Below are 57671 nucleotides of genomic sequence, written 5' to 3'. Positions count from 1 at the left end.
CCGCCTCGGACCAGGGGGCGGCGATATTGCGTACCTGCTCCTTCCAGATTTCGAAGGATTTTCGCGGATGGATGCGACCGCTTTCCTGCACGGTCTTATGCGGGTTGCCGCCCCAACGCACGGTCTTGACCACCTCCGGGCGGAACCAGATCAGCCAGCTTCCATGCAGCTCCGAAACGCGCATTGCAACAAGCCCGCTGGCAACGGATGCATAAGATGCGGCGGCTGGATAGATCTCGGGAAGGTTCGTGGTTGCGAAGACGTCAGCGATTTCCTTTTCCCCAAGCCATAGCACAAGGTCCTCGACCTCGTGCCTCGGTGGCGTCTGGCCCACCAGATGGCACTCATCGTCCAGAACAAGGGCGGCACCATCCGCGCCGACCTGCTTCAGCAGATCCTGCCTTTCGTCCTCGCCACCAAGAAGGCCGTCCACCCATTTCGGGGCTGACGCCATGCCGTTCAGCAGGCGCGCCTGCACATATCCGAGTTCAACGCGGCGCGACGCATCTTTGGAACTCTGCTCCATTGCAATTCGCATGGACAGCAGCTGCGCTGCAAAGTCACATGCCTCGCGCACGGACCTGGAGACGGAATGCGGTGCCGCATGATGGCAGGCAATAAGCCCCCACAACCTGCCATTGACGATGATCGAGACGGACATGGACGCCGCCGTGCCCATATTGCGCATATATTCGATATGAACCGGCGAGACGCTGCGAAGCTGCGACAGGCTCATATCGAGCACCGCACCCGTCTCCGGATTGATCTGTGGATTGACCGGAACTGGCTTGTAGCCGATGTCCGGGATCATGCGCAGGCGGTTGATCGTGTAAAGCTGCCTCGCCTGAGGCGGAATGTCGCCAGCCGGAAAACGAAGCTCGAGGTAAGACGGTAGGGCGCCGCTTCCCGCTTCCGCCACGACATGCCCGCTCCAGTCCGGTCCGAAATCGTAGATCAGGGTGCGGTCGTAACCGCTGATCGAGGACACGAGCTGCGCTGTCCGCAAAAGCGCGTCCTCAAGCGACGGCACGCTGTTCAGATATTGTGCAAAACCCGTCAGCTCGCCCATCAGCGCTTCCGCCGATTCGCCCTTTCTCGTTTCCTCGAATTCGAGGATGATCAGGGTGCCCGAACGATGGGCGGTGACGTCCAGAGCCTTGTCGGCCCAGACATATCTGAAATTGCTCTCGTCATTCGCATACCAGGCCGACAGGGCATCCCTGAAAGGGAAAACACCATTGTCAGCCACGGTCCCGACCGGCAAGGGCATGTCGAGATAGCGCTCAAGATTGTCGCTTGCCTGCAAAATTGCCAGATCGCGCGCGGAAAGGACCAAAAGCGCGCCGTGTTCCTGGATGGCGCCGGGGATGTGGATGGGCTCGGCGCCGCAACTATCCAGTTTCGGCGTAGCTGAACTCATAAATTTCTCCAGCCGCTTTCCTGCGGAAGACCAATCGACCTGATAACGAGCCGCCAGCCTAGTCATTATTGCGGAGATGTAAACGCGTGCTTTTTAGAAAATGCGCAGAGACCGACGGCACCCGGGCCATCGGCGTCGGCTGCAAACCTTACCCCACCTGAACCAGATGGCCGGGTGAAACCGTCCTGTAGTTCCGCTCAGGCACCTCATAACCCATGGCCCGTATCGGACTTTTCAGCTCGTCATTGGATATGCCGCGTCTTATCCCGCGCCGCGCCGGATCAGGCACCGGCACCGCCGCCATGAGTTTCTTCGTATAGGCATGTTGCGGATTGTCGAAGACGTCCGCGCGCGGGCCGATTTCGACGATTTCGCCGAGATACATCACAGCCACCCGGTGGCTGACGCGCTCCACCACCGCCATGTCATGGGAGATGAACAGGAAGGCCAGATTGAGGCTCTGCTGAAGGTCGAGCAACAGGTTGCAGACCTGCGCCTTGATCGAGACATCGAGCGCCGACACGCTTTCATCGGCGACGATGACCTTCGGATCAAGGGCAAGCGCACGGGCGATTGCGATACGCTGGCGCTGGCCGCCGGAGAATTCATGCGGGTAACGGCTGGCCATATCGGCAGCCAGACCAACCTTTTCGAGGAGATCGGCGGTCTTTTCCTTTGCCTGTTTCGTGGTGCCCAGTTTGTGTTTGATGAAGGGTTCGGAAATCGCGGTCCCCACCGTCATGCGCGGATTAAGCGACGAGAACGGGTCCTGAAAGATCATCTGCACGGACTTGCGCATATTGCGCAGACCGACCGTATCAAGCCGCATGACATCGTAACCGTCGAGCGAAACCTCGCCGCCCGAAGGCTCCACAAGGCGCATGATCGAGCGGCCGGTGGTCGATTTTCCGCAACCGGACTCGCCGACAAGCGCGAGCGTTTCGCCCTGAAACAGGTCGAAGGAGACGTTTTCGACGGCGTGAACCGCGCCCGTCTGGCGCGCCCACAGGCCGGAACGGATGGGAAAACGTGTCACGAGGTTCTTGACCGACAGGACCGGCGTCTGGCCGCTCGCAACCGTCTCGGCCACTTCCACCGGCTCGGTCGACAGGCCGGTTTTCATGTCGAGGACCGGAAAGCGCGTCGGCCATTGCCGGTCGCGCATGGAGCCGAGCTTCGGCACCGCCGAAAGCAGCGCCCGCGTATAGGGATGCTTGCCGCGCTCGAATATATCCCCGGTCGGTCCGGTCTCAACCTCGTCGCCCCGGAACATGACGATGGTGCGGTCGGCGATCTCCGCCACCACGCCCATGTCATGGGTGATGAAGAGGACGGACATGCCCTCCTCTTCCTGAAGCAACTTTATCAGGTCGAGAATCTGGCCCTGAATGGTGACGTCGAGCGCGGTTGTGGGTTCGTCGGCGATCAGCAGTTTCGGCCGCGAGGCGAGCGCCATGGCGATCATCACGCGCTGGCGCATGCCACCGGAAAACTGATGCGGATATTCATCGAAGCGACCGGCCGCGTTGGGAATGCGAACCTTTTCCAGAAGCCGGACGGTCTCTGCCCTTGCCTGCTGCTTCGAAAGGCCCTTGTGCCGGATGAGGACCTCGGAAATCTGGCGGCCGATCGTGAAGATCGGATTGAGCGACGTCATCGGCTCCTGAAAGATCATCGAGATGTCGTTGCCACGCACGCCCCGCATTTCCCTCTCGGAAAGCGCCAGAAGATTGCGCCCGTTCAAGAGAACTTCACCCTCGATCCGGCTGGAATTGGGGCTAAGCAGGCGCATGATTGACAGCGAGGTGACGGATTTGCCGGATCCGGACTCGCCGACAATGGCGACGGTTTCACCCGGAGCGACATCGAAGGAGACGTTGCGCACAACGCTCTTCCACGCATCATCGACAAGGAAAGAGATGGTCAGGTTTCGAACGGAGAGGACAGGTGTCGTCTTCATGGTTTTATCGCCCCACCGCATAGGCCTGCATCAGTCGCGGCGTTGCCGCGGCCCGCAGCAGGCCGTCGGCATCGCGTCGCGCGGCGGTCAGGCGCCCTACCGACCAGGCATCGGCAACGGTGACCTTGTGGCCACGGCGGCGAAGCTCCTGCAGCGTGATGTCACCCGCTGTGCTTTCCACCATGATTTCGCCCGGCGAGCTGGTGCGCGGATAAAACGAGCCCGGAAAATGCGAAGTGTGGAAAAGCGGCATGTCGATGGCCGCCTGCAGGTTCTTGCCGTGATGCGCATATCGCAGGAAGAAAGGCAGCTGCCATTGGTCCTGCTGGTCGCCGCCCGGCGTGCCGAACACCATGGATGGACGTCCCTGATGCAGCGCAAGCGAGGGCGTCAGCGTGGTGCGCGGGCGTTTTCCCGGAGCAAGCGACGTCGGCAGGCCTTCCTTCAGCCAGAACATCTGGGCGCGGGAATTGAGCGCAAAGCCAAGGCCCGGCACGATGGGCGAGGATTGCAGCCAGCCGCCCGACGGCGTGGTGGAAACCATGTTGCCCCAGCGGTCGATGACGTCGATATGCACCGTGTCGCCGCGCTTTTCCGTCAGATGCGACATGGTCGGTTCGTAAACCGCGCCCTTGCCGCTCATTTCCGCGAGCATGGCCATGGTGGCATCCACCTGCTTTTCGTAACCCGGTACGGTGCCGGGACGCAGCTCAAGCGATGCCTCGCTGCCGATCTGTTTACGACGCCCGGCATTGTAGCCCTCGGAGAGAAGATATTCCGTCGGAATCTGGCCGAATTCCGGATCGCCGTAATAGACCTCACGGTCGGCAAAGGCGAGCTTCATGGCTTCAACGATCGTGTGGATGAAATCGGGGCCGGACGGGTCCATGGCCGCGATATCAAAGCCTTTCAGCAAAGCGAGCGACTGCAACAGCACCGGTCCCTGCCCCCAGGCGGGCGTCTTGGCAATCGTCCAGTCATGATAATCGAGCGTCTGCGGCGCTTCGACGGTCGCATGCCAGTCTGCCATGTCCTGCGCCGTCAGCACGCCCCTGTGCCTGGTGCCGCTTGCATCCATGACTTCGGCGGTCTTGACGTATGTGTCGATAGCTTCCGCTACGAAACCCCGGTAGAAGGCATCGCGCGCCGCTTCGATCTGGTCTTCGCGACCCGAACGCGCTTCGGCTTCCTTGATGATCCGTTTGTAGGTCTCCGCAAGAACCGGGTTCCGGAAAAGGGCATGGGGCTCAGGTGCGGCACCGCCCGGCAGCCACGTCTCGTAGGATGTCGGCCATTCCTTCTCGAAGAATTCCGCAAGCCCCTTGATGGTGGCAGAAACCCGCGGCAGCGTCGGATGTCCGTATTCGGCATAATAGATGGCCGGTTCCAGCACCTCGCGCACGCTCATCGTGCCGTAGTCGCGCAGCATCAGCATCCAGCCGTCGAAGGCTCCGGGAATGACGGTTGCAAGCAGACCATCGCCGGGGATCAGCTTCAGCCCTTCCGACGTGTAGTGCTCGATTGTGGCGCCGCTCGGAGCAGGACCCTGCGCGCAGATGACTTCGACCTTGTCCTTCTTCTTCGAATAAAAGACCGCAGGCATGTCGCCGCCCGGACCGCAGAGATGCGGTTCGACGATCTGTAGCACGAAACCGGTGGCGACCGCCGCGTCGAAGGCATTGCCCCCCTTTTCGAGGATTGCCATGCCCACCGACGATGCGATCCAGTGCGTCGACGTGACGACGCCGAATGTGCCGAGAATTTCGGGGCGTGTGGTGAATTCGGTCATTCAGTCAGTTCCTTATGAGAAATCATGCTTCGCGCGGATCGAGCGCGTCACGCAGGCCGTCGCCGAGGAGATTGAAGCCTATGACGACGAGGAAAATTGCAATGCCGGGCCACATCGTCATCCATGGCGCCTGGCTCAGGAAATTTTTTGCCGTGTTCAGCATCGAACCCCACGAGGGTGCGGGCGCCTGCTGGCCAAGGCCGAGGAAGGAAAGGCTCGCTTCCGCGATGATGGCAGTCGCAACCGTCAAGGTTGCCTGCACGATGATGGGGGCAAAGACGTTCGGCAGAATGTAGCGCGTCATGATGTCGAAGTGGTTGAGGCCAATCGACCTTGCCCCCTCGACATAATCCTCCATCTTGACCGCCAGCACCTGCCCACGGGTCAACCGCACGAAAATCGGCATGGCGGAAAGGCCAATCGCAATCATGGCATTGGTGAGGCTCGGCCCGAGGAAGGCTGCGAGCGCAATCGCCATGATGAGGAAGGGCATGGCCAGCAACGCTTCGGTGATACGGGATATGACCATATCCACCCAGCCGCCGAAGTAACCGGCAATCAGGCCGAAGGGCACGCCGATGACCACCGCGATCATGACGGAGACGACGCCCGCCATCAGAGAGGCGCGGGCGCCATAAATCATGCGCGAGAGAATATCGCGGCCGAGGTCATCGGTGCCGAGCCAATGGGCGGCGGACGGCGCCTTGCGGATAGCCGACCAGCTGGTCGCAATCGGATCCGCAATCGGCAGGATCGGTGCTGCGACGGCAAGCACCGTGAAGAAAAGCACGATAATCAGACCGGCCAGCGCCGATTTGTTGCGCTTCATTTTCTTCCAGGCGCGGTTTTCCTGCCGCGGCACCGGTACGGACAGATTTTGATCGAGAGCAGTCATGATATCGGGCCTCAGATCGTCGCCCTGAGGCGAGGGTTAAGCAGGACATAAGCGATGTCCGCCAGCAGGTTCATGAGGATGAAGCCGACCGCGGTGCAGAGCACGATGCCCTGGACGACGGCGTAATCGCGGGTGAAGACCGCATCGACGGTCATCTTGCCGAAGCCGGGAATGGTGAAGATCTGCTCCGTCAGAACCGCACCGGCCAGCAACTCACCGAAAAGCAGCGCCAGCAGCGTGATGACGGGCAGAAGCGCGTTGCGAAAACTGTGCGACAGGATGATCTCGCGCGGCGAAAGACCCTTGGCGCGGGCGGTGCGGATATAGTCCGAGCTCAGCACCGCGACCATTGCCGAACGCGTATGACGCATCAATGTTGCCGCAAGGGCATTGCCGAGCACGAAGGCGGGCATGATCATCGTTTCTATGGAGCGAACGGGGTCGACGAAGATCGATTCATAACCGGATGCGGGCAGCCAGCCGAGCTTCACCGAAACCAGCAGGATCAGCATGATGCCGAGCCAGAAATTCGGGATCGACAGGCCGGAAAGCGCCACGATATTGGCCGTGTAATCGATCCATGTGTTTTTCTTGACGGCGGCCAGAATGCCGATCGGAATGCCGATGACCATCGCGAAGAACATCGCCATGACCGCGAGCTGAATGGTGACCGGCAGCTTCTGGCCGATCAGTTCCAGCACGGGCTGATTGGTCCGCAGCGAAATACCGAAATCGCCGGTCACCACGCCACCCAGCCAGTTGATGTACTGGAGCGGCACCGGGTCGTTCAGTCGATATTTCTCCCGCAGGAATTCGATCGTCGCGGGGTCTCGCTCCTCACCCGCCATGGCGAGAACCGGATCTCCGGGCAGCAGTTTCTGCAGCGAGAAGACGAAGATGGAGATGATCAAAAGCGTCGGGATCGCGACAAGCAGTCGCTTGCCGATGTAGACAGGCATGGCATTGCCCCCGTTCGTACACATTCTGGAGGGCCGCACGGCAAGCCGTGCGGCGGATTTGAAGCGCTTAGTCCTTGCTCACACCGAGAAGGCGGATCATGCCATCAGGCGATGGCTCCCAGCCCTTGACCTTCTTGGAGATGGCATAGGCATAGGGTTGGTGGCCGAGATAGATGATCGGCATGTCATCGTTGAGGATGACGCTCGCCGCATCGTATTTTTCCTTGCGGACCGCATCTTCGGTCGAGGCGCGTGCTTCATTCAGCAGCTTGTCGACTTCAGGATTGCAATATTTCACATCGTTGATGCCGCCCTTGCACGTGACGAACTGATGAAGATTACCGTCCGGATCGATACGACCGGACCAGTCTGAACGGCTGAGCTGGTAGTTGCCTGCCGTCTGTTCGGAAAGCAGCGTCGCGAATTCTGTCGCCTTCAGGGTCACGTTGAAACCGGCTTCCGCCACCATGGACTGGATCACCTGCATCATCTGCGTCTGCGTGGTGTTGTTGGCGTGCTGAAGTTCGACGTCGAGCGTCTCATAGCCCGCCTCCTTCATCAGCTGTTTGGCCTTGTCGATATCGCGGGGCGGCACGGCCAGGTTCTGGTTGAACCAGGGGCTTGTGGGCGGGAACGACTGATTGCCGGCCTTGGAAGTGCCCTCAAAGACGATCTGGCCGATCGCTTCGCGGTCAATCGCGTAAGAGAAAGCCTGACGCAGGCGCTTGTCCTTGCCGAGCGGATTATCCGCACGCGCACCATTGTTGATGTTGACATACATGGCCATGTAACCCGGACCAATCACGTCGGCATAGGTCAGGTTGGCGTCGTTCTTCACGGATTCCGCGTCGGATGCCGAGATGCGCTCGGCAATATCAAGATCGCCCGAGCGGAGGTTTGCAAGCTTTACCGTGGTATCAGGGATCGGCAGATAGACGATTTTGTCGACCTTGATCTTGTCCTTGTCCCAATAATCGGCGAATTTTTCGAGCACGATACGGTCCTGCTGGATGCGCTCGACAAATTTGAACGGCCCGGCGCAGACCGGCTTGGAGCCGAAATTCGCGCCCAGTTCCTTGGCTGCCTTCGGCGCGACGATCATACCGGCGCGGTCGGAAAGCTGGGCAAGCAACGTAACGTCAGGCGTCTTCAGCGTAAACTTGACTTCCAGTGGGCCGGTCGCCTCAACCTTCTCGACCGAGGAAAGCTCACTCTTGCGGCGGGATTCCGGCAGGGTCATGTTCCGCTCGATGGTGGCGACGACAGCCGCCGCGTCGAGCGTCTCGCCATCGTGGAACTTCACACCGTCGCGGATCTTCATCGTCAGCACCTTGCCGCCTTCGGACCAGGCCCATTCGGTGGCGAGCTGGGGAACGATCTTCATGTCCTGGGAAATGTCGACCAGCTTGTCGCACATGGCGGTGTAAACGATACGGCCGACGAAGGTGCGCGATTGCGCGGGATCAAGTACATCCGCGTCATCGTTGAGGCCGATGCGCAATTCGGAGGCCATCGCCGGTGCCGTCAGGAACGCACTGGCCAACAGGGCCGCACTCAATGTGTATATCTTCTTCATGTTCCATCCTCTGGTCTGGTTGTCTTTGTTTTTTCGTTGTTTTTGTCATTGGCCGGCCGAAACCGACAGGTTTTGGACCGCGGCCTATGAGGCCGGCGTAAGCGGTTGGTCGACTTCGTCTGGGCTTTGGGGCGCGCTGTCTTCTGCGGCCTTCTCGTCCTGAAACCCAAGCGACGTGGCGCGGATCAGCCTCTCCTGATGCATGAGAAGATGCTGGCGCATCGCTTCTCCGGCTCTGGCTGGATCGCGGTCGGCTATGGCGTCAACGATGGCCATATGCTGCTCGAAAGACGCCCTGCCATTCGTGCCGGTACGGCGGGCAAGTTCTCGTATCGACTGCCAGGCATCGTCTTGGCGAATGCGGTTGACGACGTCAAAAATCGACAGGAAGAGCCTGTTGCCGGCGCTCTGGGCGATCTGGCGGTGCAGCGAACCATCCCATAATTCCTTGGCATCGGCATCCGTGCTCTGGCCGGTCTTCTGGACAAGCGCGCGCATGCGCTCCACCTCGGCGGGCTTGGCGCGCATGGCCGCAAGCTGCGCCAGTTGTGGCTCGATGCGCAGACGCACCTCCATGATTTCCATGATGTCGGTGCCGGCGACCAGTTCGGTGACCTGAGCGGACCAATCATCCGGCTTTTCACCCACAAAGGTCCCCGCCCCCTGACGCCGCCAGATCAGCCCTTCAGCCTCCAGAACCTCAAGTGCCCGGCGAACCGCGCGACGGCCGACATTGAAGGTTTCCGCAAAGGCCCGCTCCGTCGGCAAACGGCCGTCCTTCGCGAGATCCTGCGTCTGAATATACACGCGCAGCTTCGCAAGGGCGTAGTTGGAGTTGTCGTTAGGGCCTGCCGCCACGTCGCACCATTTGTTGAACCAATCTCACATTGGTTCATTTGTTGAGAAATTTTCGCGAACGTCAAGCGCATTTTTGAGCGGTAAAAATGACCGCTCAAAATATGGGCACGCAGCGTTTTTTGAGGGCAGGAAAAGCATGGCTCTGCCGCATTGCTGACCCGAACGCATTTCCCTTCCGCTACGCCCAACGCAACACTTGCCGAGACCGCGCGTTATAACGTGCGCAAACCATCAAAAATGCCGGGGGCGACATGGACGACAGCGTAAACATTCCCAAGGTCAACCGGCTGGTGCTGCAAAACCTCATAGCCGGGCTGAGTGACGGGCTTATCCTCCTCGAGAATGACGGGACGATCGCCTGGGCGAACAGGGCGGCGCTTGAGATGCACCGCATTGAGGCCCTGTCTGACCTTGGCGAGAATGCTGTCGATTACAGGCGCAGATTCACGCTCCGCTATCGCAACAATCATCTGCTCGGTGAAGGACAATATCCGCTGGAGCGGCTCCTGGCCGGCGAGACTTTTGACGAGGTGACGGTGGAGGTACTGCCAAGCGGTGACGAGGCGGAAAGCCGGGTGCACACCGTGCGCGGGCTTATTCTCGAAGATGCGGGCGCCAAACCTGATGTTCTGGTCCTTATCATTCGCGACGAGACGCCGCGCTTTGAGGCGGAGGCACGCTTTGAGAGCGCCTTTAATGCCAATCCCGCCCCCGGCCTGATCTGCCGTCTGGAGGATGAGCGATTCATCCGCGTCAATCAGGGCTTCCTTGAAATGACGGGCTTTACGCGCGAGGAAATCATCGGCATCAGCGTCGAGGAACTCGGGCTGTTTTCCGCTTGCGATACCGGTGAAGACGCACTGAAGAGGCTGCATGAAGGCAGGGTCATCCGCCAGCGGGAAGCGCTCATTCCGATACAGGGAGGCGACCGGCTGGTCATCGTTGCGGGCGAGACGATCGCAGTTGCCGAAGAGCCCTGCATGCTCTTCACTTTCGCCGATCTTGATGGACGCCGCAAAGCCCAGAATGCGCTGCGCCAGAGCGAGGAGCGGTTCTTCAAGTCATTTCGCCTGTCACCGGCACCGGCCGCCGTCTCGAGGCTGGAGGATTTCGTTCTGACCGAAGTCAATGACGCCTTCCTGCAATTATGCGGGCGCAAGGAGGCAGAGGTGGTGGGCAAGACGGCAAGCGAATTGCGGCTTTGGGAGGACGTTTCGGCCCGCCGGGATCTGGAAAAGCGGCTGCGGGACAATATCCCCATTCGCAACGAAAACATGCGCATGAAGCTGAGCGATGGTGGTGCCGCCGAGTGCATCGTTTCCGCCGAGCGCGCCGAAATCAACGACCAGCAATGTGTCATCTGGGCGATACAGGATGTGACCGAAAGGAGACGGTCGGAGAACGAACTGATCGAAGCGATCGAGAGCGTGATGACCGATACTTCCTGGTTCAGCCGCACCGTTGTCGAGAGGCTGGCCGGAATGCGGCAGAACGCAAGCCGTGCAACGCCTTCCGCCTCGCTCAAGGACCTGACGGATCGCGAGGAAGAAATCCTGTCGCTGATCTGTGACGGTTGCAGCGACAAGGAGATGAGCGAAAGGCTTCACCTTTCCAAACACACGATCCGAAACCATATCGCTTCGCTTTACGGCAAGATCGGCGTGAACCGCCGCACTGCCGCCGTCATCTGGGCGCGTGAGCGCGGCTTTGCCGGGCGCAAGGGAAAATAAGCCTGATCGAGTGAAAATAGGTCATTTTGTACCAGTTCAACTAGTAGCTAATGCCCTGCTAAAGGCGCCTGCGCCGGACTACCTTTCCATCATGCCGTTATCAACAGCGGCAGCATCTAACGATGGAAGGAGTTCGTTATGGATAAGAACCGGATCGACGGTATTGCCCGCCAGGCAAAGGGCACCATCAAGGAAGCCACCGGCAAGATTACCGGCAACGAGAAGCTTCAGGCGGAAGGAAAGGCTGAAAAGATTGCCGGCCGGGCGCAGGAGAAACTTGGCAAGGCGAAAGACACCATCACCAAAGCTTTGAAGTGATCCCCAATGTTCAAGGCAGGAGGTTTCACGATGATGCTCTCAGGCGATGCACACATGGCGACGGGTTTCAATCCGCAGGAAGTCAGCCTGTGCGCCGCGCTGCAGGCGCTGATTGCCTATGCGGACGGGCAGGAAAACAGCTGCATATCCGTCACATCTTCGGATGGGCGCATCATCCTTACCGGTGAGGTTGAAACTCTTTCCGCCTTCGAACGAGCGGTCATCATCGCAGAATGTTTCGCGTCGCGGCCGATCATCGCCGATCTGGCGATCCGTCAGCGGACGCGGACCTACCTGGATGCGTCTTCCCCACGCATTCATCTCGTGACTAACAACAGGAGTGATACACCATGAAGAAATTCGTTCTTGCAACCGCGATTGCAACGCTTGCGCTCGCGCCAATCGCTTCCGCCGAAACAAAGCATAACTCCAAACGCACGGCAGAGACCGCACAGAAGGAACGCGTGGGCACCCTGTCCTGCGAAATCGCCGGCGGCGTTGGCCTTGTTGTCGGCTCCAGCAAAAGCGTGGACTGCCAGTTCCGTCAGCGCTCCGGCAAGACCGAGCGCTATACCGGCAATATCGGCAAGCTCGGCCTCGATATCGGCGTGACGGGTAAGACCTACATGAGCTGGATCGTGCTCAACACCGCCGCCAGCCGTATCGGTGACGGTGCGCTGAGCGGTGACTATGTCGGCGCTTCCGCCGGGGCTTCCGTCGGCGTGGGTGTCGGCGCCAACGCGCTTATCGGCGGCAACGCCAAGAACTTCGCACTTCAGCCCATCAGCGCCGAAGTCGGTACGGGCGTGAACGTTGCAGCCGGCGTCTCCCGCCTGCAACTAAAGCACGTTCGCTAACCTCTCTCCCCGATGCGCGGTTTCGGGCCCTCCCGAAACCGCAGTTCACTCAGGCGACGAGCTTGGTTTCCTTGATGCGCGGATAATCATAGGCATTGACCTTGGAGGTGCTGTATCCAGCGCCCACCAATGCCTCCGCCAGCTTGACGGCGGCGGTGACGCCATCGATCACGGGGACGCCCGTTGCCTCGCGCAGCCTGTCGCACAGTGCCGACATGCCGGCGCATCCAAGGATGATGGCTTCTGCCGCATCCTCTTTCTTTGCCGCTTCGATTTCGCGGATCAGCATCGCCTCTGCGGCATGCGGATCCTCCTCGAGACCGAGCACCGGCAGATTGATGGCGCGGACCCGGCGGCAATGCCGCTGTGCGCCATAATTGTCGACGAGGTCTTCGATAATGGGGATGGAGCGCGGCAGCGTCGTGATGATGGAAAAACGGCGGCTGATGGTCATGGCCACCTGAATGCCGGCCTGGCAGATGCCGATGACGGGACCGCGCGCCACTTCCCGGGCAGCATGCAGGCCGGGATCATCAAAGCAGGCAATGACATAGGCATCGACGCCCAGACGCTCGCCCTTACGGATTTCTTCCAGCATGCCCGGAACAGCCAGCGCCTCATCGGCCCCGCCTTCAATGCTGACGGGCGTATCGAGGGGATTTGTCGCTGAGATCGTCGTGTGCGCCTGTTTGACACGCAGGGCGCTGTCCAGTGCCTGCGCCGTCATTGAGGCGGTTGAGTTCGGGTTGATCAGACGAATATGCATTCGGGCTCGCCTTTCAGGACGCTCATTTGCCATCTGGCTTGATGAAGTCGGTCATCGGTGGCGCCTTCAGGACAAACTGGCGATCCGAGGTGATGTAATTGTCGGCGTGGAGGCGCGCGATCGGCTGGTATCGGTCCGGATCGACATAATGCCCATCCTTGTCGAGGCAATCCCTGTGGACATGCATGTGCACGACCTCCCCCAGCACCAGCGCGCGACGCGGGTAATCGATCACACGCTCGACGCGGCATTCGAAGGCGCAGGGCGATTCCGCCGCAAAGCTCGCATCGATCTTGCTGCAGGGCGCAGGCGTCAGCTTCGCCATGGAAAGTTCGTCGACCTCGCTGTCGAAGCCGAGGCCGCAGACGAGCATATGTTCGGAGATGGTCATATCGACCATGTTGACGACAAACTCGCCGGTGCGGCGAATATTGGCCATCGTATCCTTCTCCTCGCCGTTCAGACGCGGCTGGATACCCAGAACGACGATGGGCGGATCATGGGAGAAAACGTTGAAAAAGCTCATCGGGGCCGCGTTGTTGTGGCCTGCGGCCGAGCGCGTCGTGACAAGCGCTATCGGCCGGGGACCGATAAAATTCGTCAGCAGTCGATAGCGGCTCTGCGGCTCAAGCGCGGTGAAGTCGAATTCCATGACAGTGGCCCTATTTATGGTATACAATATTGTTTCATATTGTTGACAATTATGCAACCAAAACCCTATTGAAACAGTTGACTTTTTCGGCGGCATCACGCTTCTCTAACCCTAATGGAGAGCGAAACAAATGACCGAGCAGAACGGCCAGTCCACGCAGCAAATTGTCGAGAAAGTCTGGCTGTCGATCGCTGAGCGTCGGCTGCGCCCCGGCGTGCAGCTGAAAGAGGAGCAGCTGGCGACGATTTTTAATGTCAGCCGCGCGCGTATCCGTCAGGCGCTCTCGGTGCTGGAACGCGACGGTCTCGTCACCATCGTCCCCAATCGCGGCGCCTTCGTTTCGAAACCATCGGTCGAAGAGGCGCGAGACGTGTTCTTCGTGCGCCGCACCGTGGAGCAATGTGTCGTAGAGCGCCTGTGCAGATCGGCGACCAAAGCCGATCTGAAGCGGCTTCGCGACCATGTCGCCAAGGAGCGTGTCGCCAATGCTCACAACATCACCACGGATATCATCAAGCTTTCCGGCGGCTTCCACCTGCTGCTTGCGGAAACGCTGGGTTCCGATTTCCTGTTCACCACCATGCGCGACCTCATTTCGCGTTCCTCCCTCATCACCGCCGTTTACCGCAATACCGACCGCTTCAATTGCGGACCGGACGAGCATGCGGAAATCGTCGACGCGATTGCCAACAACGACCCGGCAAAAGCCATACATCTGATGACCCATCACCTGGAACATGTGGAAGCGGAACTCGATCTTAGCGAAATCCGCGACCTTTCCCACGATCTGCGCGCCGCACTCGCCTGACCTTCCGGTCAGACGAGTTCCCGTGCCGCTACCACCCGTTCTTCCTGCTCTTCCACCAGATGGCATGCGACGCGTGTGCCGCCGGCAATCGTGCGCACCTGCGGCACCTCCGCCGAACAGCGGGCCGTTGCGAGCGGACAACGCGGATGAAACGTGCAGCCGGATGGCGGCTTCAGCGGGCTTGGAACTTCACCGGCAACCAGTTCCCGGTCGCGGCGCGGCGCGTCGATATTGGGAATGGTTTGCAGCAGAAGCTGGGTATAGGGGTGGCGCGGGCGGGCGAACAGCTCCTCCGTATCGCCCTCCTCCACGATGCGGCCAAGATACATGACCGCGATACGATCCGACATGTGGCGAACCACGCTCATATCGTGGCTGATGAACAGATAGGTCAGCCCCAGCTCGTCCTGAAGGCGTCGCATCAGGTTCAGCACCTGCGCCTGCACCGAAACGTCGAGCGCGGATGTCGGCTCGTCGCAGACCAGAAACTCCGGCTCGCTCGCCAGAGCGCGGGCAATCGAGATGCGCTGGCGCTGGCCGCCTGAAAATTCATGCGGAAACTTTTCGCCGTCCGAAGCCGAAAGACCGACGGTGCGCAGCAGCTCTTCCACACGTTCCATGGTCTCTGCACGGGTCGCGCGCAGTTTCAGTTCGCGGATAGGCTCGGCGATGATGTTCTTCACCCGCCAGCGCGGATTGAGCGAGGCATAGGGATCCTGAAAGATCATCTGCGCCGAAAGCGGCGTATCCTTGCGGCCTTTGGCGAAGCGGAAATCACCGGCGCTTGGGCGGAACAGCCCCGTCACCAAGCGGGCAACCGTCGATTTGCCGCAGCCGCTTTCCCCGACGATGCTGAGACAGCCGCCAGCCGGCACCGTAAAATCGATGTCGTTCACCGCCTGCACGAATTGCCGGGGCTTCCGTTCGATGACCAGGTTGAGCCATGGCGCGGAGACATCGAAGGTCTTGGTGAGACCCTTGACCGTCAATGCCGGCGTTTTTTGTGCGGGCGTTTTAACCACGGACGTTTTCATGCTGTACCTCCTGCGTTCATCCAGCAGGCGCTGGCGCCATCACCCACCGTTTCCAGCTCCGGCCGCTCGCGAAGACAGCGAGGGCCTGAAAATCCGCAACGCGGATTGAAGGCGCAGCCGGGCGGGATGGCATCGAGACGCGGCATGGCGCCGTCGATCTGGTTGAGCCGTTCCACCCGCGCGCCAAGCGAGGGAATGGAGGCCATCAGGCCCTGCGTATAGGGGTGCTTCGGCGCATGCAGAACCTGTTCCACCGGACCAACCTCGATCAATCTGCCGGCATAAAGCACGGCAACACGGTCGGCAGCCTCGGCGATCACGCCCATATCATGCGTGACGAGCATAACGGCGGTCTGCTTCTCCTTGCAGAGCCTGCGCAGCAGCGAGATGATCTGCGCCTGTATCGACACGTCAAGCGCCGTCGTCGGTTCGTCCGCGATGATCAGCTTCGGCGACGCCGCAAGTGCGAGCGCTATGACGACGCGCTGGCGCATGCCGCCGGAGAATTGATGCGGATAATGATCGATGCGGTCTGCCGGAGACGGAATGCCGACATCCCGCAAAAGCTGGACCGCACGCGCCTGCGCATCTTTTTTCGAGAGCGGCAGATGCTGCCGGATCGTCTCGACCAGCTGCGCACCGACCGTGAACAGCGGATTGAGCGAGGTGAGCGGATCCTGAAAGATCGCGCCGATTTCCCGGCCACGGATGCTTTCCATCGCCCTGTCGTCGAGTTTGTCGATGCGGCGCGAGCCGAGCCATATCTCGCCATCCGCGATGCGGCCCGGCTTTTCCAGCAGGCCCTGTATCGCAAGGCCGGTCATGGATTTTCCGGCACCGGATTCCCCCACCACACCGAGAATTTCACCGGGGCGGATGGAAAGGCTGATGTCCGAAAGTGCCGTCACCGTTCCCCGGCGGCCGGGAAACTCGACTTTCAGATTGCGGACATCGATAACCGACTGGTTCATGTCATCCATTGGCGTTCACCTCCACCGGGTAGCTCGGGGGAAAGATTTCCGAAACGGGCGGATTGGCCCAGCTTCGCTCGGGATATTTTGCAATCAGCCCATCGAACTGCGCCTGCGCCTGAATGCGGGCACGCGCCATATCGATATTCGCGACCTGTCTCTCCCGCATGGAGAGACGACCATCGACAAAGACGGCGCGCGTGATCTTGCCCGAACCGCCGGTAACAACAGTCGTGATCGGATCGACGCTCGGCGCCATCACCGTGTCATCGAGATCGAAGACCGCGATATCGGCGCGTGCACCCTTGGAAAGATGTCCGAGATCGGAGCGACCCAGCGCCCGCGCGCCGCCAAGTGTGGCGGCATCGAACAGATCGGCCGATCTGACCCTGTCGGGAGCGCCGTCATTGATGCGGCAGGTGATGAGACCGACAAGCAGGTTCATCAGCATGTCGGCGGGCGCCGTATCGGTGCCCATCGCAATGTTTACTCCAAGCTGCCGGCAGACGGAGAAGGACGACAACGTGCTGCCGCTTCTAGCCGACACCAGCGGACAGTGGACAATCGACACGCCGTTTTCCGCGTAGAGCGCCAGATCTTCCTGCGTCGCATTGGTGGCGTGCGGCGCGATAAGGCGGTCGCTCAAGAGGCCGGCCCTGGCGAGCCATACCGGCGCGGTCGAGCCATGCAGCTTGCGGACCGTATCCACTTCCATGGTGCCCTGCGCCATGTGCAGGCGGAACTTGCAGCCAAGATCACGGGCGGCGGCATCGGTTCTCTGCATCAGCGCGAGCGTGGATGTTTCGACACGATCAGGTGCCAGCAGGCCGCGCACGAGATCGCCGTGCCTTCCTGTCTGCCTCTCGATGAACGACACCGCCTCCTTCAGTCCCTGAAGGCCGCGCTCCTCATCGAACACCGGCACCATGCGTCCCGGCTCTTCCAACACCATGCCGCCGGAGCGGAAGGCGGGGCTGAGATAGACCCGCAGGCCAAGTTCGCCGGCGGCATCGGCTGCGGCTTCGAATTCGGCAACCGTTTCTCCCCATTCACGATAAAACAGCGAGGCAATGGGTGCCGCCGTGGTGATGCCGTTGAGGAGAAGCTGGCCGAAGGCGAAACGCTTCTGGAAGGCAAGCTCTTCCCCGGAATACATCTCGTAGGGACCGGCCTCGACATAGGAGCGTGGCCAGACACGGCCCTTCGCCCAACCGGGGTGATTGTCGATGCCCAGAATGGTCGTATCGAGATCGGAAAGCGCATCGAGGTCGATCAGGCCGGGGCTGATCAGGGCATTGCCGAAATCGACGCGGCGAGCAACCTCACCGGGAAAGCCATGCCCGACGAAAAGGATTTCGCCGTTCTCGAACACGACCTCGCCGTTTTTCAGCAGCCGGTGAGACCCGTCCTTGTGGCCGACCACCCAGCTGGCGGTGAGCAGCGTGCGACCGGAGGGACGTTCACCAAGAGCGAGAGATTGAAGCGGTTCGCTCATCATGGTGCCTCCACCACGGCCTTGCCGCCTCTGGCGGTTACTCGTCCGCCCTTTACGACCAGCGGTCTTGGGGCAATATCGACAACGGCATGGGCCAGGGTCTCGCCAGTCAGCAGCGTGAAGTCTGCAGCACAGCCAACGTCAAGACCGTAATCCTTGAGGCCCATGACATCGGCACCGCCCTGCGAGACGACATGCAGGACGTGGGCAAGCTCGATATCCGAGCGCAGACCGTTCTTCATGCCGATGATCTTGGCCCGGTCGAGCATGTCCGGCTGACCCCAGGGACCCCAGGTATCGCGAATGCCGTCACAACCGCCGCCGACACGCACACCGGCCTCCTTCAGACGCATGATCGACGGCACATTTGCCGAGGGCGCGCCGGTCGTCAGGATCGCTACATCGAGCCGGGCAATCTCATCGATCAGCTTGCCGACCCGGAGATAGTCATTCATGCCGAGCGCAAAGGCGTGGCTGATGGCGACCTTGCCTTCCATGCCGTTGGCGCGGATGCGCTCGAAAATCAGCTCCATGGTAAAGGCGCCGAGATCGGCGGCCTCATGCAGATGAATATCGATCGGCACGCCGTGCCTGACCGCGAGTTCAAAGAGGATATCGAGCTGGCCCTTCGGATCGCGATCGATGCCGCAGGGATCGATGCCGCCGAGGACTTCACAGCCCTGTTTCAGCGCCTCATCCAGCAGTTCCACCGTGCCGGGCATGACCATGACGCCGGACTGCGGGAAGGCAACGACCTCGATGTCGATGATGCCTTTCAGCTTCTCGCGCGTTTCCCATATGCCTTCGACAAGCTTCAGGCCGTGGGTCGGATCGATATCCACGTGGCTGCGGATATGCGTGCCGCCGTTTGCAGCAAGACCGATGGCGTGGCGCATGGACTGGCGGTGGGGATCGATGCCGATCTGGCTGCGGTTTTCGCGTTCGAAATCGATCCGCCCGCGCAGGATCGCGGCGCGGTTGTTCTCATGCCAGGGCATGCCCCAGGTCGTCTTGTCGAGATGGGTGTGGGCATCGATGAGGCCGGGCGCGAGGATTGCGCCGTTGCCATCCTCGACCGGCATGCCGGGTTCGGCCTCGAATTTTCCGACACCGGCAATCTTTCCCTGCCTTATCACGATGTCGCAGGTGTCACCCGCCATGGGCCTGATGTTGCGGAGCAGAAGATCGTGCATGGAACTCACCTCAGTTTCGGATTGAGCGCATCGCGCAGCCAGTCACCCAGAAGGTTGACGGTGACGACGAGCAGGCAGAGCTGGAAAACGGGAAACAATACGATCCACCACGAACCCGAGAACAGGAACTGGTTGCCGATGCGGATCAGCGTTCCAAGCGACGGCTGGCTGGGTGGCATGCCGATGCCGAGGAACGACAGGGTCGCCTCAGTCAGGATCGCCATGCCGAAATTCAGCGTGGCGGCAACCATGATCGGCGTCAGCGTATTGGGCAGAATATGGTTGGCCATGATGCGGCGCGCGGGAACGCCGATGAGCTTGGCCGCCTGCACATAATCCTTGCCGGTCTCCACAATCGCCTGCGCACGCACGGTGCGCGCATATTGCACCCAGGCGGAAAGCGCGATGGCGAGAATGAGCACGGCGGATGCGCCCACCTCTCGAAGACTGTCCGGCAGCATCTGCCTGACGACCGTGGAGACGAGGATGGCCACCAGAATTGTCGGGATGGAAAGCGTGATATCGCCGATACGCATCAGGAGATTATCGGAAAAACCGCCGAAATATCCGGCAACCAGACCGGCGGTCATGCCGATGACCAGAGAGAGAGCCACGGAGGCGACACCGATGACGATGGATATGCGCGTGCCGTAAAGGATGGCGGAGAGCATGTCGCGCCCCTGCGTATCCGTGCCGAGCAGATAGGGCCATTCCCCACCCTCCTGCCACACCGGCGGCAATTCGGCTTTCCACATGTCGAGCGAAGCGCCGTCATAGGGGTTCTGCGGTGCGATCAGCGGCGCGAAAATGGCGGCTAGGATGAGGATCGCCAGGATCAGCGCGCTGATCTTGGCCGATCTGCTGTGGCTGAACGACCAGTAGAGATCGCTGTTGCGTATGCGCTTGATGAGCGACGGGCGGGCAGGTTTTGCCGTTTGCGGAAGGTCTGTGGCCATGAAACCGGCTCCCTTCGGTTAGCGCGCGGTGCGCAGACGCGGATCGATCACCGCATAGGCAATGTCGACGAACGTGTTGAGGACAACGAAGATGAAGGAAATGATGCAGAGATAGGCCGCCATGACGGGGATATCGAGAAATGTCACCGCCTGTATGAACAGCATGCCCATGCCCGGCCACTGAAACACCGTCTCCGTGATGAGCGCAAAGGCGATGAGCGAGCCGACATTCATCGTCGTCAGCGTCACGACGGGCATCAGACAGTTGCGCAGCGCATGGCGGAAATAGATGCGCCAGCGGGGAATGCCGCGGGCACGGGCGAACTTGACGAAATCGGAGCGCAGCACCTCCAGCATTTCGGCGCGCACCAGACGCATGACCAGCGTGATCTGGTAAAGCGAGAGCGCAATGGCAGGCAGAATGAGCGCTGCACGCCCCGACGAGGTAAGCAGGCCCGTGGACCACCAGCCAAGCTGCACGACATCGCCTCGACCGAAGGCAGGCGCCCAGCCTAGCGAAACCGAAAAGACGAGGATAAGCAGAATGCCGACAACGAAGCTCGGCAGCGAGACGCCGACAATCGACAGGAACTGCAGGCCCTCCGTATACCACTTTCCACGCCGGATCGCCGTCAGCACCCCAAGCGGCAGGCCGACGACGAGCGAAAGGACCGTGGCCACCAGAACAAGCTCCAGCGTGGCCGGAAACCTTTCCGCTATCAGCGGCAGCACCTGCTGGCCGTTGCGATAGGAAACGCCGAAATTGCCCTGGGCCGCGTCTTTGACAAACCGCAAATATTGCGTCGGCAGACTGTCGTTGAGGCCGAGCCGCTCACGCAAAGCGGCGCGATCTTCCTGCGATGTCTGCTCCCCCACCATCAGCTCGACGGGATCTCCCGCCAGCCTGAAAATGAGAAATGCAATAAGCGCGACGGAAAGCATGACCAGAATGGCATTTCCCATACGCTTGATGATGAAAACCAGCATTGTTACCTCTCGGATGCAAACCCATGGACATGACGCCAGCCAGGTTCGACCATTCTTTTCCAGAGACGGGGCACAGGTCGTTTACGCCTGCCGCATTGTCGACAATAACATCGGCAGCTGATCGCCGATCAGGCTGGCAAATCTCCAGCGGCGACGAGCCGCATCGCTTTCTGCCCAATATGCCCGCAAGTGACGAAGGCTGCCCCGGATGACCCAAAAGGCGTTCGGCACGATGCCGAACGCCTTTCAGAGTTCCGGATTATTTGTCGAGTTGCGTCAGCCAGTGGCGCGGCTTGTTGTCGGCGCGGAAATCGACGCTCTTCACCTTGCCAAGCATCGCCCATGCAATCGGCTGCTGGTGCAGTGGCACAAGCATCGCCTCGTCCTTGGCGATCTTCAAGGCCGCCTCTTCAAGGGCAAGACGTTTGGTATTGTCCTGCTCCTGTGCTGCCTGATCCACCAGCTTGTCGATCTCGGGGTTCGACCAGCCGCCATAGTTGGAGACGCCCATTGCGCCCTTTCGGGTGGAGAGGATCTGCGACAGGAAGGAGAAGGCATCGAGCGTCGGTTCGTTCGCCCAGCTGAGGTTGAAGACATCCGCCTTGCCGCCATTACGCTTCGGAGACTGCACGGAGCGCGGCGCTATATCGATCGTCGGCTGGAAACCGCCACGCTTCAGCATGTTGGCGACGCCGGAGCAGATATCTTCCTCGTTGATGCTCTCGTCATTCATGCAGGTATAGGTGAAAGCGAGGTTCTTCATGCCGGCATCGGCAAGAAGCTTCTGCGCCTGTGCCGGATCGGCGGGCTGGAATGTATCGAGCGACTTGGCATAACCCGAAATTTCAGGCGCGATGAGCGAGCCGGACGGCCTTGCAAGGCCGCGCATGACCTTCTTGTTGATGAGATCGCGATCGATCGACAGTTCGAATGCCTGGCGAACACGAAGATCATTAAAGGGGTTCGGCTTGCCGTCCTCCAGCTTTTCGCGGCGGTTGAAGCCGATGAACAGCGTGCGCAGTTCAGTGCGCTTCTTCACCGTGATATTGGGCGAGGATTCAAGCCGCGGCAAATCCTGGATCGGTGCGGAATCGATCAGGTCGATTTCGCCGGAAAGCAAAGCCGCGACACGGGTGGCAGCAGAGGCAATCGGCACGAATTCGATGCGGTCGAGATTGTGTTTCTTCTGATCCCACCAGGCTTCATTGGCGACAAGAACCGTCTTGCTGTCGGGCACGCGGCTTTCAAGCTTGAAGGGCCCGGTGCCGTTGGTGTGCATCGTCGTATAGCCATCGACCTTGGAGGCGAAATCGGTCGGCTTCTCGCTATTGTTATCCTTCAGCCACTTGGCGTTGAAGATGAAGATATTGGTGATGTCGTTGAGGAAGAGCGAGGTGGGCGCGGTGACGTCGAGATCGACGGTATAATCATCGACCTTCTTCACGCCCGCAAAAACCGGAATATTGCCGCGCAGCGGCGAAGTGGCATCCGAGGCGCGCGTGAAGGACGCGACGACATCGTCAGCGGTGAAATCCGCGCCATCATGGAACTTCACACCCTTGCGCAGGGTGAAACGCCAGGTCTTTCCATCAACAAGCTTCCATTCCGTCGCAAGAGCCGGCTCGATCTTGAAGTCGGGTCCGTAACGGACAAGCCCCTCATAGATATGATTGAGAAAGGCGAGGTTGGAGGTGGACGGCACCGAATATGGATCGAGCGAATAAAGGTCGGCGCGACCGGCCCAACGCAGGGTTTCCGCGCTTGCGGGAACGGCAATGGCGGCCGCCGCCAGGGCGGCCAAGACGAAACTTCTCATTCGGGACATTTGATCCCCCCTTTTTATAAATCGTTGAAGTGCCGGCTGACCTACCGGCCGGACAAGGCGGAGTATTGTTTCGCTCAGCCTTATTGTCAATAATATTGTTGACAATTATCGTATCCAAAATCGACGCATCCTGAATACCAGCTGCGCATACAAGGGAGGAAGGCTGAATGGGGAATTTTCTGCTGTTGCACGGCACGATGGTGACCGTGGACCGTGAGCGACGCATCATCGAGGATTGCGGCCTTGCCATAAAGGACGACCGGATCGTCGACATCGGCACGGCGGAGGAACTGGCGCCACGCCACACCGACAAGCAGGTGATAGATTGTCGGGGAAAACTGATCATTCCCGGCCTCATCGATGCCCATGGCCATGCCGGGCATGCCTTGATCCGCAGCATTGCTGCCGACACCAATGCGATGTGGATGAAGGTGGTGACGCCGACCTATTACCACTATGTCACGCGCGACTATTGGTATGCGGACGGCCTTGTCTCCGGCATCGAGCGGCTGCGTGCCGGTGTCACCACCGGCGCCAGCATCATCACCTCGATGCCACGCGCCGACGATCCTGTCTTTGCCATTAACCACGCCCGCGCCTATGACGAGATCGGGATTCGCGAAATCATCTGTGTGGGACCTTCCGGCCTGCCCTGGCCGCACCCGGTGACCCGATGGGAAAGCGGCTCTCCGGAGCGCCGCAACATCAGCTTCGAGGAGATGATCGAAGGCAGCGAAGCCACGATCGAGGCTCTGAACGGAACGGCTGATGGACGCATCAGCGTCTTCATGACACCCTTCACCATCGTTCCTTCTGTCGAACCCTCCAACGCTTCAAGCCCCGACCAAGCGGTGAAACTGACGGATAATGACCGCATGCAGGCGCGCCGGATACGCGAGACCGCCCGCAAAATGGGCGTTCGGCTGCATTCGGACGCATTTGCGGGACAGATCCGCATGGCCTTTCAGGACAAGGAAAATGCGCTGCTTGGCCCCGATATCCACCTTCAGCATTGCTGGGGCATCTCGCATGAGGAGATCGACATTCTGGCGGAAACCGGCACACGTGTGACCCACGCACCGCCGGGCCGCGCAACGCCGATCATGGAAATGATGTCCAAGGGCATCCGCGTCGCCATCACCACAGACGGCGCGGCACCCAGCCGCCACTTCGACATGCTTCAGACCGCTCGCATGGCGCAATTCACGCAACATCTGCTGCACAATCACGATCGCTACCTGTTACCGCCGGGCAAGATATTCGAAATGATCACCATTGACGCCGCCCATGCCATCGGCATGGAGGATGAAATCGGTTCGCTTGAAATTGGCAAAAAGGCCGATATCGCCATCATCGACATGCGCAAACCGCATCTGATGCCGATGTGGATGCCGGTGCATCGGCTGGTGCATCAGGTGTTGGGGAGCGATGTCGACACCGTTTTCGTGGATGGAAGAATGCTGATGGAAAACGGCCGCGTTCTGACGACAGATGTCGATGCGGCCATCTCCTTCGGGCAGGAAGAGGCACTGGCGCTCGCCGCCCGCGCCGGTCTTGAAGCGCATATGCATGATCCAGGTTGGGGACGCCTGTTGCGGACCTTCGAAGAACCGGTCCACCCTCCCCTGCCGCCCGATCCGGCGTTCGGTCGGTAATCTGGCAAAACAGGGCCATCAAGCGCTGCAATGCATCCACGCTTGCAGATGGCCGCGATGACATTGTCGACAAAGCCGCGCGCAATCCCTCACGACAACAAAAACTCCCCGGCCTGGAGGGGTCCGGGGAGCAAACCTGACTTCATGTCAGGAACTTTGACTGGAGCTAGTTACTCACCCGTTCGAAAACGGGGTGGATCTGAGTCATCTAACCAGGTTTATGCTTTTTTCTTATGTGCAGTATTAGAACGAACGCTGCAGGCGAACGAAGCCGCTCCAAGCCTCAGGCTTGTTGTCGACGTCGAGGTAGTTGGCGGTGAGCTTCGTGGTGAGGCCGTCCGTGATCTTGTAATCAACAGTCAGACCGGCCTTCCAGGCGTCGTTGTTGGAGAACTCATCCCAGGAAACGAGACCGTAGCTGCCGTAGTACTGGAAGCCGGGGGTGATCTTCAGCTTGTCGGTTGCCTTGATGGCGTATTCCGCGGCAACTGCCCACTCGGACACGCTGTAGTAAGCGTTTGCGCCGGAAGCCCAGACACCGGACAGGCCAAGCGTGCCAGGACCAACACCAGCCGTTGCGATCAGGCGTACAGAGCCGTTTTCACGGTCAGTGTCGTAGCCGCCGATGAGCTGAAGGGTCACGCTGTCAAACTTTGCACCAGCGCCGAGAGCAACACCGATATTGTTGTCACGCTCGTTGTAAGTGCCGACGGAGATGCCTTCGAGTTCGTCAACCGAAGCGCCTGCCCAGAACGAGCCAGCGTCGTAGGTGTAACGAATTGAGTTGAACAGAGCGTTGGAAGCCAGTTCATCCGTTTCGCCGGAGAGGCCATCGTCCCACCAGCTGTAGAACTTACCGACCTTCAGGCCGCCGAGTTCGATGAAAGCCTGGTCAACGAAAACGCCAGAACCCAAGTTGCCGCTCGTACCGACGGTCGAGCCGCCAACGCCGGAGTCAGCGTTACCACGGAAGCCGATGAAGCCACGCAGGGCACCGAGCTCGGTGTCGGTGCGGGTGTCAACTTCGAACTGGGCGCGGGTGAATGAATCCCAGTCAGACGTGCCAGAAGCGTCGCGGCCGAAGTTGGTCTGGAAACGGATGTAACCGCCGAACTTCAGGCAGGTTTCGGTGCCCGGGATATAGAAGAAGCCGGTGCCGAAGGCGTCGCATACGCGAACATATTCCATGGCTTCCGGCTCGGCAGCGACGATAGCGTCAGCGGCCTGTGCGCCGGATACTGCTGCGAGAGCGGCAGCGGAGCCGATCAGAAGGCTCTTGATGTTCATTTTTAATCTCCAGTCAAAAATTTTTCAACAAATGCGCAAAACTGAGGGCTGGTCTTTTCCCTGCCGCCCGCCTCTCTGCGCTGATTCAGCAAATGACAGAAAGTACCAGAGACTCGCAATTCAAATCGAACAAATTTAAATACAGAAAAAGTACACACTCAAATTAAGTAGTAAAATTACAACAAATCAATAGATTAATATATAGTAATTTTGTGTTTTAATTCTAAATAACCAAATAAATTACTCATAAACAACAACAAAATATTCGAATATAATTATACTTCAATACACACCCTTTGGCATCCAGCACCTTGCGGGGTGAGGACTGCATTTGCGTTCATGTGACGAAAGAAAACAAAACGGGCTTTCGTCGCCGGGTTCGATACGGAGAAAAATAGCAGGCGCAGCAATCGAAACGGCGCAATGCGACGGAGATGACAGAGCGCACTCCGTGTCCGCCAACCCGCTCATGGCGGGCTGTCAAAGCGGCCCCTATTGCATTTCCTTGGATAGGCCGGTTGGGAACATCGTCATGTTGCCAAGCATATCCCCGATCACTTCCGCCTGCACCGGGCGGCTGAAATAATAGCCCTGTCCGTAGGGGCAGCCGGCGGCGCGCAGAAAAGTGGCCTGTTCGCCGGATTCCACACCTTCGGCAATGACATCGATATCGAGAGCCCCGGCAAGCTGGATCATGATCGAGACTATGGCGCTGTCCTTGGTTTTTTCCGGCAAATGAGTGAGGAACGATCTGTCGATCTTCATGCAAGACAGTGGAAAGGTCTTCAGCATGCCGAGGCAGGAATAACCGATGCCGAAATCATCCAGCGCCAGGCTGACACCCATCTGCTTGATGGCGCGCATGATGCGCACGGATGTTTCCACATCCTGAATGATAAGCGTTTCGGTGATTTCTATTTCCAAAAGGGATGGTGCAAGGCCGGTTTCTTTCAGCACGGACCGGATCTGATCGACCAGGCCGCTCTGGAACTGCCGGGGCGAGATATTGACCGCCATCTTGACGGGCGAGAGACCTGCAGCGGTCCAGACCTGCGCCTGCCGACAGGCTTTTCTGAGAATGGCCTCTCCCAGTTCCACAATGAGCCCGGTTTCCTCCGCAAGGCCGATGAATTCCGCAGGACCGAGCAGGCCTTCTGCCGGATGCTGCCAGCGCACCAGCGCCTCCACGCCGCTGATGCGCCCGGTTCGAAGATCGACCTGCGGCTGGAAATGCAGGACGAACTCGTCCCTTTCCATCGCCTTTCGCAGCTCCTCGATGCGGGTGAACTTCTTGCGCAGATCATCGGCCATGCGCGGCGTGAAGGTGGCGATGCCATCGCGACCGTTATGTTTGGCCTCATACATGGCCAGATCGGCGGCCGCGACGATTTCCGCCGTGGTTTCGCCATGCTCCGGGAAGAACGCCATGCCGATGCTGCATGTGACCTTGATATCATAATTGCCAAGGCGAAGCGGTTGCGAAACGGCTGCGCGGATGCGCTGCAGCCGGCTTTCGAAATCTTCCCTGTCCTTTTCCAGAATGATGACGAATTCGTCTCCGCCCACACGCAGCACAAGATCGTTTCGCCGCAGGCTGCGGGCAATGCGCTCCGCCGTTTCCGACAACAAAGCATCGCCGATGCTGTGACCGAGCGTATCGTTGATCTGCTTGAAATTATCGAGATCGAGGAAGCCGATGCCGACCTTTCGTTTCGCCCTTGCCGCCGCCGCCAATATGTCCGGCAGCCTCGTATCCAGAAAACGGCGATTTGGTAGCCGGGTCAGCATGTCGTGATCAGCCAGAAAGGCGATATGTTCCGCCGCCCGTTTCCGGTCGATTGCAAGGCCAGCCATCCGTGCGGCGGCGCCGATAAATTCCACAAGCGCCGCATCCGGCGTGCGGGCGGCCAGCATGCACCAGACGAAGCCATGCGCCACGCCTTCGCTCGCGGGAATATCGAAACTGAAGGCGATATTATCCGGCGGGCAGGTGAGATCGGCGGGATCCTTGACGGAAGAAAGCAGTGTAGTGAGCCCTTCATGAGATGCCAGTGCGGGAGAAGCATAGACGGAAAGCTCACCCGGCACCGCATCGAACACCCGCACGGCACAGGCAAGCCCGGTGGCAAGATTTTCGATGGCCGTGACGAATTCCTCGAGAAAATCCTCGATACGCGCTGCCGCAACGATCATTTCGAGAATGCGCGCCTGCGCCTGCAGCAGTCTCTCCGAGGCTTTTTTCTGGGTTATATCCCGCGAGGCGCCAACCACGCCGATGATATTGCCGGCCTTGTCCTTTAGAGGCACGCGCGACATCATCAGCCAGCGATCGATATCGCCGCGCATGGCGCGCTCCTCGTAGCCGAGGTCCGGCTCGCCGGTGCGCATCACCCGCGCCTCGGTATCGGGAATGCCGGCAAGCTTTGCCGCATCGCCATGAATATCGGTGTCAGTGAGTCCGATCAGCTCCTCGACGGTGTCGAAGCCGTTCTCGCTAACGATCGCCCGGTTGGCGAAGAGAAAGCGTCCTTCCAGATCCTTGGCATAGATGAAATCCGGCACATGATCGATCATCGCTTCCAAGAGCGCGTGCCGGTCGGAGGGGTTGGTGTTTTCGGCGGTAGCAGGAGAAGCGGAAGGGGCCACGTCGCGCTTCGTTCGCGACATCCGGTTCTGCACGGGTGTCTTCGGACCTTTGGAACGCACCTCTCCGCCTCATCGCTTTATAAGGAAGCGGAATAGTAGGATTGTACGTCTTATATAAAGATGAACAAAGGGAGGAGATTGCGCGGTAATTGCCGTCTTTCGCGGCTCTATTCGCCGAAAGCAGCCGGAAACGAAAACGGCGCGACAGAAGCCGCGCCGTCAGACGACAAACGTCAATTCGGCATTCGTCAGACAACCGGCGTCGGCAGGTCCTTGCCGGCGAAATGCGCATCGAGATTGGCGAGAACCAGATCGGCCATGGCGCGCCGGGTCTGGTGTGTGCCACTGCCGACATGCGGCGCGAGCGTGACGGTATCGAAGGCGAAAAGCGCTTCCGGCACACGCGGCTCGTCTTCGAACACATCCAGCGCCGCCCCACCGATCGTGCCGCTGGAAAGCGCCTCAACCAGCGCCTTCTCATCCACCAGCGAACCACGCGCCACATTGACGAGCACACCCTGGGGACCGAGTGCCTTCAGCACATCCGCATTGACGATATGACGCGTCTCGGCGGTGGCGGCGGCGGCGATGATCAGCACATCGCAATTGGCGGCCAGCGCCTCGATGCTGTCGTAATAGTCATAGGACACGTCACGGCGGTTTCTGGCGGTGTAGGAAATCCGCGCATCGAACCCTTCAAGCCTTCTGGCAATCGCCTGACCGATGCGGCCGAGGCCGAAAATGCCATAGCGGCGGCCGGCCACACGGGTGGAAAGACCCATATCGCCCTTCAGCCACTGGCCGGTGCGCACATGCTGGTCAGCCTGCGGCAGCTTGCGCGCCTGCGCCAGAACGAGGCCAAGCGCCAGATCGGCAACATCCGCCGTCAGCACGTCAGGCGTATTGGAGACGCGAAAACCGCGTTGCTTGGCTTCCGCCAGATCCACCTTGTCGAAACCGACGCCATTGATGGCGACGATTTCAAGATTGGGCAGTGCCGCACCAATATCCGCCGGCAGGCCGATATGACCACCGGTGACGACGCCGCGGATTGCAGCACCCTTTTCAGAAAGGAATGCCGCCTTGTCTGCAGCCTCGAACAGGCGATGCACTGTGAAGCGCTGCGCAAGTTCCTGTTCGAGTGCCGGGATCAACGGGCACAATTGCAAGATTTCAGTAGTCATGAACTTTCCTTTGTGCCGGTGAACTATTTCACATCGGCCTTGACGAATTGCCGGAGTTCCGGCGTTTGCGGATTGGCGAAAAGTTCCGCCGAGCGGCCCTGCTCCCAGATCTTGCCCTTGTGCATGAAGATGGTTTCGGTCGCCACGCGCCGCGCAAAAGCCATTTCATGGGTAACGAGGATCATGGTCATGCCGCCCTTGGCGAGGTTTTCCATAACCGTCAGCACTTCCTCGGTCAGCTCAGGGTCGAGCGCCGAAGTCACTTCGTCAAACAGCATCACCTTCGGCCGCATGGCGAGCGAGCGGGCAATCGCCACGCGCTGCTGCTGGCCGCCGGAAAGCTGGTCCGGATAGGAATCGAATTTCTCCGACAGGCCGACGAGTTGCAGAACCTCGCGGGCAATGTCCTTCGTTTCCGATTTGGCCACGTCCTTGACGATACGCGGGGCGAGCATGATGTTTTCGCCGACCGTCAGATGCGGGAAAAGATTGTAGCTCTGGAAGACGATGCCGACATCGGTACGCAGCTTGCGCAGCGCCTTGGCATCGTCGCCCAGCGCATGGCCGGCGATTTCGATGCGACCGGAATTGATCTTCTCCAGCCCGTTCATGCAGCGCAGCAGCGTGCTCTTGCCCGAACCCGAGCGGCCGATGAGGGCGAAGACTTCTCCGCGACCGACCGTCAGCGACACACCTTTGAGGACCTCCAGAGCGCCAAAGCTCTTGTGAACGTTTTCAACGATTACTTCCGGCATGAAGCCTCCTTTCCAGCCAACGCGACAGCTGGGACAACGGGTAGCAGACGATGAAATAAAGCACGGCCACCGCGACAAAGACGCGGAACGGCTGGAACGTGGCATTGTTGATGAGCTGCCCCGCTCTCGCCAGTTCGACGAAACCGATGATCGATGCGATGGACGTATTCTTGACGACCTGAACGGCAAAACCGACGGTCGGCGGCAGGGAAATGCGGATCGCCTGCGGCAGGATGACGTATCGGTACTGCTGGGCGCGGGTGAGCGCCAGCGATTCCGATGCTTCCCACTGCTGCTTCGGCACCGCCTGGATGCAGCCGCGCCAGATTTCCGCGAGATAACCCGAGGTATAGATCGTCATCGACGCACCGGCGGCGATCAGTGGCGGCAGTTCCAGTCCGGCAAGGCTGAGGCCGTAGTAGGACAGGAACAGGATCATCAGTACCGGAATGCCCTGGATGACCTGAATATAGGTGCCGGCTGCAATGCGCAGCAGCTTGTTATCCGACGTGCGGGCCAGTGCGATGAAAAAGCCGACGATGCCGCCGCCGATGAGCGCAATGATCGTCAGAAGCACGGTCCATTGCAGGGCGGTGAGCAGAAAGCCGAATTCGTTCCAGCCGAATGTTCGAAGAGTCATGACTGCACCTCCGGCAAGGCGGTCATCGTCTTGCGCGCCACCCGGCGGCCAAACAGCCACATGCCGACGAGGGCAAGGATGAGCCGCAGGCTGAGCGCCAGCGCAAGATAGATGAGCGTGACGACGATATAGACCTCGAAGGAGCGATAGGTCTGCGATTCCACGAAGGCTGCGGCGGCCGCAAGCTCATGCGTGGAAATGGCCGAGCATATGCTCGATGCCAGCATCATCAGCACGAACTGGCTGCAGAGCGAGGGATAGACCTTGGCGATGGCAGGCACGATGATGACGTGACGGTAGATCTGGTATCTGGTGAAGCCAAGCGCTTCGCCCGCCTCGATCTGCGACTTGTGCACCGCCTCGATGCCGGCGCGGATGATTTCCGTCGAATAGGCGGCAAGATTGATCGTCATGCCGATCAGCGCCGCCGTATCCGCCCCGACGCGAAAGCCGAGACCCGGCAGACCGAAATAGACGATGAAAAGCTGCACCAGAAATGGCGTGTTGCGGATTACCTCCACGTAAGCGTCCACGATGATGCGGACGATGCCGCCATTGATAGACCGCAGCGAGGCCAAAAGAATGCCGAAAGCGCAGCCGAGCACGATGGAGAGGACCGACAGCTTGATCGTCAGCCATATGCCGTTCAGAATCTCGTTCTGATATTGGGCGAGCGCGCCGAATTGAAAAGTATAGGACATGCGTCACTCCGTTGACATTTCCCGGCCCGCCGGGATGTTCCCCGGCGGGCGCGTTGAAAGGCTCAATCAGAAGCTTGGCAATTGCGGCAGCGGACGACCGGTCCACTTCACCGAGATACGGTCAAGGTCACCCGACATCTTCATGAGATAGATGGAGGTGTTCAGCCACTGACGCAGCTCGAAATCCTCCATCTTCGTCGCCATGGAATTGCCCTGCTGGAAGAAGGTGAAACCGACCTGCAGGCCCGCTTCCGGACGCTGCTTGATGATCGCCTCGCCGACCGTGGACGGCAGGGCTACGGCATCGACCTGACCGGCAAGCAGAGCCTGGGCGCTGGTGGAATCGTCTTCGTAGACGACGATTTCGAGACCTTCGACATTGGCCTTGCGCAGCGCGGTTTCCTGCGAGGAACCGCGATTGACCGAAACCCGCTTGCCTTTCAGGCTGTCGAGATTTTCGAACTTCTGGTCCTTGCCGGAGATGATGTCCATGTTGAAGGCGCTGTAGGGCTGCGTGAACATCACGGTCTTGGCGCGTTCGCCGGTCGGCGCAAGCGTCGCGACAAGGAAATCGACCTTGCCGGTCTGAAGGGCGGGAATACGCGCAGGCGGCGTCAGCGGCACCAGTTCGACCGGCAGCGACAGGTAAGAGCCGATAAGGTTGGCGACATCAACGTCATAACCGGACGGATTGCCCTTCTCGTCCACCATGCCCATCGGCGGCGCGCCGGTGAGAACACCGATCTTGACCTTGCCGCGCGCCGTGATCTCGCTGAGCGAAACGGCATGGGCCGAGGTGGTTGCGGCAAGCGCTGCTGCGGCAACGCTGACGGCAACGGTCATGTTCTTCAGAAATCTGGATATGCTCATGGTTTCTCCTCCAACCTTATAGTGGCTGCCCGAACGGAACAGCCGGCCTTGCGCAAATCGAAAAATGTTCTCGATAACATTTCGACGCGATTTACAAAAAACTCCTCCCAAGATGACGCAAACGCTCAAAACCACTCGAATTTACAAGTAAATTCAATGATTTTTTCCGGGTATCGATTTTCCTCTCATCGACATCATTTCGCGTTCTTGGCAGGAAGAGTAATGCATGTTATCGGTATCATTGCAAGTCCGATCTACAGAACTGTTGCAATCGGCATTCATTCGGGAGGAAAGCATGTACACACGTTCGGCCATTTTCGAAGGCAATATCCACCCCGGCCGGGAGGAGGAATTTTTCCGCATCGTCGAGGAGAAGCTTCTGCCGGTCTGGAAGCGCATGCCCAACGCGCAGGCCGTGCGGGTCATGCGCACCGAGCGTACGGACCCGGACGCCGCCGCCATCATCATGGTTCAGGAAATCGACTACCCCTCCATGGAAGCCGTCGAAGAAGCGCTGGTATCGCCGGTCCGGATGGAGGGCCGGGTACTGACGGATGAGATGATGAGCATGTGCGACGGGCGTTTTTATCATCTGGTCTATCGCCGAGTCGCATAAATCCGGTGCACGCCGCACCGATCTGCAATCATGCGGCGTGCTTTCCCTCCCTGTCTTCGTGTATGTCTTGTCCTGAAACCGGTTCGAATTGTTGCCGGCTTAAAAACTGGGGAGACATGCTTTGGTGGAGCGCACGCCCTTGGCCGCAGCGTTAGTCACGTCAAAAAAAGCAACCATGAGCGACGTCTCGAAACTCGCAGGCGTCTCCAAGATGACCGTTTCGCGCGTGCTGGCCGATCCTGCGCTGGTGTCTGAGGAGACACGCCAGAAGGTGATGAAGGCCATCGAGAAGCTGGGTTATGTGCCTGATAGAATCGCCGGTTCGCTTTCCTCCCGGCGTACAAATTTCATCACCGCCATCCTGCCGACGCTCACCAACTCCAACTTCGCCGACAGCGCACAGGGGCTCGCCAACGCGCTGCGCGCCGCCGATTACCAGTTGCTGATCGGCTACACGATGTACGACCTTCAGGAGGAGGAGCGCGTCATCCGCACCATGATGGAACGCCGCCCCGACGCCATCGTCGTTGCCGGAACGGTGCATACCAAGATGGCGAGCGAAGTTTTGATGCGCGCCGGCATCCCGATCGTGGAAATATGGGACGTTCCCGAACATCCGATCGACCACGCGGTCGGCTTCTCCAACTACGAAGTGGGAAGAAACGCCGCCAAATACCTGATATCACTTGGTTTTAAGAGGATCGGAGCGCTGGGGTCGCGGGCTGATGGCGATGTGAAGGACTGGCGCGGCGAAAGCCGTCTTCTCGGCTTTGGTGCCGCACTTCGCGAAGCCGGCATTGCCGATGACCTCATCATCCGCGAAGGCAGCGCCCCGGTCTCCTATGACCATGGGGCCAAAACGCTCGGCTCGCTGCTGGCGAAAGCGCCGCATGTCGAAGGCATTTTCGCAGTGTCCGATATTTCCGCTGTGGGCGCGCTGATGGAATGTCACCGCCGCGGCATTCACGTGCCCGACCAGGTTTCCATCCTCGGCTTCGGCGATTTCGACATTGGCAGGCAATGTTATCCGGCAATTTCGACGATCCGTGTCGATGCCCAGATGATCGGCCGTAAGGCCGGCGAATTGCTGCTGTCCATTTTGGAGCCGGAAAAAGGCGCTAATGTTCCCGAAGGCGCGCGGGTGGATGTCGGGTTCGAGCTGATCGTGCGCGAGACGACGAAGCGGGTGAGTGGCTGAGGAGCCCTCCTCCCTCATTCCTGTGCTTGTCACAGGAATCCAGCCGACGCGCGTCTGCGCGGCGGAGGGAGTCGTTTCAGCCCAAGGACTTGGGCTGACTGGATTCCTGTGACAAGCACAGGAATGAGGGAAAAATAGGCCCTCGCCTCTGGTAGAGTCGTTTAACGCGCACCCCACGTATCCGTCAGGCGATACCCTTCCGGCCAGGGATCGGACGGATCGAGCATGTGCTGGTGGATGCCGGTGATCCAGCCGCGGCCGGAGATTTCCGGCAGGATGGCCGGGCGGTCGCCGACCGTTGTCGTTCCGAGAATGCGGCCGGTAAAGGTGGAGCCGATCAGCGACACCGCCGTCAGTGTTTGGCCTTCCTTCATTTCACCGCGTGCATGCAGCACGGCCATGCGGGCGGAAAGTGCCGTGCCGGTGGGCGAGCGATCCACTTTGCCCGGCTGGATGGCGACGGCAGCACCGGCCCGTAGGCCCTCGGCGGTACGTTCCACCTTGCCCGCGAACAGGCAGAAGGAAAAATGACGCCAGTCAGGGTTCTCAGGATGCTCGAAGCTCAAAGCCTTGTTGGCGGCATTGGTGATGCGCACGCCGAGGCGGGCGATCTCGTGCGCTTCTTCCGGCTTCAGGCTAAAACCCATCGCTTCGGCGTCAACGATGACGAAGCTGTCGCCGCCATAGGCCGTGTCCACCTTCAGCGTGCCGAGGCCTTCAACCTCGAGTTCGACATCGAGCTTTGCGGCAAAGCTCGGCAGATTCTGCACGAAAATGCGCTCAGCCTTGCCGTTGCGGCATTCGGCGCGCACCTTCACCAGCCCGCCCGGCGCTTCCAGCAGCATATGCGTTTCCGGCTCCTGCATCGGCACGATGCCGCCATCCAGAAGCACGGTGGAAACGCAGATGGAATTGGAACCGGACATGGGCGGCGTATCTTCCGGCTCCATGATGATGAAGGCTGCATCCGCGTCGGGATGTTTCGGCGGCACCAGCAGGTTGACATGGCGGAACACGCCGCCGCGCGGCTCGTTGAGCACGAAATTGCGCAGCGTCTCATCGCGGGCGATGAAACGGCTCTGTTCCCAGATCGTTTCGCCCGGCGGCGGCTTAACACCTCCGACAATCACATCCCCCACTTCGCCTTCCGCATGGGCGGAAATGACATGAACGGTCTTGATACTGCGCATTCAAAACTCCTTAGGAAAGCCATGAAGGAAGAAGGGATGGGGCACGGCCGGTCAGCGCACTTTCAACGCAATCGGCAAGGCTGCCGAAGCGCACTGCGCGGCCGCTGAGGCCGGGGCCGTAATGGGCGTATTTGCCGGAATTGGTCATCAGGGCGCGGGTCTTCGTCGGGAAAACCGGCTCGGAAATGGAGCACCAGCAAAGATCAGGCAGCACCTGCACGCCGCTGTCATGCAGGCTTTTCAAGGTGCCGTCCTGGCCGGCCGCATCGATGACCTGCTGTCCGGCTGTCACGATGACGGCGACATCCGCATGCCGCTTGCGGCCGGCGAGCACAGCGGCGAGCGCGCGGCACTCCTCCAGCGAGGCATGCGGGCTGCCGATGGCAACGAGCTGCACGTCCTCCGGCCCTTCATTCAGCAGCGACCAGCCAGCGGCCATATCGGCAAGCGAAATGGTGACGATCTCGGCTGTTTCCAAAGGCGCAAGCCCGGCTTCCGGGGTCACACCCTCTATATGAAGCATGGGCGCGGCGGAGGTGGTGCCGAAGGCGGCGCAAAGCGCCTTGAGATCATCCCGCGACGGTTTTGCAGGGCCAAGGCCACGCAGCAGCGGAATGCAATCCGGCGCGGCCTTGCCGGCAAGATAACCGATGAGCGGCCAGAACGCATCGTCCACGCCCTGCGGTAAAGCCACATCGACAATGCGCCGCGGCCGGCGGTTTTCCTCCAGATAAACGCCCGAAAGCGGCGCCCTGCCCGTCATCGCAATGCAGAGATCGAGAAAGTCCGGATGTTTGGCCGTGCGCGCGCCAAGAACCGTATTGGCGAAGATCACGGCATTCGATTCGGCCCAGGCGATGGATTCGCCGGCATTCGGAGCGCTGTCGAGCAGGTAAGGCGAACAGGTGAAGGTCGGGCGACAGCCCATGCGCACATAGGCATCCGCCAGCCTTGCGGCCGGATCGCCGAAATCCTCCGGCACGCCCTGGGCGCGCCAATGCGCCTTGTCCACCGAAATGGCGTTCATCGTCGTGGGCACGCGTACCTTCGCACCCATCTCCGCCATTTTTTCCGCAAAGGTGAGATTGGCGGGGCTCGCATAGATGCAGCCGTCAATATGGCCCTGCGTGACATCGACCAGCGCTGACGCCCCCTGCTGGGCGGCCATGGCGATAATGATGCGCATCGCCTGCTGCGCGGCAATGCCATCACGGCCCTCGAGCATTGCCCGGTCGTCACCCTTGAGATCGAGATGCGCCGTCGCCGGCGGTGCGATTGCCAGGGAAACGCCATCGGCCTCGATGGTCTTTTCACCGATACGGACATGAGCGGCGCGGGAGAACCGGGCGAAATTCTCCGTGTCGAGGCGCAGCACCGGCAAAGGCTTGCCGAACATTTCGGCGGCGATCAACGCACCCAGCGTCAGCACATCTTCGGCCTCGCAGAAAACCAGCGCCGAGGGCGCGCGGCCCGTCAGGATGAGATCGAGCAACACGCCCGAACCGGTGCAGGAACCGCGGCTGGTGGGCATGAACAGCACGCCGCCGGTGAGACAGACGCCATGCAGCGGGTGGTGCACGTCAATGACCTTGCCGGTGGCGGGATCGACGCCGCCCCAGAAGCTCAGCGCCTCTGTGGTGGGGATGACCGCGCCTTCAGCCGCACCGGCCAATATGCTGCGTGCCTGAGGCACGGCTGCTGTCGAAAGGGAAGAAGACATCGAAAACCCCGTCAGAAACGTTGTGGCGAAAATGCCCTTGTATCGATGGCGGGTTTTTGCCCCGTCAGAAGATCGGCGACGATACAGGCCGTGCCCGCCGATTGCGTCAGTCCCAGATGGCCGTGGCCAAAAGCATAGACCACCCGCGCCGTATGCCGCGCCTGTCCGATGGCCGGCAGGCTGTCCGGCAGCGACGGGCGAAAGCCCATCCATTGCTTGCCGCCTTCGGTTTTGAGACCGGGCAGGAAGCTCGCCGCCTTTTTCAGAAGCGCTTCGGAGCGGGCGAAATTGGCCGGAAGCTCAAGCCCGCCCAGTTCCACCGCACCGCCGACGCGAATGCCGGAGGAAAGCCGCGTGACGACGAAGCCATGGCCGCCGAAGGTCACCTGCGTGCGCAGATCAAAAGCACCGGACGGCAGGGTGGTATTATATCCCCGTTCCGTTTCCAGCGGAATTTTTTCCCCGAGCGAGCGGGCGATGCGATGCGAAAAAGCGCCCGCCGCCAGCACGACCTTGCCGGCCTTGCGGGTGCGCCCGTCATGGCTCACCACCTCGACCCCGTCTTCCAGCGGCCTGAGTGCAGCAATATCGAGCCGTTCGATACGCCCGCCAATGGCGCGGAAATGTTCGGCAAGTGCGAGCGTATAAAGCCTGGGATCGGCAATGGAATACCAGCCGGGTGTAAACGTGCCGCAGGTGAAACGCGGCGCGATGCCGGGCTGTATCTCGGCCATCTGTTCGGCATTGAGGTGGCGAAACTCGATGCCGTGACGCTCCCGCGCCTTCCAGCCGGGAAGCGAACTCTCGAATTCGGCTTCGCTTTCATAGACCTGGAGGTTGCCCTCCTTGCGCAGCATGGCGATCGTGTCGGTCTTTTTAAGGAAGGGCTCAAGCTTGGCCTTCGACAGATCCATAAGCGCCGTCTGGGCCGCAGTGGAATGCTCGACCTTGGAGGCGGCACAGGCACGCCAGAAGCGGAACATCCACGGCGCGATCTTCAGCGCATAAGCCGGCGGCACGCTGAGCGGACCGAGCGGATCGAGAAGCCACTTCGGCGCTTTCCAGAGAATGCCGGGCGACGCGAGCGGCAATATATCGGTGAAGGCGAATGCGCCGGCATTGCCTGCCGACGCGCCCGCCGCCGGCCCTTCGCGATCGATGACGGTGACCGAAAGGCCGCGCGCCTGCGCGGCGATCGCCGCCGAGAGGCCGACAACGCCGGCCCCGATAACGATGGCATCATTGGCTGGCATTACCGCACGCTCGCCAGGAACTTCTGCGTCTCGGCATGCTGCGGCGCGCCGAACAGCTGGTCCGGCGTGCCGATTTCCGCCATCACGCCCTGATGGAAGAAGGCGACGCGGTTGGACACATCGCGGGCAAACGCCATTTCATGGGTAACGCAGATCATCGTCATGCCCTCATCCGCCAGCATCTTCAGCGTATCGAGCACTTCGCCGACCAGCATCGGATCGAGCGCGGAGGTGACTTCATCGAACAGCATATATTCCGGCGACATGGCAAGCGCGCGGGCAATCGCCATACGCTGCTGCTGACCGCCCGACATGCGGTTCGGATAGACCTTCAGCTTTTCGGCAAGACCCACATGGGTCAGTTGCTTGACCGCAATCTCTTCGGCCTGCTCCTTCGAGATGCCGAGCACCTTGCGGGGCGCCAGCATGACGTTTTCCAGCACCGTCAGATGCGGAAAGGCGTTCCATTGCTGGAAAACGATGCCGACCTTGCGGCGCAGCTTGTTGAGATCGGTCGATTTGGCATGAACTTCCGTGCCGTCGATGACGATCTTGCCGCTGTCGATCGGCTCCAGGCCGTTGATGCAGGTGAGCAAGGTCGACTTGCCGGAGCCGGAGCCGCCGATGATGGTGACGACCTCGCCTTTGCTGACGGTCAGGTTGATCCCTTTCAGAACCTCCAGCGGGCCGAAGGATTTGCGGACGTTTTCGATCTCAATCATTGGGGGACCACCGTCTTTCGAGATACCCGCCGAAACGGGCGATGGGGAAGCTGATAAGGAAATAGATGGCGCCGCAGATCATGAGAATGGTCAGCGGTTCCTGCAGCCGGGTAACGAGGATCTGCGAGGCGCGCAGAAGCTCGATGAGGCCGAGCCACAGCACCAGCGCCGAATCCTTCATGACGCCGAGTGTCAGCCCGATCCAGGACGGCAACGACACGCGGGTGGCAAGCGGCAGCACGATGTAGCGCATGTCCTGCGACCAGGTCATGCCGAGCGACCGGCAGGCGCGGCGCGTGTTGGACGGCACGGCGCCGATGCCGCCACGCACGATTTCCGTGCAATAGGCTGCCGTATAAAGCGACAGCACGACACAGGAGGTGGTGAAGGGCGGCCAGCCGAGCTTGGCGATCGACTGGAAGGAATTTCCGAGCACCAGCTGGATCAACAGCGGTACGGAGCGGAAAATATCCAGCACGAAGGTCAGCGGCAGGGACCAGTAGGGCCCGAGCTGGACACGGATGACGCCGAAGATGATCCCCATGATGGTGCCTGCCGTGACGGCGACGGCGGTGACGGCAAGCGTCATCCCCGCACCCTTGGCCAGGAAGGCGAGATCACTCCAGGTGAGAGCGGTTTCAAACATGGCTCACCTCTCTCAGTAACGGAACAGACGCCAGGCCAGCATTCTGGCGGCGAGCGTGACGATCTTGGCGATCACGTAGTAGATGACCGCGGCGAGCGCGAAGAATTCGAAGGTGCGGAACGAGCGCGCATTGAGGGCCTGCGTGACACCGGCGAGGTCCGTATTCATGCCGACGGTGACACCGAGCGAGGTCATCAGGATCGCCCAGACCATCTGGTTGGTGGCGGGCAGGAAGGCGACGCGCAGCATCTGCGGCATGATGATGAGCCGGAAGGTCTGCATCGACGTCATGCCGAGCGAGCGGCCGGAACGGGTCTGCGTATCCGGTATCGCTTTCAGCGCCCCACGGAAGTTCTCCGCGAGATAACCGGCATTGTTAAAGGCGATGCCGACCAGAAGCGCCGTATAGGGGCTGAGATGAATGCCGAAATTGCCAAGCCCGAAATGGGCCATGTAAATCTGGAACAGCGCCGGCGTGTTGCGGGCAACCTCCACCCAGATGGAGGCGAGTGCGCTTAGAATTCGGTTACCGGAAAGCCGGAACAGCGTCAGCACGATGGCGAAGGCCAGACCGATCACCATCGACAGGATGGCAATCTGCAGCGTCACCACCGCACCGTCCAGAAGCTGCGGCAAAGCCTTCAGCGCCTGATTCCAGTGAAATGTATAGTTGAACATGGGCGTCCCGCCTTTTCAGAAACGATCAACGGCGCGATCATCTTGACCGCGCCGTTTACGAAAAGTCCTGATCAGCGATAAACGCCGTTGACGGTGAGTGAGGGAACTTCGCCGCCAACCCATTTTTCATAGAGCTCGGCGTAGCGGCCGGTGCGAACCTGCTGGTTGATGAAGAGGTTCAGGTAGTTGATGAAGCCATATTCATCGCGGTTGGTGAAGAGCGCGACATAGTCGATGTCGTAAGGCGCCTTGCCGACCACGGAGATGCCGGCGAACTTGCCGCCCTTGACGTTGGACTGCGCAACCGTCGAGGTGGAAACGGTGGCATCGATCTGGCCCTGGCTAAGCGCGAGGAACACATCTGCCTGGGTCTGGTAAGGACGGAATTCGCCGACGCCCCATTCCTTGACCGACTTTTCAAGCGCGATGGCTTCGAACGTGCCGGCGGTTGCACCGACGGTCTTGCCCTTCATGTCTTCAAAAGACTTGATGCCGGACTTGTCGTTGGCGGTAACGGCCATTTCGAAGGCGAAGTAAGGCACCGTCATGCCGACCGTCTTGGCACGCTCAAGCGTATCCGACGTGGAAGCAACGCCGACATCGACGCGACCGGACATCAGCGCGGGAATGCGCTCGGGGAAAGGCGTTTCGACGATTTCAGCCGTGACGCCGAGCGCCTTGGCGAGATCGTTGCAATAATCGACATCGAAGCCGATCGGATTGTTGGCGTCATCACGCGCGCCCATGGGCGGGAAATCGAGCACGACGGCGCAACGCAGCGTGCCAGACGAAATGATGTCGTCAAGTTTGTCGGCCTTGGCCGGTGTAATAGCGAAAGTGGCGGCCAGCAGGCCGGCGACGATGACCGATTTTTTCATTCTTTATTTGCTCCCACAATTGGTCTGCCTTTGAAGGCGCGGTCACTATTTCCCCACGGGAGCGATAAATCAACATAAAAATACAAGGAGTATACAAAAAGAATTTTTTGCATGTGCGAATGATCGGAATTTTGTCAGGCAAGCTTTATGGAAAACGGTGCAGGAAAATGTGGAGCGGCGCAGAAAGGCCCGACGCCCCTCATTCCTGTGCTTGTCACAGGAATCCAGTCGGCACGCGTCGGCGGGACGGGAAGAGTCTTTTCAGCCCAAAGACTTGGGCTGGCTGGATTCCTGTGACAAGCACAGGAATGAGGGCGCGGGAAACGTCGTGGAAAACCGGGAGCTTTGCGCCTAGCGCTTTGATCTGCGCTCTCATAACACTTCACTGAAAAGACGAGTTGCAATAGCACCGCCTTTGTATACTTTATGTATTCAAAATGTGCGAGCCCGACATCGGAGGATTATGATGAGCGACACCACCACCTTGACCATTGGAGAGCTTTCGGCCCGGATCGAAGCAATTTTTCGCAAGGCCGGTCTCAATGCCGTCCAGTCGGGAGCGATCGCACGCGTCATCACGGCCGGTGAGAGGGACGCCTGTAAATCCCATGGCATTTACCGCATCGAAGGTGCGCTCCGCACCGTCAAGGCGGGCAAGGTGAAGCCCGATGCAATCCCGGAAGTGGCCGAAGATGACGGCACGGCGATCGTGAAGATCAACGCCAATGGCGGATTTGCCAACCCCGCTTTCGAGCTTGGCCTGCCTGTTCTGGCCGAGCGGGCGAAACGCTCCGGCATCGCCGCGCTCGTCATCAATGACTGCACCCATTTCTCGGCGCTCTGGCCGGAAGTCGAGAGCCTTACGTCGAATGGCCTTGCCGGGCTGGTGATGTGCCCGAGCTATTCCACCGTAGCACCCACCGGTGGAGCCAAACCGCTGCTCGGCACCAACCCCTTCGCCTTCGGCTGGCCGCGCAGGGACACTTCCCCTTACGTCTTTGATTTCGCGACATCGGTTGCGGCGCGTGGTGAAATAGAGTTGCATCGGCGCGCGGGAAAATCCCTGCCGGAAGGCTGGGCTCTGGATGCCGATGGCAAGCCGACGACCGACCCCGAGGCGGCCCTTGCCGGCTCGATGCTGCCCTTCGGCGGCCACAAGGGATCGGCCATCGGCACGATGATCGAGCTTCTCGCCGGCATCATGATCGGCGACCTGACCAGCCCCGAAGCGCTCGAATTTCTCGGCACCACGACGCTTGCCCCGACCCATGGTGAGTTGATTATCGCCTTTTCCCCGGAAGCGTTCGCCAAGGGCCGCCCGGGCGATCCGTTCCAGCGCGCGGAAGTGCTGTTCGACGCCATCATCGGCCAGGGCGCCCGCCTGCCCTCCGGCCGACGCTTCACCGCCCGCGCCAAATCCGAAAGCGAAGGCATCACGCTTACCGCCGCGGAAATGGCCGGGCTCGACCGGCTGCTGGAAAAGGGGCTGGATGCGGTTACCTGACCGTGTTTGGATATGGAAATGAAAAAGGCCCGCGATTGCGGGCCTTTTTCATGGTGACACAGCATCCCCGCTCCGTCACCCCGGACTAGATCCGGGGTCCAGTGCGATCAAGTCCTTGATCGCAGAAGAGTCCTTTCACAGCGCAGACGCGCCGTGGCTGGATGCCGGATCAAGTCCGGCATGACGGAGGAGAGACATCAAACCTCATCACATGCAAAAAAGGCCCGCAATTGCGGGCCTTTTTTTACAGCAGCAATATCTCAGGCCGCCTTGCAGCCCTGTACAGCGCCCGGAAGCTTGCTCCAGTCGGCATACCAGCTGTTGAACAGCTTGAACTGCGCCTCGACATAACCGCGCTGGCTGTCTGTCAGGGCGTCGGTCTCGTTGAAGTGCAGCGTGTATTCCTTGTCGCCCTTCAGCACCATCATGTGCTTGAAATAAAGAACCAGATCCGGGCCTTCATCGAAGGAGGAGAGCACGGCCAGCGCCTGTTCCAGTTCCAGCGCGCGGGCGCGGGCATCGGCATCGCCCTTGGCGGCGGCCTGCGACAGCTTGCAGAGATGAATGACTTCCTTCGGCAGAACATTGCCGATGCCGGTGATGGCGCCGGTTGCGCCGCAATTGACGAAGCCGTGGACGACGGCGGTATCGACGCCGATCATCAGGGTCACGTCATCATCGCGGCTGGTGATGTTTTCAGCGGCATAACGCATATCGGCCGGGCCGCCGAATTCCTTGAAGCCAACGAGGTTCTTGTGTTCGGCACGCAGCGCGAAGAAGAGATCGGCGCGGGTGGCGAAGCCGTAATAGGGGCTGTTGTAGATGACAGCAGGAATTTCTGGAGCGGCAGCAAGGATGGCCTTGAAATGCGCCTTCTGGGCGGAGATGACCGAACCGCGCGACAGGACGCGCGGAATGACCATCAGGCCCTTTGCGCCAACCTTCTGGGCATGGGCGGCGTGCGCGACGGCAGATGCCGTGTTGACGGCGCCGGTGCCGACGATGACCGGAATGCCGGCTTTCACCAGACGCTCCACGCCTTCCATGCGCTGCTCGTCCGTCAGGAGCGGCCAGTCGCCCATGGAACCGCAATAAACGACTGCCGACATTCCATCGGCGATCAGTTCCTTGCCCTTGCGGACAAGCGCGTCGAAATCGGGAGTGCGATCATCCTTGCAGGGGGTCATCAAGGCGGGAATCACGCCGGAAAAAATGCTGGCCGTCATTACTAGCTCCTAAGGGACAGTTTTTCAGGAATGGACGCACCTCCGCGCCATCCTTTCGACAAGGACATTACAATCTTGTATTTTATTTGTCGACAAGAAATCGACAAGCTATAGATTTATTTCCAGGCGCTCGTTGCGCACCAGCAGTTTCTGCACCTGCCGCACGATCTGCTCGGCGTGTTCGCGGGCCAGTTTCTCGGAAAGAACGGTATCGCGCGCGGCAATCGCAGCGATGATCTCATCGTGATCATCGACGAAGCGTTTCGGCAGGCGATCGTCATAGGACTGGTAATAAAGCCTGAGGATGCGCCGTCCCTCGTCCAGCAGGCGCTTGAAAAGGCTGGTGAAATAGGGGTTGCGCCCGGCTTCGGCGATCGAAAGGTGAAGCGCGGCATTGGTGGAAATCATCGCCAGCGCATCCTGCTCTTCCACCGCAATGGCAAATTCCGCATTATGGGCGCGGATGCCGGCCAGATCCTCCGGGCGATGATATTGCGCGGCAAGCTGGGTCGTGACCCGGTACATCAGCACCAGCGCATCGAAATAGGTATGCATGTTGAGGAAATCGATATTCGACACCATGGTCGAACGGTTCGGCAGCGTATCGATCAAACCCTCGCCCGAAAGCCGCACCAAGGCCTCGCGAATGGGCGTGCGCGACATCTTGAACCGCTCGGCAAGCTGCACCTCGTCAATGGGGCTGCCGGGCGGCAGGACCAGATCGAGAATTTCGTCGCGCAGCAGATCATAGACCATCTTCACGCCGGAGCCGCGCTTGCGCTCGGCAGATGCAATAATATCCGTCATCATCAAATCCCTCTTGTCGACATAAAGAGTACTATTATATTTTTTCCCGATCAACGCCGCGTTGCATCGCCCGCACTTCGAATGGCGGAATAATTGTTCAAAAACAACAAAAAGCCGTCGCGAAAATTACCCGCGACGGCTTTGCTTATTCAATTTGTGGCGCTGGTGCCTTGCCAGCCAACGCCGCGGCTCGGAACGGACAGTTTACAAATGGAGCGAGGAGCACCCACCTTGCTTCTTCTCCCCACGGGGAGAAGAAACGAGCCGCGAAGTCGCTCCTCAAACGAAACGTCAGTTGCGCAGGCCGGTGGCCACGACGGAAATCTTGAAAGCACCGTCCAGCGTCGGATCGAAGGAGGCGCCCATCACCACATCCGTCTCCTCGCTCACCGCCTCGCGCACCAGCGTCATCGCCTCATCGATCTCGTAAAGCGTCAGATCGTTGCCGCCCGAGATGGAGACCAGCGCGCCGCGCGCTTCCTTCAGCGAGGGTTCGCCGAGCAGCGGATTGGCGATGGCAGCAGCTGCCGCTTCCGAGGCGCGCTTCTCGCCCTTGGCCTGGGCTGTGCCCATCAGTGCACGTCCGCCATTCTTCATGACGTAACGCACATCGGCGAAATCGAGATTGACCAGACCTTCGCGCAGGATGAGATCGGTGACGCAGCGCACGCCGAGCGACAGAACCTTGTCGGCCGTCTTCAACGCGTTCTCGAAGGTGGTGCCGGCATCCGCAATGCGCAGCAGGTTCTGGTTGGGAATGACGATGACGGTATCGGCGGTGTTCAGCAGATTGGCGAAACCATATTCGGCGGCCCGCATGCGGCGCGCGCCTTCGAAGCTGAACGGCAGGGTGACGACGCCGACGGTCAGGATGTTCTTCGCACGGCAGGCTTCGGCGATGACGGGTGCAGCACCCGTACCGGTGCCGCCGCCCATGCCGGCGGTGATGAAGCACATGTCGTAACCGCTCAAGTGATCCATGATCTCGTCGAGCGAATCGATCGCGGCCTGGCGGCCGACTTCCGGATCAGCACCCGCTCCCAGCCCGCCGGTCAGCTCGGAGCTGAGCTGCACGAGCCTTGGTGCGTTGGTCTTCTTCAGCGCCTGCGCATCCGTATTGGCCGCGATGAAATCGACGCCGCCAATGCCCTCGGCGATCATGTTGTTGATCGCATTTCCGCCACCTCCACCAACGCCGATAACGGCGATATTGGGCGTGTTGCGGGCAATGGTGGCGCGCGGAGACTGGGTCATCGTTTTATTCTCTTTCTGAACTCATAGGGTCTCGCGCCGTTTTTTGAGCGCGGCACGCGAATGATCGGCAAGGTCCCAGCACTTTCCTTCTGATGCGCGAAGGAGGCTGTAACGCTTTGAATTTGCATGTAAGCCGCTCTGCCGCTTGCGGCAAATGGCCTGTACTCCTGGGGCGAAAGATGCGCTACGGCGACTTTCTCCGACCCCTTCCCCGGATGAAAACCGAACCGAATCAACTGCTTCGCTATCGAGAGGTGATAGCTGAAAAGCCATGTGGTTTACACTCCATTCACCATGTTTATCTCACTTTGGAACGAGTTGCTCCGACAAGTGTTTGCTTGCCGACAGCGCTAAAGCGCACATAATGGAGGCAGGCATATGTTGGCAGACGTCTTGCAAAGCGAACCGGGTTTCCACACGGAACAACCGCGTGTGCTGATCGTGGAAGACGAGTTCCTCATCGCCATGGATATCGAGGATTCCATTCTGCAGGCGGAAGAAGAGGCCAATGTCATCGGCATCGCCAACCGGCTGGATCAGGCCGTGGCGCTCGGCAGCCGCGCCGACATCGCCTTCGTTGACGTCAACCTTGCCGACGGCCAGACGGGCCCCGAAGTCGGACGGCGGTTGTCTCAGGATCATGGCGTCGTGGTGATCTTCATGACGGCGAACCCGGAAGTGGTGGTCAATCTCGGCATCGGCGCCGGGGTAATTGCAAAACCCGTACCGCAGGATGCCGTGGAACAATGCCTGACCTACGCACTTGCCAGACGCGCCGGCACACGCGCCGTCACGCCAATCGGCATGATGGTTTTCGACTGAGCTATTTTCCTGAAGGCAAAACGAAGAGACGAAAGCAAAAAAGCCTGCCGCGGGAGGAGGTGCGGCAGGCTTTTTGAAAAAATGAACAGCGATATGGGAGGAGGAAAACCGCTGTCCCCGGGGCAATCCTTGGGAGGAGGAGTAGGATCGCCCGCATACCGAAACGATGTGGGAGGAGGTACATCCGTTTCGATGATTGGAAGATAGCATTTTCCTGCGCGTTTTGCAGGCACAAGGTTGCAGCACAGATATGCGTTTGGCGCATAACCAATATTGGCGGCAGAATTCCCGGCGACTATTGCGCCGAGACCGCCGCAATATCGCTGCAACGGCACCAGTCACCGTCCCTGAATACATCACCGCCCGTTGCAGGCAATGATCCACGGATCAAGGACGGCGATATCGCAGCAGCAGAGTCCAAAAACAAAAACGCCCGCTAAGCGGGCGTTTGGGCATTCAAAAGCGGCATTTTCGCCTTGATTACTTGCCGACTGCGGCGCGGGCGACGCTGGTGATCTGGCTGCGGTCGAGACCGAGATCATGCAGTTCGCGGGCGCTCATGCGGCCGAGTTCGTTGACGGTCTGACGATATTTGCGCCAATTGTTGAAGCTGCGTGCTACGTTCATGACATGACCCTTTCTGAGGTTTAGGTGACGTCAGCAACGTTTTCGTTCCGGCGTCCTTCGATGTCCTCTATATGCGCCTTGTCGTGACCAATGAACAGGCAGAATAAGGCAATCCACCCATGCACTGCACGCAGGGCATGCAATTTGACTGCAAAAGCGTCAGAACTTGTAGCGCACGCCGAATACATTGGCATTGGTCGCACCCTTCATGTTTCCAAGCGTCTTGCCGCCACCGGAACGGTGGTGAAGCCGCCAGAAGAGTTCCGTCGAGGAATCCTCGCTGAAGGAGACGTTGATTTCCGGACCGAGGTAAAACAGGACATTGGCATTGCCGTCATCCTTGATTTCCTGCTCCCGCTCCCGGCCGCGCTGTGCGTCGTTCACGAGGCTCAGGCCCGCCGTGAAGCTCGGGGTGATGAACAGGCGTTCTCCGAGCCTGATCTGCTCGTAGCGCGCAACCGGCCCCGCCCAGACCTCGCCGGAGAAGCCCTTGCCAAATCTCGCGGCAATGCCGATTTCGCCACCCAGCTTCACATTGCCGATGCTGTAGGGATAAAACTGGTAACCGCCACCAATAATGGCGTTCCTCTCATATTCCACCGGAATGAGAGCAGCGCTTTTCAGCATGTCTTCCTTCGTCATGGCGCCGGCAAAGCCGAATATCGCTTCGCTCGTCTCCGAAGTCATATCCTCCGACGCGAAAGATGATGTCGCGGCCAGTGCTATCATGGCCGCCAGCGACAGACGTGCTGCAATATTCATTGTGCTACTCCTGAACAAAGCCCGCTTTACCCAGCCGTCCTCATAGGCATATTCCCCGAAGGCGAACATACCGTTACCGAACACAATAAATTCAACACGGGCGAATTGGCGGGAAAACAGGCATTTTTCCCGGGTTCAACGCAGGAATCGCCTGAAACGGCGAAGCGCAAAAACGAAAAGCGCGCTGCCGATGGCCAAAAGGGCCAGCAATTGCGGCCAGACGACATCCAGCCCGGCCCCGCGGAAAAGCACCGATTGCGCCAGAATGACGAAATGGGTGTTGGGTGCGAGAAGCATGAGATACTGGATGATGTCAGGCATGCTCTCACGCGGCGTCATGGCGCCGGAGAGTACCTGCAACGGCAATAGAAACAGGATCAGCAGCATGCCGAACTGCGGCATGGAACCGGCGACCGTCGCTAAAAATATGCCCATCGAGGTCATGGCAAAGAGTTGCAGGGCGGTCCCAAGCAGGAAAAGCGAGAGCGAGCCTTCAATCGGAATGGCGAGCAGCCCCCTGACGACGACGAACAGGGAAAATGCCGAGGCCACCAGCACCACGAGGCCCATGGACCAGACCTTGCTCAGCATTATCTCCAGCGGCGTGACCGGCATGACCAGCAGATGCTCGACCGTGCCATGCTCACGCTCGCGAATGAGTGCCGCCCCCGTCAGAACGATGGAGAGCATGGTGATGGCGGTGATGATGTTATTGATCGATCCGAACCACGATTTGTCCAGTTCCGGGTTGAAACGGGAACGCAGCGTCAGGTCCACCGGCACCGAGGTCGTACCGCGATAGCGGTTCATATATTCCTGGATTTCGCTGGTCACGATGGTCTGGACATATCCACCGCCGCTGAAAGCCTGGCTCATGCGGGTGGCGTCGATGTTGAGCTGAATGGCCGGCTGCTGCCCCGCCATCAGGCGGCGCTGGAAATCCGGCGGAATGTTGAGCGCGAAAGTATCGAGCCCCGCATCCATGCGCTTGTCCATTTCAGCAATGGAAATCTGCTTAGGTGGCGCGAAATAGGGCGGATAAAACGCCGTGCTGATACGACCCGACAGCGGCGACTGATCCTCATCGACAATCGCGATGGCGGCATTGTTCAGCGTCTCCGGCAGCGCGCTGGAGCCGGTATAGATCTGCAGCGTGAAGGCGTAGACGATCAGCAGCAGCAACATGCCGTCACGCGCAAGGCCGCGCAGTTCCTTGATGCCGAGCTGGAAGATGTTGGACGAAAACAACCTCATGACGCCTGTTTCCTCAAGAGAGCGGCGCCGGCGATGAGCAGCAGCGGAATGGCAATGATCAGCGGCAGGAAAGAGCCGGAAAGGCCGGCGAAATCCAACCCCTTCGAAAAGGTCCCGCGCGAAATCGTCATGAAATAGGTGGCGGGATAGATGTTGCCGATGAAGGCGCCTGCGCCCTGCAGCGACGAGACGGGATCGATCATGCCGGAATATTGCGTCGCCGGAATGAGCGTCAACAGGGCCGTACCGAAGATCGCGGCAATCTGGCTCTTCATGAAGGACGACATGACGAGGCCGATCGAGGTGGCGATGATGACGAAGAGCAAGGCTCCCGTCGCGTAAGCAAGATAACTTCCCGTAAACGGCACCCGGAAGATGAAGATGGCGAATGCCGTCAGCAGCAGGAAATTGAGCATGCCAAGGGCGACATAGGGTAGCTGCTTGCCGATCAGGAATTCCAGCCGGGTGGTCGGCGTCACGTAAAGATTGACGATGGAGCCGAGTTCTTTCTCCCGGACGACGCTGAGTGCCGCCAGCATGGCCGGAATGAGCATGAGCAGCAGCGGAATGACCGCCGGCACCATGGCGACAAGGCTCTTGACATCAGGGTTATATCGATAGCGCGTTTCGATGCTGAAGCTGTTCTGCGTCGCCGCACTGCCATAAATCTCGGCCGCCTTCCTCGCCAGCCATGTCTGGTGCATGCCCTGCACGTAACCGCGCACCGTCTCGGCCCGCTGCGGCATGGCGCCATCGATCCAGGCGCCCACCTCCACCGTCTTGCCGCGCAGCACATCGCGGCCGAAACCGGGGGGAATTTCAATGGCGAGGCTCAGTTCGCCATCGCGCATGCGCCGGTCCATATCGGCATAGTCGCGGATCGGTTCCTTTTCGATGAAATAACGGGAACCGGCTATATCCAGCACATAATCGCGGCTGATGGTGGAATCGTCACGGTCGAGCACCGCAAAGGTCAGGTCCTCGACATCCAGATTGATGCCGTAACCGATCACGAACATCAGGATGACGCTGCCAAGCACCGCCAGCGTGCCACGAATGGGGTCTCGCTGCAGTTCCAGCGCCTCGCGGCGGGTATAGCTGAACATGCGCCTGACATCGAAAAACCGTTTGCGGGCGGGCGTTGCATGTGGCGTCACAGGCACATTCGCTGTAGCGACCGGCGCATCAGCAGGTTCCGCCTTTTTCACGCCGGACGCATCTTCGAGATAAGCGACGAAAGCCTCTTCCAGCGTTGCCGCATCCCGGCTTCTAGTAATCGCATCAGGCGTATCGCTGATCAGAACCTTGCCGGCATGCATCAGCGAAATCCGGTCACAGCGCTCCGCCTCGTTCATGAAATGGGTGGAGATGAAGATGGTGACATTGTCGTTGCGGGAGAGATCGGCAAGGATCTGCCAGAACCCGTCCCGCGCCACCGGATCGACACCGGAGGTCGGCTCATCGAGGATGAGAATGTCAGGCGAGTGGATCATCGCCACCGCAAGCGAAAGTCTTTGCCGGATGCCAAGCGGCAGGTCGTCCGGCAGAGTCTCCATTGCCGCGCCAAGATCGAAACGCTCCGCCATCTCGGCGATGCGCGGCTGAATTTTCTCTTCCGGCAGCTTGAACAGGCGAGCGTGAAGATCGAGGTTCTGGCGCACCGTCAGTTCGGAATAAAGCGAGAAGGCCTGGCTCATGTAACCGACACGGTGGCGGATGGCCATGTCGCTGGCATCCACCTTGTGCCCGAAGAGCTTCGCCTCGCCTTCGCTCGCGGCCAGAAGCCCGGTCAGCATCTTCATGGTCGTGGATTTTCCGCAGCCGTTCGAGCCGAGAAAGCCGAAAATCTCGCCGCGCGGAATCTTGAAGCTGACATTGTCGACGGCGGTAAAGTCACCGAAGCGCATGCTGAGATGGGACGCCTCGATGGCATAATCGCCATCATCACTCACCTTGCGCGGCGCGATGTGCACCTCGTGGTAACCCTTTCGCTTTTCTTCCGGAAGAAGCGCGATGAAGGCGGCATCGAGATTTGCAGCCGAGGTGCGCTCCAGAAGCTCGGCAGGCGACCCCGTTGCCAGAATTTTTCCGCCATCCATGGCAACCAGCCAGTCGAAACCGGCGGCTTCCTCCATATAGGCCGTGGCGACGATGACGCTCATGCCCGGACGCCCGGCCCGGATCGAATCGATCAGTTCCCAGAACTGCCGGCGCGACAGCGGATCGACACCCGTGGTCGGCTCATCGAGAATGAGCAGGTCCGGATCGTGGATCAGCGCGCAGCAGAGCCCGAGCTTCTGCTTCATGCCGCCCGAAAGCTTCATTGCCGGACGGTCGGCAAAGGGCTCGAGGCCGGTACTTTTCAGCAGTTCGGCAATGCGCGCCTGCCGCTCCCTGCCGCCCTGCCCGAACAGCCGCCCGAAAAAGTCGATATTCTCGAACACGGACAGGGTGGGATAAAGGTTCTTGCCCAGCCCCTGCGGCATATAGGCAATGCGCGGGCAGGTATCCTCGCGGTGGCGCGGATCGGACATATCGCCGCCCAGAACCTCCACCTTTCCCTTCTGTATGGCCCGTGCGCCGGAGACGAGCGACAGGAGGCTGGATTTACCGACACCGTCCGGCCCGATAAGCCCGATCATCCGCCCGGACGGAATTTCAACCGATATGTCAGAGAGAGCAACCGTGCTGCCGAAAGCCAGCCGCACATCGGTGAGGCGCGTAACCGGCGCGTCCCTATCGTTTTCACTCTTCGTCGCGTTGGGTGTGCCCATGGCGGCCACCGTCACTTGACGAGGTTACGTTCGAGATTTTCCGGCCAGGCCGCCTGCGGGTCAAGCCGGACATAGGCCATGCCGGGCAGGCCGGTTTTGACATATTGAATGTATTTCTGCAGCAGTTCCTGCGGGATCTGCGCCCGCACCCGGAAGGTCAGCTTCTGGCGCTCTTCCTCGGTCTCGACCGTTTTCGGGGTGAATTGCGCGACATCGGCCACGAAGGAAACCTTGGCCGGAATGGTGTATTGCGGCGCGGCATCGAGGATGAGGCGCACGTCGGACCCCATTGATGTGCGGCCAGCCTCAGCCGTCGGCAGGAAGAACGTCATGTAGACGTCGCCGAGATCGACGAGGTTGAGAACGCGGCCGCCCGCGGAAAGGACCTCTCCGGGCTGGGCGATGCGATATTGCACGCGGCCGTCGCGCGGCGATTTCAGCGTCGCATCGGTGATGTCAGTCTCGATGCTCTCAATATCGGCCTGGGCTGCATCAACCGCCGCTTCCGCGTCGACGATCTGCGCCCTGGCGGCGTTGATGGCGGCATCCGAAGCGGCAAGCGACGCCTCAGCCGAAGCAAGCGTCGCGCGGGCGGATAGCTCGGCGGCTTCGCTGTCGTCAACGATCTGCTGTGAAACCGCGTTGCCGGTCAGCAGCTGTTTCGAACGTGCATTGGTCTTGGAGGCGGAATCGAGCTGCGCCTTGCGCTGTTCCACCACCGCCAGAGCGGATGTTTTTTCCGCCTCCCGCTGGGCAACGAGGCTGTTGGCGGTATCGATCGCTATTTTTGCGCGGCGAAGCTGTGCTTCCGCCTGGCGCTTCTTGGCTTCCAGCTGGGCCGTGTCCATCTGCGCCAGCACCTGCCCGGCCTTCACGAAGTCGCCTTCGCGCACCATGATATCTTGAAGGCGGCCCGCTGTTTTCGTGGAAATATCGATCTCCACCGCTTCGATCCGGCCGTTACTGGCCACGAACCCGGCGGGAAGTCCCTCCCCCGTCAGCTTCGACCAGAAGAAATAGGCGGCAACGGCAACAGCCAGAACCACCAGACCAATGAGCAAGCCTTTTTTAGACATCCGTCTTCCCCATGAACCCTTCAGGTTTCAACCGTAATACGTAAAAACCGAAGAAGCCAGCCACCATCGCGTTCAGAATTCGCACCGGCATTTCTTCTGTTTGAGGAAATGGGCCGGGTCATGCGGCTTTTTAAGTGAGGGTGCGCTTCGTGGCTTTGACACAAGTCAAGTGCATGAGAGGTTTCGGGCAAGGGCCTAAACCGGTTGACGATGGCAGGCAGCAGCGATTGCAAAGCCATATGAAGCGGCCTCGTTTGGCAACGCCGCATCATCCGCACTCGTCACCCCGGACTTGATCCGGGGTCCAAGCGATCAAGTCCTTGATCGCACGAGACTCTCTTCTCACGGCGCAGACGCGCCGTGGCTGGATGCCGGATCAAGTCCGGCATGACGGAGGAGAGGGCCTGCACCTTAGATAGTCAAAGGCCGCAGGATGAAACCTGCAGCCTCGCATTTGTTGTAGCGATCGCGCGTTACACCGCCCGCGCCCGCTTCACCTCCACCTGTGTCCACTCCGGCAGCCAGTCGCGATGGGCCAGCAGAAGATCATCCACCAGCGACCAGATCTGGTCGAGATCGAGTTCCGCCGCCGTATGCGGGTCCATCATCGCGGCGTGGAAGATATGTTCGCGGTTTTCGGTCATCAGCGCCCGCACCGTCAGTTCCTGCACATTGATGTTGGTGCGCATCAGCGCGGTGAGCTGCGGCGGCAACTCGCCGATATAGGTGGGCTGCACGCCGTTATGATCGACAAGGCACGGCACTTCCGCCGCACAATTGGCCGGCAGCGAGGTGATGCAGCCATTGTTACGCTGGTTGCCGTAAATCACCGAGGGCTCACCGGTCCAGACCGAGTTGATGATGGAGGAGGCATATTCCTTTGACTGCTTGACCTCGATCTTGTCGGCCGAACGATAGGCCGCCGCCTGCCCCTTCCAGCGCTCGATCTGCTCGATGCAGCGCTTGGGATATTCATCAAGCGGGATGCCGAATTTCTCGATCAGGTCCTCGCGCCCTTCCTTGATGAAATAGGGCGTATATTCGGCAAAATGCTCGGAACTTTCGGTGACGAAATAACCGAGCCGCGTCAGCATCTCGTAACGCACCTTGTTGGGGCAACGCGGGTTCCAGCCGGGTTTTGGCGCACGGCCTTCGCGGTAACCGCGCACGAGATCGGGATAGAGGTTCCTGTAGCTGCCATCCGGCTGGCGGTGCTCGAACTCCAGGAAAAACGCCATGTGGTTGATGCCGGCCGAACGGTAACGGATTTCCTCATAGGGAATATCGAGATCGTGGGCGAGTTCCATGGCCGTGCCCTGCACGGAATGGCAAAGGCCAACCTGGCGGATCGTCGGGTATTTCTCCGCAATCGCCCAGGTGTTGATCGCCATGGGGTTCACATATTGCAGCATGATGGCGTTGGGGCAGACGGCCAGCATGTCCTCACAGATCTTCCACAGATGCGGCACGGTGCGCAGGCCGCGCATGATGCCGCCGACGCCGAGCGTATCGGCGATGGTCTGGCGCAGGCCATATTTGCGCGGCACCTCGAAATCGGTGACCGTGCAGGGCTCATAACCGCCGATCTGGAAAGCGACGACAACGAAATCGGCCCCGGCAAGCGCCTTCTTCTGGTCAGTATAGGTCTCGGCCTTCGCCTTCGCCCCCAATGTCGAAATCAGCTTGTTGACGACGATGGCGCTTTCTTCCAGCCTTTCACGGTTGATGTCCATCAGCGCGATGGTGGCGCCCGAAAGGGCCGGACGTTGCAGCACGTCACCGATGATGTTCTTCATGAACACCGTGGAACCTGCGCCGATAAATGTGATCTTGGGATCTCTTGCCATTTTCTACCTCCGGCATTTGGCATTCAAGCGATTTCGAAGGCGGCTCGTACAAGCCGCTGAGTATATTCGGTTTTCGGGCGGGTCAGAACCTCATCGACGGGGCCTTCCTCAACGATCCTGCCGCGCTGCATGACGATGACGCGGTGGCAGAGCGCGCGAACGACCTTCAGGTCGTGCGAGATGAACAGGTAGCTCAGGCCCCGCTCGTCCTGCAGCTTGCGAAGCAGGTCGATGATCTGCGCCTGAACGGAAAGGTCGAGCGCGGACGTCGGCTCATCGAGCAGAATGAATTCCGGCTCCAGCGCCACCGCACGCGCAATGGCGATACGCTGGCGCTGGCCGCCGGAAAATTCATGCGGGAACCGTGAGAGGATGTTGCCGGGCATGCCGGCCGCCTCCAGCGCGTCGCGTACCCGCTCCAGCCTTTCGCCCTTGGTCCTGCCCAGCCCGTTGATGACAAGCCCTTCCTCGATGATCTGGCCGATGGTCATGCGTGGGTTGAGCGAGGCGAAAGGATCCTGAAAGACGATCTGCATGCGCGAACGCAGGGGCCGCATTTGAGATCGGGACCGGCCATCGACCCTCTCGCCATCAAAGATCACCTCACCGGCCACCGGCTCGTTCAGCCGCAACAGGGATTGTCCGAAGGTTGTCTTGCCGGAACCGGATTCACCGACGAGCCCCAGCGTCTCGTGCCGATTGAGGGTGAGCCCCAGACTGTCGACGGCGATCAGTTCCTTCAGCTCCGGTTTGAACAGGCCGCCGTAACGCATCATGAAAGAGACACGCACGCCATTCGCCGTCAGCAGCACGCCGGAATTTTCCGGCAGCGGTTTGGCCGTGCCATGCGGTTCGGAAGCAAGCAGCTTTTTCGTATAGGGGTGCTGCGGCGCTTCGAAGAGCTTTTCCGTGGTGTTGTGCTCGCGCATCTCGCCATGCTGCATGACATAGACGTAATCGGAAAACTGCTTCACGATCGTCAGGTCATGGGTGATGAGAACCACGGCCATGCCGCGCTTCTTCTGAAGATCGCGGATGAGGTTGAGGATCTGCGCCTGTACCGTCACATCGAGCGCGGTGGTTGGCTCATCGGCAATCAGCACATCCGGATCGTTGGAGAGCGCCATGGCGATCATCACACGCTGCCGCTGGCCGCCGGACAGCTGATGCGGATATTGCTTCAGCCGCGCTTCCGGTTCGGGTATCTGTACCTGCCGCAGAAGATCGAGCGCCCTCGCCTCGGCCTCTTTCCGGCTCAGTTTCGAATGAACCCGGATCGCCTCGACGATCTGGCTGCCGATCGTATAGATCGGGTTCAGCGAACTCATCGGCTCCTGAAAGATCATCGAGATGCGGTTGCCGCGCAGCGCCCGCCGCTGGCGGCTCGAAAACTTCAGAATGTCGTCGCCGTTGAAACGCACGGTCGCGGATTTCGAAACGGAAGCCCGCTTCGTCAAAAGCCCCATGATGGTGCGGGCCGTGACGGATTTTCCCGAACCGGATTCACCGACGATCGCTATCGTCTCGCCCCGGTAAAGCTGGAAGGAGATGTCCTTCACCGCCTCCACCGTTCCGTGCTCCACTTTGAAGGTCACGGCGATGTTGCGGGCATCGATGATGGCGTCGTCGTTTCGGTCATCGGCGTCAAAGCGGATGGCGGGCGCGTAAGTGTTATTTTGTGCAGCAGCAACCATATTACGCTCCTCTCAATAGGGATCGACGGCATCGCGCAGGCCATCGCCCAACGCGTTGAAGGCGAAGACCGTGACCAGCACGAAACCAACAGGTGCGAGAATCCAGGGATAGGAACCGATGACGGAATAGGTGGCCGTATCCTGCAGCATCAGCCCCCAGGAGATGAGCGGCGGTTTCACCGCAAAGCCGAGGAAACCGAGGAAGGATTCGAGCAGCACGACGCTCGGAATATGCAGCGTCACGGCGACGATCACATGGCTCATCACATTCGGCAGGATGTGCTGGAAGATAATGCGCCGGTCGGTGGCGCCGACGGCGATCGCCGCACGCACATA

51 protein-coding genes (2 of these 51 running past the window's edge) are annotated in these 57671 nt (G+C 59.8%); 10 read left to right on the top strand and 41 right to left on the bottom strand.

The genetic code is table 11. The features are described from left to right. The 7 genes from JZY08_RS25605 to JZY08_RS25575 form a co-directional block, all read right to left on the bottom strand. A protein-coding gene (locus JZY08_RS25605; RefSeq protein ID WP_216332259.1) for an ATP-binding protein crosses the window boundary here: on the bottom strand, positions 1-1420 show its 5' portion. Its footprint begins 791 nt before the window's first position; only the first 1420 of its 2211 coding nucleotides appear in the window; its start codon is at positions 1418-1420; its stop codon lies off the left edge, out of view. 148 nt (positions 1421-1568) lie between these two features. Beyond that, positions 1569-3380: an ABC transporter ATP-binding protein gene (locus JZY08_RS25600; protein ID WP_216332258.1), complete on the bottom strand. Its 1812-nt coding sequence runs from the start codon at positions 3378-3380 to the stop codon at positions 1569-1571. Between the two features lie 4 nt (positions 3381-3384). Further along, positions 3385-5169 (bottom strand): gamma-glutamyltransferase family protein, encoded by a 1785-nt coding sequence (locus JZY08_RS25595; RefSeq protein ID WP_216332257.1) that lies wholly within the window; start codon positions 5167-5169, stop codon positions 3385-3387. Between the two features lie 22 nt (positions 5170-5191). After that, positions 5192-6064: an ABC transporter permease gene (locus tag JZY08_RS25590; protein ID WP_216332255.1), complete on the bottom strand. Its 873-nt coding sequence runs from the start codon at positions 6062-6064 to the stop codon at positions 5192-5194. Between the two features lie 11 nt (positions 6065-6075). Further along, the gene (locus JZY08_RS25585; RefSeq protein ID WP_003499573.1) at positions 6076-7023 is read right to left on the bottom strand and encodes an ABC transporter permease; all 948 of its coding nucleotides are present in this window, start codon (positions 7021-7023) and stop codon (positions 6076-6078) included. A 67-nt stretch (positions 7024-7090) separates the two neighbouring features. Continuing rightward, on the bottom strand, positions 7091-8599 hold the full coding sequence (locus tag JZY08_RS25580; RefSeq protein WP_216332253.1) for an ABC transporter substrate-binding protein: 1509 nt from the start codon (positions 8597-8599) through the stop codon (positions 7091-7093). Between the two features lie 84 nt (positions 8600-8683). Next, positions 8684-9457 carry a FadR/GntR family transcriptional regulator gene (locus JZY08_RS25575; RefSeq protein WP_216332252.1) on the bottom strand — a complete coding sequence of 258 codons (774 nt, stop codon included), beginning with the start codon at positions 9455-9457 and terminating at the stop codon, positions 8684-8686. A gap of 251 nt (positions 9458-9708) precedes the next feature. Here JZY08_RS25575 and JZY08_RS25570 point away from each other — a divergent pair, with 251 nt between their 5' ends. The 4 genes from JZY08_RS25570 (at position 9709) to JZY08_RS25555 (ending at position 12362) form a co-directional block, all read left to right on the top strand. Then, a complete protein-coding gene (locus JZY08_RS25570; RefSeq protein ID WP_216332251.1) occupies positions 9709-11187 on the top strand; it encodes a PAS domain S-box protein in 1479 nt (492 codons plus the stop codon). A 138-nt stretch (positions 11188-11325) separates the two neighbouring features. Next, positions 11326-11505: a CsbD family protein gene (locus JZY08_RS25565; RefSeq protein ID WP_003499564.1), complete on the top strand. Its 180-nt coding sequence runs from the start codon at positions 11326-11328 to the stop codon at positions 11503-11505. A gap of 6 nt (positions 11506-11511) precedes the next feature. Beyond that, complete coding sequence (locus JZY08_RS25560) at positions 11512-11859, top strand: BON domain-containing protein (RefSeq protein WP_082184738.1); 348 nt, start codon at positions 11512-11514, stop codon at positions 11857-11859. Beyond that, positions 11856-12362 carry a DUF992 domain-containing protein gene (locus tag JZY08_RS25555; protein ID WP_003499560.1) on the top strand — a complete coding sequence of 169 codons (507 nt, stop codon included), beginning with the start codon at positions 11856-11858 and terminating at the stop codon, positions 12360-12362. Before JZY08_RS25560 ends, JZY08_RS25555 begins: the two co-directional genes overlap by 4 nt. Before the next feature lie 49 nt (positions 12363-12411). Here JZY08_RS25555 and JZY08_RS25550 read toward each other — a convergent pair whose 3' ends face one another. Then, a complete protein-coding gene (locus JZY08_RS25550; RefSeq protein WP_035224947.1) occupies positions 12412-13128 on the bottom strand; it encodes an aspartate/glutamate racemase family protein in 717 nt (238 codons plus the stop codon). A gap of 22 nt (positions 13129-13150) precedes the next feature. After that, positions 13151-13780, bottom strand: coding sequence for a flavin reductase family protein (locus JZY08_RS25545; RefSeq protein WP_216332250.1), 630 nt, complete (start codon positions 13778-13780; stop codon positions 13151-13153). Between the two features lie 130 nt (positions 13781-13910). On the opposite strand from JZY08_RS25545, the gene JZY08_RS25540 reads away from it, so the two are divergent. Further along, positions 13911-14588 (top strand): GntR family transcriptional regulator, encoded by a 678-nt coding sequence (locus JZY08_RS25540; protein ID WP_003499554.1) that lies wholly within the window; start codon positions 13911-13913, stop codon positions 14586-14588. An 8-nt stretch (positions 14589-14596) separates the two neighbouring features. Here the strand turns inward: JZY08_RS25540 and JZY08_RS25535 are convergent, their stop codons facing one another. The 7 genes from JZY08_RS25535 to JZY08_RS25505 all read right to left on the bottom strand — a co-directional run bounded on the left by JZY08_RS25535 (position 14597) and on the right by JZY08_RS25505 (position 23049). Beyond that, on the bottom strand, positions 14597-15622 hold the full coding sequence (locus tag JZY08_RS25535; RefSeq protein WP_216332249.1) for an ABC transporter ATP-binding protein: 1026 nt from the start codon (positions 15620-15622) through the stop codon (positions 14597-14599). Further along, a complete protein-coding gene (locus JZY08_RS25530; RefSeq protein WP_003499550.1) occupies positions 15619-16602 on the bottom strand; it encodes an ABC transporter ATP-binding protein in 984 nt (327 codons plus the stop codon). Before JZY08_RS25530 ends, JZY08_RS25535 begins: the two co-directional genes overlap by 4 nt. Beyond that, positions 16595-18088, bottom strand: a complete 1494-nt coding sequence (locus JZY08_RS25525; RefSeq protein WP_216333519.1) for an amidohydrolase family protein — start codon at positions 18086-18088, stop codon at positions 16595-16597. The genes JZY08_RS25530 and JZY08_RS25525 overlap by 8 nt, the downstream gene beginning before the upstream one ends. Beyond that, the gene (locus JZY08_RS25520) at positions 18088-19281 is read right to left on the bottom strand and encodes an amidohydrolase family protein (RefSeq protein ID WP_216332248.1); all 1194 of its coding nucleotides are present in this window, start codon (positions 19279-19281) and stop codon (positions 18088-18090) included. The genes JZY08_RS25525 and JZY08_RS25520 overlap by 1 nt, the downstream gene beginning before the upstream one ends. A 5-nt stretch (positions 19282-19286) precedes the next feature. Continuing rightward, on the bottom strand, positions 19287-20237 hold the full coding sequence (locus tag JZY08_RS25515) for an ABC transporter permease (protein WP_035224938.1): 951 nt from the start codon (positions 20235-20237) through the stop codon (positions 19287-19289). An 18-nt stretch (positions 20238-20255) separates the two neighbouring features. Further along, on the bottom strand, positions 20256-21224 hold the full coding sequence (locus tag JZY08_RS25510) for an ABC transporter permease (RefSeq protein WP_003499543.1): 969 nt from the start codon (positions 21222-21224) through the stop codon (positions 20256-20258). Positions 21225-21483: 259 nt separating this feature from the next. Next, positions 21484-23049 carry an ABC transporter substrate-binding protein gene (locus JZY08_RS25505; protein WP_035243211.1) on the bottom strand — a complete coding sequence of 522 codons (1566 nt, stop codon included), beginning with the start codon at positions 23047-23049 and terminating at the stop codon, positions 21484-21486. 167 nt (positions 23050-23216) lie between these two features. On the opposite strand from JZY08_RS25505, the gene JZY08_RS25500 reads away from it, so the two are divergent. Next, positions 23217-24704 (top strand): amidohydrolase family protein, encoded by a 1488-nt coding sequence (locus JZY08_RS25500; RefSeq protein WP_216332245.1) that lies wholly within the window; start codon positions 23217-23219, stop codon positions 24702-24704. Positions 24705-24947: 243 nt separating this feature from the next. Here the strand turns inward: JZY08_RS25500 and JZY08_RS25495 are convergent, their stop codons facing one another. The 7 genes from JZY08_RS25495 to JZY08_RS25465 form a co-directional block, all read right to left on the bottom strand. Continuing rightward, positions 24948-25991, bottom strand: a complete 1044-nt coding sequence (locus tag JZY08_RS25495; RefSeq protein WP_216332244.1) for a porin — start codon at positions 25989-25991, stop codon at positions 24948-24950. Positions 25992-26483: 492 nt separating this feature from the next. Then, complete coding sequence (locus JZY08_RS25490) at positions 26484-28658, bottom strand: bifunctional diguanylate cyclase/phosphodiesterase (protein WP_216332242.1); 2175 nt, start codon at positions 28656-28658, stop codon at positions 26484-26486. 227 nt (positions 28659-28885) lie between these two features. After that, positions 28886-29821 carry a 2-hydroxyacid dehydrogenase gene (locus JZY08_RS25485; RefSeq protein ID WP_216332240.1) on the bottom strand — a complete coding sequence of 312 codons (936 nt, stop codon included), beginning with the start codon at positions 29819-29821 and terminating at the stop codon, positions 28886-28888. Positions 29822-29844: 23 nt separating this feature from the next. Further along, complete coding sequence (locus JZY08_RS25480) at positions 29845-30576, bottom strand: amino acid ABC transporter ATP-binding protein (protein ID WP_003499529.1); 732 nt, start codon at positions 30574-30576, stop codon at positions 29845-29847. Next, positions 30557-31216, bottom strand: coding sequence for an amino acid ABC transporter permease (locus JZY08_RS25475; RefSeq protein WP_003499527.1), 660 nt, complete (start codon positions 31214-31216; stop codon positions 30557-30559). Before JZY08_RS25475 ends, JZY08_RS25480 begins: the two co-directional genes overlap by 20 nt. Continuing rightward, positions 31213-31917 carry an amino acid ABC transporter permease gene (locus JZY08_RS25470; RefSeq protein ID WP_082184744.1) on the bottom strand — a complete coding sequence of 235 codons (705 nt, stop codon included), beginning with the start codon at positions 31915-31917 and terminating at the stop codon, positions 31213-31215. Before JZY08_RS25470 ends, JZY08_RS25475 begins: the two co-directional genes overlap by 4 nt. A gap of 66 nt (positions 31918-31983) precedes the next feature. Beyond that, positions 31984-32787 (bottom strand): transporter substrate-binding domain-containing protein, encoded by an 804-nt coding sequence (locus tag JZY08_RS25465; RefSeq protein ID WP_216332238.1) that lies wholly within the window; start codon positions 32785-32787, stop codon positions 31984-31986. Positions 32788-33082: 295 nt separating this feature from the next. Between JZY08_RS25465 and JZY08_RS25460 the strand changes: the two genes are divergently transcribed. Beyond that, positions 33083-33403, top strand: coding sequence for a hypothetical protein (locus JZY08_RS25460; protein ID WP_216332236.1), 321 nt, complete (start codon positions 33083-33085; stop codon positions 33401-33403). A gap of 175 nt (positions 33404-33578) precedes the next feature. Continuing rightward, positions 33579-34601 carry a LacI family DNA-binding transcriptional regulator gene (locus JZY08_RS25455; RefSeq protein ID WP_216332234.1) on the top strand — a complete coding sequence of 341 codons (1023 nt, stop codon included), beginning with the start codon at positions 33579-33581 and terminating at the stop codon, positions 34599-34601. Between the two features lie 161 nt (positions 34602-34762). Here the strand turns inward: JZY08_RS25455 and JZY08_RS25450 are convergent, their stop codons facing one another. From JZY08_RS25450 to JZY08_RS25420, 7 genes are all read right to left on the bottom strand, one after another. Continuing rightward, positions 34763-35791 (bottom strand): proline racemase family protein, encoded by a 1029-nt coding sequence (locus tag JZY08_RS25450; protein ID WP_216332232.1) that lies wholly within the window; start codon positions 35789-35791, stop codon positions 34763-34765. A 10-nt stretch (positions 35792-35801) separates the two neighbouring features. Beyond that, positions 35802-37511, bottom strand: coding sequence for an aconitase X (locus JZY08_RS25445; protein ID WP_216332230.1), 1710 nt, complete (start codon positions 37509-37511; stop codon positions 35802-35804). A gap of 11 nt (positions 37512-37522) precedes the next feature. Continuing rightward, positions 37523-38764 carry an FAD-binding oxidoreductase gene (locus tag JZY08_RS25440; RefSeq protein ID WP_216332228.1) on the bottom strand — a complete coding sequence of 414 codons (1242 nt, stop codon included), beginning with the start codon at positions 38762-38764 and terminating at the stop codon, positions 37523-37525. Then, positions 38764-39486, bottom strand: coding sequence for an amino acid ABC transporter ATP-binding protein (locus JZY08_RS25435; protein WP_003499507.1), 723 nt, complete (start codon positions 39484-39486; stop codon positions 38764-38766). Before JZY08_RS25435 ends, JZY08_RS25440 begins: the two co-directional genes overlap by 1 nt. Further along, positions 39479-40132 carry an amino acid ABC transporter permease gene (locus JZY08_RS25430; RefSeq protein ID WP_003499505.1) on the bottom strand — a complete coding sequence of 218 codons (654 nt, stop codon included), beginning with the start codon at positions 40130-40132 and terminating at the stop codon, positions 39479-39481. Before JZY08_RS25430 ends, JZY08_RS25435 begins: the two co-directional genes overlap by 8 nt. A 12-nt stretch (positions 40133-40144) precedes the next feature. Continuing rightward, complete coding sequence (locus JZY08_RS25425) at positions 40145-40810, bottom strand: amino acid ABC transporter permease (RefSeq protein ID WP_003499503.1); 666 nt, start codon at positions 40808-40810, stop codon at positions 40145-40147. 71 nt (positions 40811-40881) lie between these two features. Beyond that, positions 40882-41688 (bottom strand): transporter substrate-binding domain-containing protein, encoded by an 807-nt coding sequence (locus JZY08_RS25420; protein WP_003499501.1) that lies wholly within the window; start codon positions 41686-41688, stop codon positions 40882-40884. Between the two features lie 466 nt (positions 41689-42154). Between JZY08_RS25420 and JZY08_RS25415 the strand changes: the two genes are divergently transcribed. Further along, positions 42155-43192 (top strand): Ldh family oxidoreductase, encoded by a 1038-nt coding sequence (locus tag JZY08_RS25415; protein ID WP_216332226.1) that lies wholly within the window; start codon positions 42155-42157, stop codon positions 43190-43192. A 260-nt stretch (positions 43193-43452) separates the two neighbouring features. On the opposite strand, the gene JZY08_RS25410 is transcribed toward JZY08_RS25415, so the two are convergent. From JZY08_RS25410 to ftsZ, 3 genes are all read right to left on the bottom strand, one after another. Next, on the bottom strand, positions 43453-44418 hold the full coding sequence (locus JZY08_RS25410) for a dihydrodipicolinate synthase family protein (RefSeq protein WP_216332224.1): 966 nt from the start codon (positions 44416-44418) through the stop codon (positions 43453-43455). A gap of 108 nt (positions 44419-44526) precedes the next feature. Then, complete coding sequence (locus tag JZY08_RS25405; RefSeq protein WP_031234148.1) at positions 44527-45225, bottom strand: GntR family transcriptional regulator; 699 nt, start codon at positions 45223-45225, stop codon at positions 44527-44529. Between the two features lie 291 nt (positions 45226-45516). Next, positions 45517-46479 (bottom strand): cell division protein FtsZ, encoded by a 963-nt coding sequence (ftsZ, locus tag JZY08_RS25400; RefSeq protein ID WP_003499495.1) that lies wholly within the window; start codon positions 46477-46479, stop codon positions 45517-45519. A 378-nt stretch (positions 46480-46857) separates the two neighbouring features. Between ftsZ and JZY08_RS25395 the strand changes: the two genes are divergently transcribed. After that, positions 46858-47301 carry a response regulator gene (locus JZY08_RS25395; RefSeq protein ID WP_216332222.1) on the top strand — a complete coding sequence of 148 codons (444 nt, stop codon included), beginning with the start codon at positions 46858-46860 and terminating at the stop codon, positions 47299-47301. A 480-nt stretch (positions 47302-47781) separates the two neighbouring features. On the opposite strand, the gene JZY08_RS25390 is transcribed toward JZY08_RS25395, so the two are convergent. The 8 genes from JZY08_RS25390 to JZY08_RS25355 all read right to left on the bottom strand — a co-directional run. After that, on the bottom strand, positions 47782-47928 hold the full coding sequence (locus JZY08_RS25390) for a DUF1127 domain-containing protein (RefSeq protein WP_003499491.1): 147 nt from the start codon (positions 47926-47928) through the stop codon (positions 47782-47784). A 159-nt stretch (positions 47929-48087) separates the two neighbouring features. Next, positions 48088-48690, bottom strand: a complete 603-nt coding sequence (locus tag JZY08_RS25385) for a hypothetical protein (RefSeq protein ID WP_216332220.1) — start codon at positions 48688-48690, stop codon at positions 48088-48090. Between the two features lie 135 nt (positions 48691-48825). Beyond that, on the bottom strand, positions 48826-49944 hold the full coding sequence (locus JZY08_RS25380) for an ABC transporter permease (RefSeq protein ID WP_216332218.1): 1119 nt from the start codon (positions 49942-49944) through the stop codon (positions 48826-48828). Next, positions 49941-52718, bottom strand: a complete 2778-nt coding sequence (gene rbbA / locus JZY08_RS25375; RefSeq protein WP_216332217.1) for a ribosome-associated ATPase/putative transporter RbbA — start codon at positions 52716-52718, stop codon at positions 49941-49943. Before rbbA ends, JZY08_RS25380 begins: the two co-directional genes overlap by 4 nt. 11 nt (positions 52719-52729) lie before the next feature. After that, positions 52730-53794, bottom strand: a complete 1065-nt coding sequence (locus JZY08_RS25370; RefSeq protein WP_035224903.1) for an HlyD family efflux transporter periplasmic adaptor subunit — start codon at positions 53792-53794, stop codon at positions 52730-52732. Between the two features lie 473 nt (positions 53795-54267). Continuing rightward, on the bottom strand, positions 54268-55641 hold the full coding sequence (locus tag JZY08_RS25365; protein WP_216332215.1) for an alpha-glucosidase/alpha-galactosidase: 1374 nt from the start codon (positions 55639-55641) through the stop codon (positions 54268-54270). A 23-nt stretch (positions 55642-55664) separates the two neighbouring features. Further along, positions 55665-57335 carry an ABC transporter ATP-binding protein gene (locus tag JZY08_RS25360; protein WP_216332213.1) on the bottom strand — a complete coding sequence of 557 codons (1671 nt, stop codon included), beginning with the start codon at positions 57333-57335 and terminating at the stop codon, positions 55665-55667. 12 nt (positions 57336-57347) lie between these two features. After that, a protein-coding gene (locus tag JZY08_RS25355; RefSeq protein WP_216332211.1) for an ABC transporter permease crosses the window boundary here: on the bottom strand, positions 57348-57671 show its final stretch. It continues 813 nt past the right edge of the window; only the last 324 of its 1137 coding nucleotides appear in the window; the start codon falls outside the window, past its right edge; its stop codon occupies positions 57348-57350.

The organism is Rhizobium sp. X9 (assembly GCF_018873185.1).
Taxonomy (GTDB): Bacteria; Pseudomonadota; Alphaproteobacteria; order Rhizobiales; family Rhizobiaceae; genus Agrobacterium; species Agrobacterium oryzihabitans.
Note: the sequence above shows the minus strand (reverse complement) of the source record. Positions and strands in the feature narration are given on the sequence as shown.

What these genes read in the sequence shown, in the direction of transcription:
- JZY08_RS25460 (WP_216332236.1), top strand. Translation starts at nt 33,083, where the DNA reads ATGTACACACGTTCGGCCATTTTCGAAGGCAATATCCACCCCGGCCGG.
- JZY08_RS25590 (WP_216332255.1), bottom strand. Translation starts at nt 6,064, where the DNA reads ATGACTGCTCTCGATCAAAATCTGTCCGTACCGGTGCCGCGGCAGGAA.
- JZY08_RS25415 (WP_216332226.1), top strand. Translation starts at nt 42,155, where the DNA reads ATGAGCGACACCACCACCTTGACCATTGGAGAGCTTTCGGCCCGGATC.
- JZY08_RS25485 (WP_216332240.1), bottom strand. Translation starts at nt 29,821, where the DNA reads ATGACTACTGAAATCTTGCAATTGTGCCCGTTGATCCCGGCACTCGAA.
- JZY08_RS25365 (WP_216332215.1), bottom strand. Translation starts at nt 55,641, where the DNA reads ATGGCAAGAGATCCCAAGATCACATTTATCGGCGCAGGTTCCACGGTG.
- JZY08_RS25550 (WP_035224947.1), bottom strand. Translation starts at nt 13,128, where the DNA reads ATGCATATTCGTCTGATCAACCCGAACTCAACCGCCTCAATGACGGCG.
- JZY08_RS25530 (WP_003499550.1), bottom strand. Translation starts at nt 16,602, where the DNA reads ATGGATGACATGAACCAGTCGGTTATCGATGTCCGCAATCTGAAAGTC.
- JZY08_RS25435 (WP_003499507.1), bottom strand. Translation starts at nt 39,486, where the DNA reads ATGATTGAGATCGAAAACGTCCGCAAATCCTTCGGCCCGCTGGAGGTT.
- JZY08_RS25585 (WP_003499573.1), bottom strand. Translation starts at nt 7,023, where the DNA reads ATGCCTGTCTACATCGGCAAGCGACTGCTTGTCGCGATCCCGACGCTT.
- JZY08_RS25510 (WP_003499543.1), bottom strand. Translation starts at nt 21,224, where the DNA reads ATGCTGGTTTTCATCATCAAGCGTATGGGAAATGCCATTCTGGTCATG.
- JZY08_RS25440 (WP_216332228.1), bottom strand. Translation starts at nt 38,764, where the DNA reads ATGCCAGCCAATGATGCCATCGTTATCGGGGCCGGCGTTGTCGGCCTC.
- JZY08_RS25425 (WP_003499503.1), bottom strand. Translation starts at nt 40,810, where the DNA reads ATGTTCAACTATACATTTCACTGGAATCAGGCGCTGAAGGCTTTGCCG.
- JZY08_RS25480 (WP_003499529.1), bottom strand. Translation starts at nt 30,576, where the DNA reads ATGCCGGAAGTAATCGTTGAAAACGTTCACAAGAGCTTTGGCGCTCTG.
- JZY08_RS25395 (WP_216332222.1), top strand. Translation starts at nt 46,858, where the DNA reads ATGTTGGCAGACGTCTTGCAAAGCGAACCGGGTTTCCACACGGAACAA.
- JZY08_RS25520 (WP_216332248.1), bottom strand. Translation starts at nt 19,281, where the DNA reads ATGCACGATCTTCTGCTCCGCAACATCAGGCCCATGGCGGGTGACACC.
- JZY08_RS25430 (WP_003499505.1), bottom strand. Translation starts at nt 40,132, where the DNA reads ATGTTTGAAACCGCTCTCACCTGGAGTGATCTCGCCTTCCTGGCCAAG.
- JZY08_RS25595 (WP_216332257.1), bottom strand. Translation starts at nt 5,169, where the DNA reads ATGACCGAATTCACCACACGCCCCGAAATTCTCGGCACATTCGGCGTC.
- JZY08_RS25570 (WP_216332251.1), top strand. Translation starts at nt 9,709, where the DNA reads ATGGACGACAGCGTAAACATTCCCAAGGTCAACCGGCTGGTGCTGCAA.
- ftsZ (WP_003499495.1), bottom strand. Translation starts at nt 46,479, where the DNA reads ATGACCCAGTCTCCGCGCGCCACCATTGCCCGCAACACGCCCAATATC.
- JZY08_RS25410 (WP_216332224.1), bottom strand. Translation starts at nt 44,418, where the DNA reads ATGACGGCCAGCATTTTTTCCGGCGTGATTCCCGCCTTGATGACCCCC.
- JZY08_RS25360 (WP_216332213.1), bottom strand. Translation starts at nt 57,335, where the DNA reads ATGGTTGCTGCTGCACAAAATAACACTTACGCGCCCGCCATCCGCTTT.
- JZY08_RS25475 (WP_003499527.1), bottom strand. Translation starts at nt 31,216, where the DNA reads ATGACTCTTCGAACATTCGGCTGGAACGAATTCGGCTTTCTGCTCACC.
- JZY08_RS25560 (WP_082184738.1), top strand. Translation starts at nt 11,512, where the DNA reads ATGTTCAAGGCAGGAGGTTTCACGATGATGCTCTCAGGCGATGCACAC.
- JZY08_RS25445 (WP_216332230.1), bottom strand. Translation starts at nt 37,511, where the DNA reads ATGTCTTCTTCCCTTTCGACAGCAGCCGTGCCTCAGGCACGCAGCATA.
- JZY08_RS25465 (WP_216332238.1), bottom strand. Translation starts at nt 32,787, where the DNA reads ATGAGCATATCCAGATTTCTGAAGAACATGACCGTTGCCGTCAGCGTT.
- JZY08_RS25370 (WP_035224903.1), bottom strand. Translation starts at nt 53,794, where the DNA reads ATGTCTAAAAAAGGCTTGCTCATTGGTCTGGTGGTTCTGGCTGTTGCC.
- JZY08_RS25470 (WP_082184744.1), bottom strand. Translation starts at nt 31,917, where the DNA reads ATGTCCTATACTTTTCAATTCGGCGCGCTCGCCCAATATCAGAACGAG.
- JZY08_RS25600 (WP_216332258.1), bottom strand. Translation starts at nt 3,380, where the DNA reads ATGAAGACGACACCTGTCCTCTCCGTTCGAAACCTGACCATCTCTTTC.
- JZY08_RS25455 (WP_216332234.1), top strand. Translation starts at nt 33,579, where the DNA reads ATGAGCGACGTCTCGAAACTCGCAGGCGTCTCCAAGATGACCGTTTCG.
- JZY08_RS25495 (WP_216332244.1), bottom strand. Translation starts at nt 25,991, where the DNA reads ATGAACATCAAGAGCCTTCTGATCGGCTCCGCTGCCGCTCTCGCAGCA.
- JZY08_RS25535 (WP_216332249.1), bottom strand. Translation starts at nt 15,622, where the DNA reads ATGAAAACGTCCGTGGTTAAAACGCCCGCACAAAAAACGCCGGCATTG.
- JZY08_RS25450 (WP_216332232.1), bottom strand. Translation starts at nt 35,791, where the DNA reads ATGCGCAGTATCAAGACCGTTCATGTCATTTCCGCCCATGCGGAAGGC.
- JZY08_RS25525 (WP_216333519.1), bottom strand. Translation starts at nt 18,088, where the DNA reads ATGAGCGAACCGCTTCAATCTCTCGCTCTTGGTGAACGTCCCTCCGGT.
- rbbA (WP_216332217.1), bottom strand. Translation starts at nt 52,718, where the DNA reads ATGGGCACACCCAACGCGACGAAGAGTGAAAACGATAGGGACGCGCCG.
- JZY08_RS25390 (WP_003499491.1), bottom strand. Translation starts at nt 47,928, where the DNA reads ATGAACGTAGCACGCAGCTTCAACAATTGGCGCAAATATCGTCAGACC.
- JZY08_RS25565 (WP_003499564.1), top strand. Translation starts at nt 11,326, where the DNA reads ATGGATAAGAACCGGATCGACGGTATTGCCCGCCAGGCAAAGGGCACC.
- JZY08_RS25405 (WP_031234148.1), bottom strand. Translation starts at nt 45,225, where the DNA reads ATGACGGATATTATTGCATCTGCCGAGCGCAAGCGCGGCTCCGGCGTG.
- JZY08_RS25380 (WP_216332218.1), bottom strand. Translation starts at nt 49,944, where the DNA reads ATGAGGTTGTTTTCGTCCAACATCTTCCAGCTCGGCATCAAGGAACTG.
- JZY08_RS25385 (WP_216332220.1), bottom strand. Translation starts at nt 48,690, where the DNA reads ATGAATATTGCAGCACGTCTGTCGCTGGCGGCCATGATAGCACTGGCC.
- JZY08_RS25555 (WP_003499560.1), top strand. Translation starts at nt 11,856, where the DNA reads ATGAAGAAATTCGTTCTTGCAACCGCGATTGCAACGCTTGCGCTCGCG.
- JZY08_RS25420 (WP_003499501.1), bottom strand. Translation starts at nt 41,688, where the DNA reads ATGAAAAAATCGGTCATCGTCGCCGGCCTGCTGGCCGCCACTTTCGCT.
- JZY08_RS25540 (WP_003499554.1), top strand. Translation starts at nt 13,911, where the DNA reads ATGACCGAGCAGAACGGCCAGTCCACGCAGCAAATTGTCGAGAAAGTC.
- JZY08_RS25515 (WP_035224938.1), bottom strand. Translation starts at nt 20,237, where the DNA reads ATGGCCACAGACCTTCCGCAAACGGCAAAACCTGCCCGCCCGTCGCTC.
- JZY08_RS25500 (WP_216332245.1), top strand. Translation starts at nt 23,217, where the DNA reads ATGGGGAATTTTCTGCTGTTGCACGGCACGATGGTGACCGTGGACCGT.
- JZY08_RS25505 (WP_035243211.1), bottom strand. Translation starts at nt 23,049, where the DNA reads ATGTCCCGAATGAGAAGTTTCGTCTTGGCCGCCCTGGCGGCGGCCGCC.
- JZY08_RS25545 (WP_216332250.1), bottom strand. Translation starts at nt 13,780, where the DNA reads ATGGAATTCGACTTCACCGCGCTTGAGCCGCAGAGCCGCTATCGACTG.
- JZY08_RS25580 (WP_216332253.1), bottom strand. Translation starts at nt 8,599, where the DNA reads ATGAAGAAGATATACACATTGAGTGCGGCCCTGTTGGCCAGTGCGTTC.
- JZY08_RS25490 (WP_216332242.1), bottom strand. Translation starts at nt 28,658, where the DNA reads ATGTCGCGAACGAAGCGCGACGTGGCCCCTTCCGCTTCTCCTGCTACC.